Consider the following 51,420-nt stretch of genomic DNA (forward strand, 5'->3'; position numbering starts at 1 on the left):
TTAAAGAGTAAAGAAAGAAATAAAATCATTGTGTTTATTAAAATGTTGTAAAGTAAAATTTTTGCATTTTCTTTTTATTTTTGACTGTTAAATTAATTTTGTTGCAATAACCATTTAAAATATGTATGCTATGAAGAAGGTACTTTTCTTTGTCATTATGATTGCTTTTTCTTTCAGTGTATTCTCGCAAGACGAGGCACCAACTGTTCAGGAATTGAATGATTTTTTTAATACTCAGACTTATATTGTTTTAGATCCCAATCCAACTTCCTCCTATAATATCAGGCTGAAGGAGGCGATTAAAAACAGCTGGGATATAACTGATTATGAATTTATTGAGCGTAATGAATTTGAAGAGATGAGGAGCAATCCGGATCATTTCTTTTTAATTCCAAATTTTGTTGTATTTGAAAGAGATAAAACCAAAGTACGGTATCGGTTTCTAAGTCTTTTGAAAGGAGATAGGAAGAATAATTTGAAGCAGATGACTTCATTATCTGCCTTGCCACTCTCTTACCGGCAGGTGGATGAGGATTACTGGGTTTATAAACTGGATGTTGTTGTTAGGTTCATGCAGAGGCACTTGGAAAACATGAAGCAGGATTCCGATATTATCGAAGAAGATCTGGACTATTATGAGAAAAATCTGGAAGATATCAAGGACAAAACACTTTATCTGATTGAGGATGAATTGGCCGAAGAAGTAAATACAAGGGAGAAGATCGAAGAATATTATCCCTTTCCATTTAAGCTTGTGAGCAGGGATGAGTTAAAACAAGCCATTAAGGAAAAAAGGGAAGATGTGGTATTTTTACATAAAGTGGGACCCCAGGGTACAAGATACCGCGCCCGCTGTTATAAAATATTAATGGGAATAGAGGATGCCAGGATGTATTACTTTGATTATCACAATATAAAAAAGGGGAGAAGACCTGACGGCCTTCTGGCAAAGGATCTCCGAAAAATCAAAACAAAAGCAGAAGGTGGAATATTTATTTTCTGATTATGCTTGAACAATATAATCCTGAAAAAATATTGTTTCTGGATATAGAAACCGTACCACGGTTTTCCTCATATAGTGATTTGCCGGAGAAAGAAGAGGAATTGTGGCAGAAAAAGGCCTCAAGGATTAGAGAGGATGAGGAGACGGCGGCGGATACATATTCAAAAGCCGGAATTTATGCCGAGTTTGGTAAAGTCATATGTATTTCAGTTGGATTGATCGTTAATCGATCCGGTACATACGGAATTCGGGTTAAATCATTCTACGGCGATGATGAGAAAAATCTTCTGAGCGAATTTACAGGCATGGTGAATAAATTTTCCAACAAATCGGATGTTTATCTATGTGCCCATAATGGAAAGGAATTTGATTTTCCTTATATAATCAGAAGATTGTTAATTAATGGGCTTCCTGTTCCGGAAATACTGAATGTTCCGGGTAAAAAGCCCTGGGAAGTACCATTTTTGGATACCATGGAATTGTGGAAGTTCGGGGATTATAAAAATTATACCAGTCTCGACCTGCTTGCCTATAAATTCGACATTCCCACGCCCAAAGACGATATTGACGGAAGCATGGTCGGAAAAATATACTGGCAGGATCAGGATCTTTCCCGGATTGTACGTTATTGTGAAAAAGATGCCATGACAGTGGCCCAGCTATTTTTGCGTTATAAGGGGATGGATTTGATTGATCCGGAGCATGTCGAATATGTAACCGAATGATCGGTTTTATTCTGGTTGTGGATTTTATGACGGACCGGATTGATCATTGAAATTATTCAACCGGAGAAAGAAAGTTCCTGACTGTTTCCAGAAACTTTTCTCTTTTTTCAGCATGTACCCAGTGCCCCGCATTTTCTATAGTCTGAATGCGGGCATGGGGGAAAATCTTCAAAATAGATTCCTTGTCTTTCTCCTGAATGTATTCGGATTTTTCGCCTTTAATAAACAATACGGGAAACGAAAAAATTTCCGTGTGGTTTTGGTGCTTGTCAGGATTCAGGCCGTCCAGAATAGAGGGCAACTCATTGCGCAAGGCTTTGAGGTTCAATAGCCATCTGAATGTTCCGTCCTTATCTCGTTTCAGGTTTTTCAACAGGAATTGCCTCACCCTTTGATACGGTATGATTTCGGCTAAATAACTGTCGGCCTCTTTTAACGTGCTGATCTGGTTTAGATCCAGATTGTATAATGCGTTGATAATGTTTAAGTGATTCAGGGTGCCGGGATTTGATTTTGTCAACATCTGGTAGGCTGTAGGGGCAATATCCACTACAATCAGTTTACGAACCATTTCGGGGTAGTTCACTGCAAAGAAAAGGGCTGTTTTTCCTCCCATAGAATGCCCCATTATATTTGCTTTTTTTATGCCTTGGTTTTCCATGAACTCGAACAGGTCATCCCGCATTACATAATAGTTGTGCTTGTCACTATGGGGTGAATGCCCATGATTCCTCTGATCTACAAGATAAACCGAATGGAATTCCGAGAGGGTTTTACCTATATTCATCCAGTTGTCTGAGGAACCATACAGTCCATGCAGAATGATAAGCGGTTCTCCTTCCCCCATTTGTCTGAAATACAAATCCATAAATCTTTACTTTAATTGTCTGAGATACAGTTGTATGGTATTTTCCAGTCCGTAATACAGAGCATCGGCTATCAGTGCATGGCCGATGGAGACCTCCAGTAATCCCGGAATATTTTCTTTAAAATAATGCAGGTTATCCAGATTCAGATCGTGGCCGGCATTCAGCCCCAGACCCTCTTCGTTGGCTATTTCCGCAGCCTTTATAAAAGGAGCTATGGCTTCTTCCTTGTTTATGGGAAATTTCCTTGCATAAGGTTCCGTATAAAGTTCAACCCGGTCAGTACCCGTCTCAGTGGCATTTCTGATCTGTTCGTGATCGGTTTCAATAAAAATGGAAGTCCTGATGTTGACAGAATGCAATTCTTTAATCACTTGCTTCAGAAAGTTCTTGTTGTTAATGGTGTCCCATCCCTGGTTAGAAGTCAGGTTATTCGGGGAGTCCGGTACCATTGTTACCTGGTCAGGCCTGACTTCTTTAACCAGTTGTAAAAAATTCTCCGAAGGATAGCCCTCTATATTGAATTCGGTCGTTATTCCCGGTTTGATGTTCCTGACATCCTGGTAGCGTATATGCCTTTCGTCCGGCCTGGGATGTACCGTAATCCCCTGAGCTCCGAATCTTTCACAGTTTTTAGCCGCCTCCGGAACGTTTGGAATATTACCTCCCCTTGCATTTCTAAGTGTGGCAATTTTGTTTATATTTACACTTAATCTTGTCATGATTTTTGCACGAATTAAAATAGAACAATTGAATGAAACGTTAGTTTAGAATTGCAAAATTAACGTTTTTAAAGAAACTTTATATGGTAGCCAAAGATTTAATTTCAGACGATATTGCTCCTGTTAAAACCTCTGATACGGGATTAGAGGCTTTAAACTGGATGGTTTTTTATAAAGTTTCCCACCTCCCCATTGTTAATAACCAAAAATTGCTGGGATTAATAGCGGAAGACGATATATATGAATTGAACTCGCCGGAAGAACCCATTGGGAATCATCGACTTTCTCTTTTCAGGCCTTATGTTTATGCCAATCAGCATCCCTATGAAGTGCTTGAAGTGGCTTCAAGGTTGAGACTTACCGTGATTCCGGTTATCAGTGAGGAGGATGAATATATGGGGATGATCAAAATGGTGAACCTGATGCATTATTTTGCAAGGTTGTCAGCCATAGAAAAAAGCGGAGGAATCATAGTGCTTGATCTGCATATTAATGATTATTCATTAAGTGAAATTGCCCAGATCGTGGAATCAAACGATGCCAAAATACTGAGCCTGTATATCAAGTCTCAGCCCGATTCGGTTCGGATTGAAGTTACACTTAAATTGAATGTTTCTGATCTTACCTCCATTATCCAGACGTTCAATCGGTATGATTATGAGGTAAAAGCCTCGTTTATGGAAGTTGACCAGCAGGAGGACCTGTATAACTCCCGCTTCGATCATCTGATGCGATATTTGAATACTTAAAATCTGTTAAATCATTACCATTATGAAAGTTGCTGTTTATGGCAGAACATTTGATCAGAGTTTTCTCCGTTACATCCAGGATTTTTTTCAGCTTCTGAATCATTATGGCTTCCAAATAGATGTTTATCGGGATTTTTTATCTTACATGATTGATCGGTACCAGTTTCATCCGTCAGTAAACAACACTTTTACCGGATATAAAGATATTGATGAGAAAATGGACTTTCTTATCAGCATAGGGGGAGATGGCACATTGCTGGATACCGTGTCTTTGGTTAGAGAAACCGATATTCCTGTTATTGGTATCAATACAGGGAAATTGGGATTCCTGGCAAATATAGCCAAAGAAGAAATTTCGCAAGCAGTAGAATCCCTGTATTATAGCAAATACACGGTTGAGAAGCGTTCCTTGCTTTATCTGACTTCCGGGGATGCCATCTTTCCGGAATTCAGTTATGCATTGAATGACATGACCATACAGAAAAAAGATTCTCAAATGGTTACCGTTCATGTTTATCTGAACGGAAAATATTTAAACACTTATTGGGCTGATGGATTGATTATTGCCACTCCTACCGGCTCAACGGCATACTCTTTAAGTGTGGGAGGCCCCATTGTTTTACCTAATACTCAAGATTTTATTATTTCTCCTATTGCACCCCATAACCTTACGGTACGTCCTATCGTAGTATCTGATGATAGTGAAATTGTATTGAAACCGGAGTGTCGTTCTTCAAAATATCTGATATCCATGGATCACCGTTCAGCAATTGTCAATAAGATAATGAACATTACAGTGAAAAAAGCCGGGTTTTCCATGCAAGTCCTTCGGCTGGACAATGCAGATTTTAATACAACTTTGAGGAATAAGCTGATGTGGGGGGTTGATACAAGAAATTATTCAGAAAAATGAAAATAATCTTTATAATTGTATTGTTTTTTAATAATGAAGTACCATGTTTATTGGTAAAATCAGGTAAAAGGATTTAATAACATGAGAAAGGCATTGAAGTATATTACATTGATCATCATCTTACTGTTACCGTTAACCTCCTTTTCTCAGAAATGGAAACTGCGCAGGACCGAATTAATTGTGGGTTTTGGAGGAACCGATTACTACGGTGATATTGAAAAAAGGAGCGGTTTTCCTGGTCTGAGAGCCGTCAATTTATCTTATGTTCGCCCAAATGTTAGTATTGGCGGCAGGTATAGGTTAACTGAAAGGGAAAACATAAAAGGGAAACTCACGTTTGGTTATCTGGAAGGTTCGGATGAAGGTACTGAAAATGCTTCAAGAAACTATGCCTTCATCACTTCATTGTATGAATTCAGTGCACGATATGAATATTCCGTTATACCCGAAAACATCCCTGTTAATTATTCATTGGGAAACTTTGGGGATGGATTGAAAAGTAACAAAGCCAATTTAAATACCTATTTTTTTGGTGGGCTTGGTGGCAGTTATTTTGAACCTTTGCCTAAAGCTGAGCTGGATGGGAGTGATCGCTTTGATAACGGTACCAATTTTGCCCTGGTTGTCCCCATAGGGGCTGGAATTAAATATCCCTTAAGCAATAACATCCTGTTGGGTCTGGAAATAGGCCGTCGTTTCACCACCACGGATCTTATTGATGGTTATACTTCCAAATATTCAAACTGGCCGGATTCATACTATTTCTCCTCATTAAACGTTATAATGAAAATTGAAAACTATTCTAACAGAGGGTTCACACCATAACGGGCGTTCAATGAGTAGATTAATTCTTCTTATTGTTTTTTACTTTTTTTTAACAGGCATTTATGCTCAGGATGATTTAGCCATCGGCTTCTATGGGGGAACTTCCCATTATATGGGGGATATGAATAAAACCAACCCGTTTTTTGCCCCTTCGCCGGCCATCGGATTGGGGATCAAGTCGGATCAGAATTTGCGCTATTCATTTCAGCTTATGGGTTCCTATAATCCGCTCAGAGGAAGTACGAAATATGTGGAACGGTATAATTTACCAACAGATGGGGATATAAGTTCATTCAGTAACCGTCAGGTAGATCTGTCGCTGACGGCTGAATTCAATTTCTTCCCATACGAGAGCTACAACATCAAAAAGCGTAATTTCACCCCCTTTGTTTTTGCAGGAGTGGGTATCAGTCATTTCCCGAATGATCTGTCAAATAAATTTCCGGTTACAATTCCTTTTGGATTGGGAATTAAATATAATATCTTTGAACGCTTTTCGATAGGAATAAAGTGGACAGCAAAAAAAATCTTTTATGACAATATGGATGGGGTTGTTAATGTTTCAGAAGTAGGGAATCAATCGTTAATACATAACGATGATTGGTACCATCACGGCTTTCTTTTTGTGACGTTTAAACCTTTTAGAGAACAAATTCCATGTCCCACTTATGAGGAATAACTTTTTGATGGATCTATGGCTACAAAAGAACAAATAAATAAGGAAAGATTACCACGGCATATAGCCGTCATTATGGACGGCAATGGTCGATGGGCTAAGAAAAGAGGTAACCAGCGAATTTTTGGACATAAGAACGGAGTAAAATCGGTGCGCGAAACGGTGGAAGCCGCAGCAGAGTTGGGGGTTTCCTACATTACTTTATATGCATTTTCCCGGGAAAACTGGAACCGTCCCAATCGCGAGATCGATGCACTGATGTCATTGTTGATTTCCACCATTGATAGTGAAATCAAAACCCTTATGGAAAATAACATCCGTTTGTTATCTATTGGTGATCTTGCGGGACTTCCGGAGAAGGTTCAGGAGAAGATCAAAGAAGCCAAGCAGAAGACTTCCGGGAATAAAGGATTACGGCTTGTATTGGCATTGAATTACAGTGCACGCTGGGAATTGGCTGAAGCCATGAAGCATTTCGGGCATGATGTGAAGCAGGGAAACACAGATGCCAATCTTGATATTGAAACCGCTAAAAAATATTTGGAAACCAAAGAAATACCCGATCCCGATCTTTTGATCAGGACCAGCGGAGAACGCCGGCTCAGCAATTTTTTATTGTGGCAGATGGCTTATACAGAATTATATTTTACAGAAGTACTTTGGCCCGATTTTAGAAAGGAAAATTTTTATGAGGCAATTGTAAACTACCAAAACAGGGAGAGAAGGTTTGGAAAAACAAGTGATCAGCTCGATGACCCGCAAAAGTCGAATAAAAAGAAAAACAATGCAGCCCATTATGGTTAAGAAGATTGCGTTTATATTAGGCTTATTTATATTTCTGCAGAACATTGCTTTATCACAGGAAACGAAAACGGATTATGAGGTGTTTGATTATTCAGACCCTCAGGAATACTATATCAAGTCAATTGATGTGGAAGGCGTAAGATACCTGGATAAGCAAATTCTGGCAAACCTTTCAGGTTTAAGGCAGGGAGAGCGAATAACCATTCCCGGTGAAAGAATTACCCAAGCCATAAATAACCTTTGGTCACAGGGATTGTTCTCAGATGTCAAGATTTTTACCCGGGAAATAAATAAAGATTCCGTTTCCCTGGCAATACATCTTCAGGAACAACCCCGGCTTTCAGCCTTTGATATTACGGGTGTTCGTAACCGGGAAGAAAAAGACATCCGGGAAGAGCTTAAGCTGAATCAGGGAAGCCAGGTCAACCGTAATGTGATTAACAACATCAAAGAAACCATCCAGGAATATTTCTACGATAAAAAATACCTGAACACGGAAATACAGGTAACCAAGGTGGATGATACCACCCGCAACAACCGGGTGGCTCTAAATATCAATGTGGATAAGAACGAGAAGGTGAAGATCAAGGACATCACTTTCTCAGGCAATGAGGTTTTTGACGACGGTGAATTGAGAAGGGCCATGGAGCATACCCATAAAAAGAACTGGAATATTTTCCAGGGCTCAAAATTTCTTCCCGATAAATATGAAGAAGATAAGGAGATTGTTCTGGACAAATACAGGGAGAATGGTTACCGGGATGCCCGTATCGTAGATGATACCGTTTATGCAGTGAGTGAAGACCGCATTAAGATTCATATGGAAATTCATGAAGGCAAACAATATTTCTTCGGCGATATCAACTGGACCGGAAATACAGTTTATCCTTCGGGGATGCTCATGCAAAGGCTTAAAATAGATAAAGGAGATCCTTTTGATATGGCTTTATTAAATGAGCGGATTAATGCGGCGGAAGATGCTGTGGGCAATTTGTATATGGATAACGGATATTTGTTTTTCAATGCCAACCCCGTTATATCAAAGATAGAAGAAGATTCGGTGAATATTGAAGTCAGAATACGGGAAGGGAAACAGGCCCAACTGAACAGGGTCATTATCGAAGGCAATACCAAAACCAATGAACATGTGGTACGGAGAGAATTGAGGACTCAACCGGGTGATCTTTTTAACAGATCAGCCATCCAGAGGTCCCAGAGGGAATTGGCTCAACTGGGTCATTTTGATCCCGAACAGATGGGTATTGAGCCCATTAATATCAACCAGTCCAGGGGTGAAGTCGACCTGAATTATTCATTGGTGGAAAAGCCCAACGACCAGCTTGAAATATCCGGAGGCTGGGGTGCCGGTATGTTTGTTGGTACCATAGGAATTACCTTTAATAATTTTTCCGCCCGGCGGCTTTTTGAGAAAGATGCCTGGAAGCCTGTTCCTTCAGGAGACGGCCAGACTTTATCTGTTCGTGCAAGAACCAACGGAAGTTATTATCAAAACTATAGCATCTCTTTTCAAGAACCCTGGCTGGGTGGCAAAAAACCAAATAATTTTTCCGTTTCAGCCTATCGTTCGATACAAAATACTGCGGGTTACATTGGTAGATACTTTCGGGGGGGGTCCACCAATGAATCTTCTTTTAAAATCACCGGCGGATCTGTCGGACTGCGGCAAAGGCTTGAATGGCCGGATGACTATTTTATCTTAAGCAATTCATTGAGCTATGAGCGATATAACCTGAACGATTGGACCAGAGGCCGCTTTATTATGCAAGATGGTATATCAAATAACTTGAGTTTTAGTACCACTTTCGGAAGAAACTCCGTATCTCAGCCGATTTATCCCCGGAGTGGTTCAAAGTTCATGCTTACACTGAAAATTACCCCGCCATATTCCATGTTTACAGACATCAATTACAAAACGGCTACCCAAGCAGAGAAATATGAGTGGGTCGAATATCATAAATGGACATATAAAGGCGAGTGGTACCAAAGATTGTTTGACGATTTAGTATTGGCTATCAACACAGAGTTCGGCTACCTGGGATATTACAATCCGGATATAGGCCACAGTCCGTTTGGTACCTTTGATGTTGGAGGTGACGGTATATCAGGCTACAATTTATATGGACGCGAAACCATTGCATTACGCGGATATGAGAATAGTTCACTGACACCTATTGTGGATAATAAAAAAGCAGGTAATATTTACGAAAGAAACTATATGGAGCTGAGGTATCCCGTATCACTAAAACGGCAGGCCACCATTTACGTATTGGCCTTTGCCGAGGCGGGGAATGCCTGGTTTAACTTTGATGAGTTCGATCCTTTATCGCTGAAAAGATCTGCAGGAATCGGCCTGAGGGCCTTTCTCCCCATGTTCGGACTATTGGGAATCGACTGGGGTTACGGATTTGATGATATACCGGGCAGGCCCGACGCAAGCGGTGGACAGTTCCATTTTGTGATCGGACAGCAATTTTAAGGTTGAGGCTATGCGGAAATCAATGCTCATATTTTTGTTGATTTGTATTGGCTCCGTAACATACGCACAAAGATATGCTTATGTGAATACCGAATATATTTTGACCAACATCCCTGCTTATAATGCCGCTCAGGAAAAGCTGGACCAACTTTCCTATGAATGGCAGCAGGAGCTTGAAACAAAAAAGGAAGAGCTGGATGAGATGGAGAAGGAGTTTCAAAGCGAAAAAGTGTTGCTTACAGATGAAATGAAGCAAAGGAGACAAGAAGAAATCAATAAAAAGAGAGAGGAAATACAGAAATTGCAGAGGAAATATTTTGGCCCGAAGGGTGAGCTTTATCAGAAAAGACAGGATTTGGTGCAGCCCATACAGGAAGAAGTATATAGTGCTATTGAAAACATTGCCAGCAGAGGTAACTATGCGGTGATTTTTGATGCCGCAGGTAAGTCAAATATGCTCTATACCGATCCGAATTATGACAAAAGCGATGATGTTCTGCAAGAATTGGGATATAAAAATTAAATTCATCAATTAATTAATCAATATTTAAAAACCAGTAAATTATGAAGCGAGTTGTTTTATCATTATTATTAATAGCGTTTGTTTTTCCTGCTGTTAGTTTTGCACAGTCTCAGGAGTTAAAATTCGGGCACATTAATGTATCCGAGCTTATGAGTATGATGCCTGAAAGAGACAGCATCCAAAAGGAGATGCAGGAATACCAAAAAATGCTTCAGCGGGAGATGCAAACCATGCAGCAGGAATATTCGCAAAAATTGCAGCAATACCAGAAAAATCGAACCAATTATTCGGAAATGGTAAGGAAATCCAAGGAAAAGGAGCTGCAACAAATGCAAGGCCGGATACAGGAGTTTCAGTCAACTGCTCAGCAAGATATGCAGCAGAAACAGCAGGAATTGATGGAACCCCTGATGAATAAGATCGAAAATGCCATACAGCGTGTTGGAGAAGAAAATGGCTATATTTATATCTTCGATACCAGCGCAGGCGCTATCGTTTATCAGTCCGACCAAAGCGAAAATGTGATGCCGCTTGTTCAGAAAGAGCTCGGGCTACAGTAGTAGTTAATGAATGGTAGAATAATAGGCCATCTCACGGGATGGTCTTTTTTTTCATTTTGGACATCTCATGTTAAAACCCGAACAACCTATAGGGATTTTCGATTCAGGAGTGGGAGGCCTGACGGTAGCTGCTGCCATTAAATATTTGTTGCCCAATGAACGCATTATCTATTTCGGAGATACCGCCCACCTCCCTTATGGCGATAAATCCAATGAAACCATTATTGAATATTCTACCCGGATTACCGATTTTCTTTTGGAAAAAAATGTGAAAGTCGTTTTAATTGCTTGCAATACCGCATCGGCAGTGGCCTATCATGAGCTTGCCGGTCATCTGGATAACAGTGTTTTCCTGGTGAATGTGATCGATCCGGTGGTCAACTATATTGCCGGACATTTTTCAGGCGAAAAGATAGGCGTGATTGGAACCAAGGCCACCATAAAAAGCGATACTTACAAACACAAGATTATTGAGAAGGATAACCATATAAAGGTGAGCTCTTTGGCTACCCCGCTGTTTGTACCAATGATTGAAGAGGGTTTTGTTTATGACGACATCAGTAATGCCATAATAAGGGCTTATCTTTCGGATAAAAAGCTGGAGGATATCCAATCCCTGATTTTGGGATGTACCCATTATCCTATCATAAAAAATCAGATCAGGAGATTTTTCGGTTTTAAGGTGGATGTTGTAGATTCAGGCAATATTGTAGCACGCTACCTTCAGGAATTGCTTGAAGAGCATAACCTTTTAAGCGATCAGAAAAATCCGGAGCATGTGTTTTATGTATCCGATTACACCGAATACTTTGAATCCATCGCCCGGATGTTCTTTGATGACCCCATCCATCTGGAAAAAAAGAACATCTGGAAGGAATAGGAATTAGATACAGCTTATTTTGATTTTTCTTTTGTAAGCTGGGCCAGCCTGTCCTGTAATTCATACATCTCGTCCCTCAATCGGGCTGCTTCTTTGAAGTCAAGCTCGGAAGCGGCTTTCTCCATGCCTTTTTTGTTTTTCTCGATGGCTTTTTCCAGGGCTTCTTGGTTCATATACTGCACTACCGGATCGGCAGCGGTATCCAGTTCCTGAGGTTCTGTATAAGGCCGCGGCTGGTATTGTCCGATTTTTTCCCTGTAATCTGCCATTACCGAGCGGGAGGCTTTTTCGATTTGTTTGGGAGTTATGTTGTGTTTTTCGTTGTAGGCAAGCTGCTTTTCCCTTCTGCGGTTGGTCTCGTCAATGGTCTGCTGCATGGAGCGGGTAATTTTATCGGCATACATGATGACTTTTCCTTCCAGATGCCTGGCCGCCCTGCCTGCCGTTTGGGTGAGGGATACGGTGGATCTCAGAAATCCTTCTTTGTCGGCATCCAGAATGGCTACAAGTGATACTTCTGGCAGATCGAGCCCTTCACGCAGCAGGTTCACGCCGATAAGCACGTCGAATGTGCCGTTTCTCAGCCCGTCCATTATCTCCACCCGTTCCAGCGTATCAATGTCCGAATGGATGTACCTGCATTTGACGTTGAACCGCGTCAGGTATTTCGTCAGTTCTTCCGCCATCCTTTTGGTCAGTGTAGTAACCAGCACCCGCTGGTCGTTTTTCGTGCGTTTGCGCACCTCTTCCATCAGGTCGTCGATCTGGTTGAGGGTGGGCCGTACTTCTATTTCCGGGTCCAGCAGCCCGGTAGGTCTGATTACCTGTTCAACAACTACGCCGCCGCTCTTTTCCAGTTCGTAATTTGCAGGGGTAGCGCTGACAAAGACCACCTGGTTGAGGAGGTTCTCAAACTCCCCGAATTTCAGTGGACGGTTGTCCACGGCTGCCGGGAGTCGAAAACCATATTCCACCAGTGTCTTTTTTCGTGAATAGTCTCCACCGAACATGGCATGGATCTGGGGAATGGTTACGTGGCTTTCATCTACAACGATAATGAAATCATCGGGAAAATAGTCGAGCAGGCAGAAAGGCCTGGAGCCAGGCGAGCGGCCGTCGAAATAGCGGCTGTAATTTTCAATGCCGGGACAGTAGCCGAGCTCCCGGATCATCTCAAGGTCGTATTCCGTTCTTTGCTTGATGCGTTTGGCCTCCAGCTCCCTTCCCTGGTCTTTGAAATACTGGATTTGGTCCTGCAGGTCAAGCTGGATCTGTTTGATGGCATTATGCATCCTTTCTTTGGTGGTTACAAAAATGTTTGCCGGAAAAACGGTGGCACTGTCCACCATAGCTATAGTACTGTTGTTATACGGATCATACTTTTCAATTTCATCAACCTCATCTCCCCAGAAGGTAACGCGGTAGGCATGATCGCTGTAGGCCAGGAATACATCTACCGTGTCACCGTTCACCCGAAAATTACCGGGTTTGAACTCCAGCTCGCTTCTTGAGTATAAGCTGTCTACCAGCCGCCTCAAAAACTCATTTCTTCCGATTTCCTGGCCGGATTCGATCTGGATGGTGTTCTTATGGAAATCATCCGGATTGCCGATGCCATATAAACAGGAAACCGAGGAGACGACCACTACGTCCCTGCGCCCGGAAAGAAGGGATGAAGTGGCACTCAGCCTGAGCTTTTCGATCTCTTCATTAATGGAAAGGTCCTTTTCGATGTAGGTGTCGGTTACGGGAAGGTATGCCTCCGGCTGGTAATAGTCATAATAGGAGACAAAATATTCTACCGCATTTTCCGGGAAAAATTCCTTGAATTCTCCGTAAAGTTGGGCCGCCAGAGTTTTGTTGTGGCTTAGCACCAGCACGGGTTTGTTGACATTCTGTATCATGTTGGCAATGGTAAAAGTTTTACCCGAACCGGTAACGCCCATCAGAGTCTGGAAACGATCGCCCCTTTGAGTACCTTCCGTAAGTTGTTTGATGGCTTCGGGCTGATCGCCTGTGGGTTTGTATTGTGACGTAATTTTGTAGTTCATAGAAACCGGTTTTTTGAATAGACCAATAAAAAACCTTTTTTTGAAAACCCAAAGACCACGAAAGATATTATTTTGAACCTTGGTTTTAATTTCCTTTTGATACAACGAAACAAATCTTTGAAGCCCTTAATTCAATCTTTCTTAATATCTTTGTAAAATTTAATGAAGTGGTAGGTATTGATTGGGTCATTTTAATCAGTAAATCATGAAGGGCAAAAGACAAAATCATAAAAGTAAACAGAAAGAGGCCGCAGCCGATGATTTCATAAGACTGAACAAATTTATTGCTAATAGTGGTTTATGTTCACGGCGGCAGGCGGATGAGCTTATCCGCTCAGGTGAAATCACCGTTAACCAACAAAAGGTAACGGAACTGGGCACAAAAGTGAAATCTACCGATGAGGTTCGCTATAAAGGTAAGTTATTGCAAAACGAACGGCCTGTCTATATTTTGCTGAATAAACCCAAGGATTATGTTACCACCGTTAAAGACAAAAATGCCCGAAAAACTGTTATGGAATTGGTAAAGGGAGCATGCACACAGAGGATATATCCGGTTGGCAGGTTGGACAGGAATACCACAGGCGTTCTGCTTTTGACCAATGACGGAGAGCTGGCCAAGCGGCTGACCCATCCCCATTATAAGAAAAAAAAGGTCTATCATGTAGTGCTCGACAAGCCTGTAACAAAAACACATCTCGAGCAAATTGCTGAAGGAGTAAAGCTTGAAGATGATGTTGTGGCAGCGGATGCTGTAAGTTATGTAGATCCGGAGGATAAAACGCAGATAGGTATCGAGATTCATACAGGACAGAATCGTGTGATCAGGAGGATTTTTGAGACTCTGGGATACAAAATAAAAAAACTGGATCGTGTGTATTTTGCAGGACTTACAAAAAAGAATCTGAAGCGCGGCAGATGGCGGTTTCTGACCCAGAAGGAGATTAACAGATTGAAGATGAATGCATTTAAATAGAGTCTGTCTATAATATCCGCTGGCTGTGTTACGCTCGTTTTTCATGCCAGTCAATTATATCTGGTAGCGACGTACGGCTTACGTCGCTACATTTGGCATTCAAAACTCGCAAACTTTGCCAGCGAACATTCTAGACGAGACTTTTTAAAATCAATTTGACTGTATGGAGAAACACTAAATGGGTTGGGCTAGAGTAGGTTCCCTCCTTTACTTCCAAATAAAACCTTTATAATATGCGAAAATCATATTTGATAATACTTTGTTTTCTGAGTGTGCATATCTCATTTGGCCAGAGGATAAACATTGAGGGAAAGGTTATTGATGCCAATGATCGGGAACCCCTGGCTTTTGTTAATGTACTGTATGGTGAGCCTCCGAAAGGCACCACTACCGATATCGACGGAAAGTTTCAGATTGAGATTCCCTCCTCTGTTCAATCAGTCAAATTCAGTTATCTTGGCTACCATTCAAAAACCGTATCCCTCGAAAGTCTTAGAAAATCTTCCATGTCAACGATTGCATTGAAAAGCAAATCCTTCGCACTGGATGAGGTAGTGGTGAAGCCCGGAACAAATCCGGCTGTCCAGGTTATTCAAAAGGTTTACAAAAACAGGGAAGAGCATAACCCGGAAAATATGGATGCATTTTCCTACAGGAGCTATAACAAATTTGTGTTCACGATTGACTCCAGCAGGATTGATGAGTGTACTCCGGAAAAATCATCCGGGGATACCATGGCAATAGATACCACTACAGTTGATTCTACGGATATTAAGCTCCGGCGTTTTATGGATAAACAGCACATTTTAATGATGGAATCGGTTTCAGAGAGAAAATATCTATCCCCGGGCTATAGTAATGAACAAGTTCTTGCTTCAAGAGTTTCCGGGTTCAGCGATCCTTCCCTGGTATTTCTTGCTACACAGATTCAGTCGTTTTCTTTTTATGATAATTTCATCTCCTTAGGCGATAAAAGCTATATCAATCCGATTAGTAAGAACAGTGCGAGGCGGTATCTTTTCCTTACGGAGGATACCCTTTACCATGAGCCTCATGATACTGCGGTAATTATTTCATTCAGACCCAGAAAAAATAAGAATTTTGACGGACTTAAAGGGATGTTGCATGTAAATACCTGCGATTATTCACTTACCAGAGTTATCGCTGAACCTGTTTATTCTTCAGGGAATTTTACCATTAAGATTCAGCAGAAATATGACAGAATAGGAGGAGAAAGATGGTTCCCTACCCAGTTGAATACAAGGATAGGAGTGAAAGAAGTGTTTGTCTCTTCTTCTACCCGTGATTATCACCTTGTCGGTGATGGCCGGAGCTATATTAGAGATATCTATATGAATCCCCCATTGGATAAATCAGACTTTGACAATACCGGCATATCCGTGCCTTCCTCTGCATATGAACGCTCAGAGCAATTCTGGGGAAAATACCGGGTTGATAATCTGTCTTCTAAAGACAGCACAACTTATCAGGTCATCGACAGCATCGGGGAAGCACATCATTTTGACGCCAGGATGAAGCGCTTCAAAACCCTCTCTACCGGTTATTATCCGGTTTCTTTTCTGAATCTGGATCTTACCAGACTTTTAAATTATAATGAATATGAAGGCTTCAGGCTGGGAATGGGCCTGATGACCAATGAGGAGCTTTCGGAATTCTTTTCTGCCGGTGGATATTTTGGGTATGGGTTTCGGGACAAGGACTGGAAATATGGTGGCAGACTCCGGCTTAACATTCATGAAAAATCGGAGAGCCGACTGGAGTTCACTTATAAGAATGATGTCGCAGAATCCGGTGGATATCAGTTTTTAAAGGAGCAGGGAGTTTTTTCTCCGGCTATGTACCGACAGTATTTGGTAGAAAGCATGGATTGGGTGAAAGAAAGACAGATGAGCTATTCCCTGAGAACTTTAAAGTATTTGAAGTTAAAATTATTTATCCGGAAGTCAACGGTGAATCCACTCGAGGATTACCGGTTCCGGAAAGATGAAAATGTGTATCAGGGTAATTTTCATATAACAGAGGGCGGTTTTAAAGCCCGGTTTGCCTGGAAGGAGGAATTTGCAGAAACCCCGTGGGGCAAATTTTCGCTTGGAACGGATTTTCCGGTAGTGTATGCCAATTTTACACGGGGTATGAATATTCTGAACGGTAATTTTGAATATACAAAAGTGGAGGCTGCAATTTCAAATGAAATCCGCACCAAAAACCTGGGCAAAACCAAAATGCAATTGGTGGGTGGAATGACCGGAGGTCCGGTTCCCGCCTTCAATCTTTATACCGGGCACGGATCCTATGGAAGCCGTTTGAATATATACAGTGAGCATAGTTTTGCCACTATGCGGTTGTCTGAATTTTTGGCAGACCGCTTTGTCTCTGTCTATTTAAATCAGGATTTCAAATCATTGCTCTTCCGGAAAGAAGGCTTCAGTCCAAATATCATGTGGTTGAATAACCTGGGATGGGGCTGGCTTAATAAACCTTCCCGGCATGATGGAATGAATACCCAATCCTTTGCGAAAGGGTATTTTGAAACAGGAGTAATGGCTGATAATATACTGGGGACCAGTCTGTTTAATTACGGTTTTGGAATATTTTACAGGTATGGTCCCTATGCCTTTGATAAATTTTCAGATAATCTGGCCTATAAAATCTCCATTGGATTCAATTTGTAGAACGCATCAGATTAGGATACCAGCTCTTTTAATGGGTTATTGGGGAATAAGCACCCTGAATCCCAGGTAATTCCCGGCTTTATTGGGAGGCAGGTGAAAACGTGCTGAGGTCTTTAGGTCTGTTGCCGGTGAATTCCAATGACCTCCCTTGTATACTTTGGATGAATCGTTGTACCCGTTTAAGCACCATTCAGCAGCATTGCCGGTCATGTCGAAAAGCCCGTAAGCATTGGGGGTTTTAATACCAACCGCATGGAGCTGTCCATTGGAATTTTCTTTATACCATGCGACTTCATCCAGAGAATAGTCGCTTCCACCATAGGGGTAATATGGTTTACTGGCGTAATACCATTCTTTTTCAGTAGGCAGACGTCCCCCCATCCATTGGCAGAAACTGTTGGCGCCTACCCATGTAACGTTAACCACCGGCAAAGATTCCCATCCATTCCCGGTTATAAAGTTCTCCCCGTTATAGGTGATTCCGGTCGTACCATTAAGGAAGATATACTTAATTCCTTCATAGCAACCGGTGGAATCTACCCCTATAGAATTCATAAATTTGGTATACTGTTGATTGGTCACTTCATATTTTCCAACTTCCATAGAATCGACGATGAGTGTATCATTTTCGACGGTCATTGTATCAGGTGAAAAAGATACAAAATCCATCGATATCTTGCTTCCCGGGTGACCTGAAAGGCTGATGGTTATGCTTGTATTGGCTTTCAGTGTATCTGCACCAACTTTATTGGTGTCTCCTTCCACATAATCTTCATAGTGATCCCTTACTGAGAAGTAGTTCCAGTTCTTATCTTCGGGCTTTTCATTGGTGTACCGGACCTTTGCGGATATCTGTGTGCTGGATTCTACCGTTAAATCACTGGTTGACAGGCTATAGGAAAATTGAGGCACAAAATCTTCTTTTTGCATCAGCGTGGAGTCTCCGGCTGTTAAGCTGATGCTGTGTACTTTGTAGTACTGGCTGAAATCCTTGAGCTGTGCCGTAATTTTTATTGTTGAACCTCTGACAATTTCCGTATTATTTTCGGGATTGGTGATTATTATTTCGGGGTTGAGCCTGGTTTCCTCCTGCATTTCGCAACTGTGCAGAAACAATGCTATGCCAGCCGATAAAAAAAGGCCAACGCTGAATACTTTTAGGTTTTTAATCATGATCAGGAAAATTTTAATGACCGATAAAGTTGAAGAACTATACGGTATTCTGCAATCCCGGGTTACATCCATCGGCATTCAGGTGCTCGTATTTTTTCTCTGAGCCAGGCGGCTCCTATCATTAAGCCATGTGTGATAAAATAAATGGCATCACACACGGTGACGCCATTTATTTTTAAAGATGATATATATTGGGTTTTGATTGCTCTATTCGAAGAATGCCTTCATCTTTTCAAAGAAGGTCTTGTCCGTTTCATCCGGGTTCGGTTGGAAATTGGAAGAATGCTCCATGGTTTCCATCATTTTTTTCTCTTCTTTGGTGAGATTTTTGGGAACCCATACATTGACGTTCACCAGCAGATCTCCCTTACCGTAACCATTTACTTCAGGCAGGCCTTTTCCGCGGAGGCGCAGTATCTTACCAGGCTGCGTGCCGGGTTCTACTTTGATCTTAACCTTACCATCCAATGTGGGGACTTCTACAGGCCCTCCCATTGCAGCAGTAGGGAAACTGATATAAAGTCCGTATATCAGATCATTTCCGTCGCGGGTGAAGTAAGGATGCTCTTTCTCCTCAATCAGGACGATCAGATCGCCGTTAATACCGCCTCGTCTGGCTGCGTTTCCTTTTCCGCTGACGGTCATCTGCATTCCTTCTGCTACGCCTGCCGGTATATCAACGGAAACAACCTCATTTCCTTTGACAATTCCTTCGCCATGACACTTGGTGCATTTGTTATGCAGTATCCTGCCTTCACCTCCGCATTGCGGACAACTTGAGGTGGTTTGCATCTGACCCAAAAAGGTATTGGTAACCTGTGTTACCTGTCCTGATCCTTTGCAGGTTGGGCATGTACTGTAAGCTGATGATGAAGCATTTTCCGCCCCTGTTCCGTTACAGGCATCGCATTGTATGTACTTATTGAGCTTCAGTTTTTTGTTGACTCCTTTTGCGATTTCCTCCAGGGTTAAAGCCACCTTTACTCGTATATTGGATCCCTTGCTGGTTTTTCGGCTTCTCCTTCTTCTGCCGGTAGTTTCGCCGAAATCTCCAAAACCACCGAAACCACTAAAGGCACTACCGAAACCTCCGCCAAAGATGTCACCAAACTGTTCAAAGATGTCTTCGATGGTCATACCACCTCCATGAAAGCCACCGCTACTACCGGCGCCGGCTCCACCTTTTACTCCGGCATGACCAAACCGATCATATTTTTTACGTTTATCCGGATTGCCCAATACTTCGTATGCCTCGGCTGCTTCCTTGAACTTTCTTTCCGCCTCTTTATCTCCGGGATTTTTGTCCGGATGATGTTTGATCGCCATCTTGCGGTAGGCTTTCTTAATTTCCTCCTGGGAAGCATCCCTAGAAACACCTAATATTTCATAATAATCTTTTTCACCAGCCATAAAATCTCTCTCTTTTCCTTATCTTTTTTGACAAATTTGTTTTGTTTTTTCAAAGGATTTAAACACTCGGGAATTAAAACTCCCGCTTCTATTCTCCTACAACGACTTTGGCGTATCTTAATACTTTATCGTTCAAATAATATCCTTTTTGCACTACATCTACTACTTTACCCTTCAGCTCCTCATTTTGTGCGGGAACCTTTGAAACGGCTTCGTGCTTGTCGGTGTCAAAATCCTTGTCTTGTGCTTCTATTTCCTTGACACCCTGTTGATTCAAGAAATCTTTGAATTTGTTATATATCAGATAAACACCATCTTTAACGGCCTGGATGTCTCCAGCCTCATCAATTGACTGAAGCGCACGCTCAAAATCATCCATAATGGGAAGCAATCCTTTCAGAATATCTTCCCCTGCCGATTTTGTGAGCTCCATCTTTTCTTTGAGGGTTCTTTTCCTGTAGTTGTCGTATTCTGCTGTTAATCTGAGATATTTATCCTGAAGTTCTGCCAGTTTTTCTTTATCTGATTTTTCTTCTTTCTTTTCTTCTTCCTGTTGTGCTTCCGCTTCTTCTTGCTTCTGTTCCTGTTCCTGTTCCTTTTTCTCTTTATCCTCAGCAGATTTTTTGCCCTCTTTCTTTTTGGATTTTTCCTTTTTCTGCGAAGCACCTTTTTGTTTTTCTTTTCCCTGACTTGTCTCCTCAGTTGTTTCCTGTGCTATCGTTTCTTTACCTTGCTCTTCCTGGGCCTGCTGTTGCGTTTGTTCCTGTGTTTCTTCTGTATTGAGTTGTTCCTGATTTTTCTTTTCTTCTGATTTCATATTTTTTTCTTTTGTCATATCCAAATCCTGTTTTTTTAATATCCACACAACCTGATTTAAAAAATTTTATTTGTATTGATCAAATAATTTGCCAAAATATGGTATTGCGACAAATTGGCACAAGGCAAGGAGCAGCTAAATGAAATTGTGGCAAGTTTTGTTTAGTCCGTCCTTTGGATGTCAGCTCCAATCTGGTTCAGCCGTGTATCGATATTTTCATATCCACGGTCAATTTGGTCGATATTATGAATGGTGCTGGTACCATCAGCATAGAGTGCAGCAATGAGTAGCGCCACTCCGGCTCTTATATCGGGGGAGGTCATTTTGGTAGGGCGCAGTCTGATCTGATGGTCCTGACCTATTACTGTTGCTCTGTGAGGATCGCAGAGAATAATCTGGGCACCCATGTCTATGAGCTTGTCTACAAAGAAGAGCCTGCTTTCAAACATTTTTTGGTGGATCAGCACACTTCCCCGGGCCTGGGATGCAATCACCAAAATTACGCTAAGCAGGTCGGGAGTCAGGCCCGGCCAGGGCGCATCGGCAATGGTCATGATCGAACCGTCTATGAATGTTTCAATCTCGTAATGTTCGTGTTTGGGAATGTAAATGTCATCTCCATTTCTTTGGACTTCTATTCCCAGTCTTCTGAAAGACTGGGGGATGATACCCAGATTATCGTATGAAACATTTTTGATGGTTAATTCCGATTGGGTCATTGCGGCTATGCCAATGAAACTGCCCACTTCGATCATATCAGGGAGAATATGGTGTGAGCAGCCTTTTAGTTCCCCTACACCTTTAATTGTTACCAGATTTGAACCGATCCCGGTAATGGAGGCACCCATTCGGTTAAGCATGTGGCAGAGTTGTTGTACGTAAGGTTCACATGCTGCATTGTATATGGTGGTGGTTCCCTCTGCCATGGAAGCGGTCATGATGATGTTGGCCGTGCCTGTCACTGACGCTTCTTCAAGCAGCATATAATTGCCCTTCAAACGGGCGCCTTCTATGGTATAAAAGTTGCTTGTATGGTTATATATAAAGCTGGCTCCCAGTTTTTCGAATCCCTGAAAATGAATGTCCAGCCGCCTTCTTCCTATTTTGTCTCCGCCGGGTTTGGGGATATATCCTTTTCCAAACCGGGATAGCAAAGGTCCCATGATCATTATTGAACCTCTCAGACCTTCTGCTTTTTCTGTAAATTCTGTGGTCTGCAAATAATCAAAGTTGATGCTCTCAGCTTTAAAGCTGTAAGTAGAGTTGGATTCCCTGGTTACCGTCACCCCCAGACACTTGATCAGATCAAGCAGTTTATTGACATCCCTGATGTTGGGTATATTGTGGATGGTTACTTTCTCAGGAGTAAGGAGTGTAGCACAGATTACCTGAAGCGCTTCATTTTTGGCCCCTTGTGGATTGATCTCTCCCTTTAGGGTTTTGCCTCCACGGATGATAAATGAACCCATAAATCAATGGGATTTTTGATGGTGATTGTTGCTGTTTTTCCCTTTTTTGGGGTTTCGTTTCTTTTTAAGTTTACTGACTATGTCCTTGGCGCCCGCCAGTTTGACTTTTTCCCGGTCCACCTTGATTTTTCCATCTGAAAGTTTCTCTATATCATTAAATATTTGTTCATCGCTTACGCTGTCCTTGTTCCAGGAGATGTAGTTTTTCTTCATCTGATTGCCTATGGTTTCAATAAGTGCCTTCTTTTCTTCCCCTTCTTCAAACTCTGTAGCCTTTTGAATCAGTTTTTCTATGATTTTTCCGTAATGCTTGTATTTTATCTCTTTGTTGTTATAGGGAACGGGATCGGGCTCACTTCTTAAGGTTTCCTTTGGAGGAGCTTCATAAGGAGAGTCAATATCCAGTTCATACTCGGCCATAATGAGGAGGTGGTCCCAGAGTTTATGTTTGAAGTCGGCTATATCCTTGAAGTGTGGATACATGCTACTCATGATCTCAATAATAGATTGAGCCATCCTGTTCCGTTCCTCCCTGTCTTTGATTGTCTTGCAATATTCTACCAGCTTCAGGATGTTTCTCCCATACTCCGGTAAGATCAATTGTTTTTTGCTTGTATTATACTCCATATAAGATGAGATTAAATTTGTACAAAATTAGTGGTTTTTGAATTGATAACAAATTATCAGGATATTATTTTTAGTTTGGCAAATTTCAGAAGCAATTGTTTTTGACCATGTTCATTGAAAAATATAGTGGCTTTGGTATTAGGCGGCCCTCCCTCAATATTGAGAATCTTTCCCTTGCCAAAACGGTCATGTTCCACTTTCATGCCTACCTGAAGCTCTCCTTTATACTCGGTTTGAGGTTGTTCACCCTTTGGTCTTCTGCCTATTTTCTTCAGGTTGGGATTTTTGGGCGAGGCGTTCACACCATGGGTAAATGCTGTTCCCGTTTTCATATCCTCAGTTTCGCCTTCCCCGTTCGCACCCGATTCAAAGTCAGGAAAAATCATATGTTGCGGATCAATCTCGTAAATGAATCTGCTTGGACGCGATTTATTTGATACACCCCATTTATAACGGTTGTTTGCATAGCTTAGTATGGCTTTCTCTTCCGCCCGCGTTAGCGCAACATAAAAGAGCCTTCTTTCTTCCTCCAGTTCTTTGTCACTGTTCATAGACATCTTTGACGGAAATAACCCCTCCTCAATACCTGCCAGATAAACATTCTTGAATTCCAGACCTTTTGCTGAATGCATGGTCATGATCGTAATTTTGTTAATGTCTTCTTCTCCTTCATTGTCGGCGTTTGTCAGCAAGGAAACATTTTGAATGTATTCTTCCAAAGTTGGTATCTCTTCGCCCTGATAACGCTCAGTAAAATCCTTTATTCCGTTCAATATTTCCTGTACATTTTCAAATTTATTTTGTTCCTGCAAGGTTCCGGCATTTTTCAGGTCATTGATAATTCCTGATTTTTCAGCAATTGTTAGGGCAGCCTGATAAGCATCCTCTTCTATGGCAAGCCTGCTGAATTCCTTTATCATTTCGGTGAATTTTCTGATCTTGCCTGCTGTATTCTTGTTAAGGTCGATCGGATATTCTTCTAAGTTTTCCAACACATCCCAGATATTCAGAGCGTGTTCGTCCGCATAGCTTTGAATTTTCCCCAAAGTTGTTTTACCAATACCCCGTGCCGGATAATTGATGATTCTCAATAAGCCTTCTTCATCCTTAAAGTTTATGCTGAGCCTTAAATAAGCCAGCATATCCTTGATCTCCTTTCGCTGATAGAAGGAGATTCCGCCATAAACCTTATAGGGCAGGTCAAATTTTCTGAACGCCTCTTCGAAATTTCGCGATTGGGCATTGGTTCTGTAAAGAATGGCAAAATCCCCGTAATCGTAGCCTTCGCTGTTGATTTTGTCACTGATAGACCGTGCAATGTTATAGGCTTCCTCGGTATCGGTAAACGATGATAATACTTCGATCTTATCCCCTTGTTGCTGCTCAGAGAATACATTCTTGTGAATTTGATTTTCATTTTTGCGGATCATGCTGTTGGCAGCATCCACAATGGTCCTGGTGGAGCGGTAGTTTTGTTCCAGCTTAAACAGCCGGGCATCCTGAAAATCCTTTTGGAAATTCAGAATGTTTTCGATTTTTGCTCCCCTGAAAGAGTAAATGCTTTGAGCATCATCGCCTACTACGCAAAGGTTTCTAAATTTTTGGGAAAGTTTTTTGACGATCAGGTACTGGGCAAAATTGGTATCCTGGTATTCATCCACAAGCACATAGTGAAATTTGTCCTGGTACTTTTTTAAAATTTCGGGATGATCCCTGAATAAAATATTGGTGTTTAGCAGCAGGTCGTCGAAATCCATGGCATCTGCTTTTCGGCAGCGTGAAGAGTAAATGCGGTATATGTCCGCAATGCGTGGCCTTCTTGAGTTTTCATCCTGCTGGGTGATATCTGGACTGTTGGAATATGACTGACTGGTAATCAGGTTGTTTTTTGCCGTAGATATTCTCCCCAGCACCTGATTGGGCTTATATACCTTTTCGTCCAGGCTCAGTTCCCTGATAATCTTTCTTACCAGGTTTTTTGAATCAACGCTGTCATAAATGGTATAGTTTTTCGAATAACCGGTAGCCCGGGATTCCAGCCTGAGAATCCTTGAGAATACGGAATGAAAAGTCCCCATCCATAATTTACGCGCCGATTCTTCATCCACCATCTCGGCTATTCTTTCTTTCATCTCTGAGGCTGCCTTATTGGTAAAGGTCAGTGCAAGGATATTCCAGGGTTTTACGCCTTTTTTCAGTAGATAAGCTATACGGTAGGTTAAAACCCTTGTCTTCCCTGAACCGGCTCCTGCTATAACCAGGGAGGGTCCCTGATAGTTTTTTACAGCTTCTTTTTGTGCTTGATTCAGTTGCTTTAGAAAATCTTCCAATTGATGTAGAATTTTTTGAAATACAGTCAAAAACCGCAAAATTAATTCCCTTCTGCGATTCTTCAAAAATAAAAAATATGGCTCTATAGTTTATATAATAATATTAAGCACTTTTCAACAAATTTTTTAATATTGTCTTATAAATGGATATAAATTTTAATGATGGCCGGAAAAAGACTCATCTCAAGTATTTTATTTTTTCTGATCGCGTTTTCCTTTTCTTCTTATGCCCAGTTGTACGATTTTGAAGGCAGTGCTGATGCCTATAGGTCTACCGCATATGGGGAAGACACCATTTTTGTTTTTTTCTCCGGGAATGAGAACAAGGAAATGGCGGCAACCCATTCCACAGATGATACTTCGGATTTCCTATGGAAACGTTTTAACAGAAATACCCAGGAATTCGATTCGCTCTTCGTTCATAAGGATACTACCTTGTCAAAAATCAGGCTGGATTCTCTATTTGCTCAGGGAGTACTTTACCGGCCTGCAGAAGGATTGCGTGTAGAGATTTTAAATGACAATGACAGTTTGGAAACTTACAATGCCTGGGTGATAATGGACACCATTCCGGATTTCGGAGAAATCAGAATAGAAGAGAATACCTGCAATACCCTCTGGCTGGCAGTGGATACTTTTAGCATGGATTATACCTATTATGACCTCAGTGATTCGCCCCCCAGCACCCTGACCCTCCCCAATAATCGCAATGTACTCTGGGAAGCCAGTGAAGATGTGGAAATTCACAGTCCAAATACGCTATACTCCGGATATGGGGATCGTTTGATTGGTAAAATCGGCAATGTCCCTGTCATGCCTTACCAGGATTCCGATTATACCCTCACGGTGAGCAATGTTTTTGAGAACAGCCGTTCAAAAACAATTGATAATGTAGAGGCCAAAGCAGTTCAAGCGGAGTTTGATGTAAAAAAGATATTGGATGACGGCCAGGTGGTGGATTATAATAAGCGTGAAGTGAATGAGGCGCTGTTGGATGTGACTTTTGAAAACAATTCCAAAAATGCCTCGGATTATGACTGGGTGGGATTCAATGATTCATTAAATATACTCATGGGCCGCGACAGCATTCTCTGGAGTTCGGAAGATCAAATTCCTTCTGAAACTGAGATTGAACCGTACACACCCGGAAAATACCCGGTACGTCTTACAGTGAGTAATGAGCATTGCATGGACAGTACCACCTTTTATCATATTGAAGTGGATTCTTCGAGAATTGATACTACCACCATACCCAATGTCTTCACTCCCGACAACAATGGGATAAATGATTACTTTGTGCTGCCCAAGAAAAGCAATGTAACAGGTGGCAGGAGGGGTGTGGTATCCATGAAATGGATAGAGGTTTCTGTCTTCAACCGTTCCGGTGAGCTGGTATACCGTTTTGATGGTAAACCTGAAGACTGGCAAGGCTGGGATGGAAAAGTCAGGAACAGCAACCGTGATGCGGCGGAAGGGACTTATATCTATGTGATTAAGGGCAGGGGATATGATGGTGTCATGCACGAGGACAGGCAATATTCGGGATTCCTGTACCTTTTCCGTGAAAATTAAGGTTTATACTTTCATAAAGAAAAAGCCCCGGAAGGAATGTTTTCCTCCCGGAGCTTTTTATCAGGGTCATTGTTGGTGATTAGCCCTTTTCTTCCTCCTTTTTTGCCTCGAATTCTTTGATTAGTTTCTCCTGGATTTCCGGTGGCACTTGCTGGTACTCTGAAAATTTCATAGTATAGGTAGCGCGTCCGCCGGTGAGCGAACCCAGTGAAGTGCTGTATTTGTGCATTTCTGAAAGGGGCACTTTGGCTTTGATCTTTTCAAAACCTCTTTCACTGTCCATTCCCTCTACCATAGCCCTTCTTCCCTGCAGGTCGCTCATTACATCGCCCATTCTGTCGCTTGGTACAAGGACTTCAATTCTGTAAATGGGTTCCATGATCTTTGGATTGGCATCTTTAAAAGCTTTTTCAAATGCGGTTCGTCCGGCGGTTTTAAATGATACCTCATTGGAATCCACGGGATGCATTTTTCCGTCATATACGGCAACTCTTATATCGCGGGCATAGGAGCCAGTCAATGGTCCGTTTTCCATTTTTTCCATGATTCCTTTCAGTATGGCGGGCATGAATTTGGCATCAATGGCGCCACCTACAATGCAGTTATAAAAGATCAGTTTTCCGCCCCATTCAAGTTCATGCTCCTGTCTGTCACGAATGCTAAGAGATATATCCATCCCGTTTACCTTATAGGATTGGGGATCCGGTGCATCTTCCTTATGGGGTTCTATCACCAGGTAAACTTCACCAAACTGGCCTGCACCACCCGATTGTTTCTTGTGTCGATGACTGGCCTGAGCCACTTTGGTGATGGTTTCCCGATAGGGTATCTTGGGGGGAAGGAATTCTGTTTCGATTTTTGATATGTTGTCCAGATGCCATTTCAGGATATTCAATTGGTGTTCGCCCTGACCATGGAGGATGATTTGCTTTAGTTCTTTGGAATATTCCACCTGGAGGGTTGGATCAATCTGCTGCATCTTGTTAAGCTCTTCTCCCAGCTTTTCTTCATCCGATTCATTCACTGCTCTTATGGCTGAGCGATACTTGGGTTCCGGGAATTCAATAGAAGGGAACTTATAGTTAATTTTTGGCTGGTTTAGTGTATGGTTGAGCTTTGTGTCTTTTAATTTTACTGCAGCTCCAATGTCTCCGGCCATTAGTTTGCTTACTTTTTCCCTATGCTTACCTGCCGTGACATAGAGTTGAGATAACCTTTCCTTGCTTTGGGTAATGGCATTGACCAGGTCCATGCCTTCTTGCAATGTTCCTGACATGACCTTAAAATAATTGATGTCGCCAATGTGCGGCTCATTGAATGTTTTGAAGAAAAACAGGGACACGGATCCGTCGGGATCAAATTCAACTTCGGTTCCGTCCTGGGTTTTGGGAGTTTCTCGTTCGGTAGGAGAGGGGCAGGAGTTTATAATGAATTCCATTAGCCGTTGCACTCCAATGCCTTTACCGGCTGCTGTGCAGAAGATTGGAAATATTCCCTGTTGGGCCAGCCCTTCTTTGATCCCTTTCATCATTTCTTCTTCGCTTAGTGTATCTTTCTCAAAGAATATCTCCATCAGGCTTTCGTCATTTTCTGCCGCAGCTTCGATCAGTTCATTGTGGTAATGTTCTGCCTGATCCTTCTGGTCATCAGGAATCTCATGTTCTTCCGTAACCTGTTTATCCGGATTGTATTTATACATTTTCATTTTGACTACGTCGATGATTGAGTCGAAACTTAGTCCTGCATTTACCGGATATTGAGCTACTGCTGCCTTGCTTCCGAAATTTTGCCGGATGTTTTCCAGCGTTTTTTCAAAGTTGGCTTTCTCATGATCCAAGTGGTTCACCACGAAAACAAAGGGCATGTTATGGCGCTCGCAATAACGGCTGTGGATCTCTGTTCCCACTTCAACGCCGCTTTGCGCATTGATTACCATCATCCCCGAATCCGCAGCATTGAATCCGGCTACCACTTGACCTATGAATTCATCCCCACCCGGTGCATCAAGAACATTAATTTTGTGGTCCTTAAATTCCGTATACAGTATGGAGGAATAAACGGAGTTGAGGCTTTCCTGTTCCACCTGGTTATAATCTGATACTGTGTTTTTGCCCTGAATGGTTCCTTTCCGGTGAGTGACACCGCCTTCATAGAGCATGTCTTCGCTCAGAGTGGTTTTACCGCTTCCGGCATTTCCCAGTAGAACAATATTTCTGATTTGATTGGTGTGATAGATTTTCATAGTTTCTTACTGCCTTTTAATTACATTATTAAATGGTTATTGATATTAATAGCTTGTCTTCTACTTGTTTGTAAGACAAGGAGTCAAATTTAGTAAAATTTTGTTAACATTCCAGCTTTATCAACAATAGCTTTTACACAAAATTTCCAGTTAAATTTTTAGTTTCTTCTAAAGAAAGTGTTATTTTTGCACATTCTATAAAATAATGGTGGATGTAGCTCAGGTGGTTAGAGCGCTGGATTGTGGTTCCAGAGGTCGTGGGTTCGAGTCCCATCCTCCACCCTGCAGTATGGACTCCGGGGTAAAGCTGCCGGAGTTTTTTGTTTTTTACCCCGAATTATTTTTAATAATTTTTTGACGCTATAAAATGCAGTGGTTTATTTCGTCAAAGGAAAATGCACGTTTATCTACAAAAAATGACGTTTAGTAAAAACATCAGGAATGTTTCACCTTCTCTGTAGATGTTTTCGTTTCTTTGTTATTGGAATTGAACGACCCGATTGTTTAGTGTCGGTTTTCGGATCTATGAGGACAACCATCTGAAATCCAAACAAACAGTATTATGAGGTGGTTATTTTTAATTTTGATTTTGGCAATTGCCTTTAATAGTGCAATTGCTGAAAGGCCTCCTGCAACTTATATGGGTCTTAAGGCAAAATGCAGGAGTATGTCTGAGAAGGAAAAACAGGTGGTTTATATCCGGAAACAGGTTATTGTGGGTGTAGCAACTGGCGCTGCCATTTTTGCAATGAACGAATATTTTATCTGGACCCGGAATGATGCTTTCCATAGTGTTATGCCTTACTTTGCAGTAGCTTACACCATGTATCAAACCGTTAACATCATTATTGGCAAGTCGGTTGGTGAACAGTGGGACATTACAGAAAACGGAGGCCTAACTTTCTATCTGTTTTAATTTTTTTTAAAAGGGCAGTGTTGCTGCATCTCATTCTGCATCAGAATGTTTTTTAAGGTAGTCTTTCTACGCTCATGTAATAATAAATACCTCTTTCTCTCAGATAGTTCATAATGAATGGGAAAAATTCCTTTTCCTTGCCTAAAATTTCAGGGGGTTGGACCCCTTTTAATTTACATTGTTTTTCATCGAGCAGGTTAATGACTGCTGTTGCAGTGAATCCTGTTGTCCTTCCCATCGAACTCAGACCGGTTTCTTTGTTGTATTCATCATACATATCGTAAATAAACCGGGAACGCTCCTTATTCGTGGTCCCTTCCATGGTTACACGCATTATAGTAAACTCTTCTTCTTCCGGTTTAAGCTCCCATTCGCGCATCAATACCTTGTTGGTTACATCAATGGGTCGGACCTTCTGATCCCCTACGTTGATCTCTTGTTTGTCAAAGAAACCCGATTGTTTAAGGGCTTCTATCATTCGGATATGCCCCGGATAACGGAGTGTCTTCTCTTTCATGTGGGGAATGTGGCTCATGGTTTTAAGCAGGGAGCGAAGCCCGTCCGTGTTGAAAGCCTCCAGGTGACCTATGTTTCTGAAGTATACCATTTCGGCATCACTCATGGCTGGTTTGGTAACCAGATCTCCGTACTCTTTGATCCTGGCCGGGCGAAAATATTCTTCCAGCACATCAATGGGAGAAAAAGGGGCTTTGTAATCGAATGGAAATTTGCGTTCTTTTGGTAAGCCGCCTACCATATATTCGAAGCGTTCCACTTGCATCTCATGGCTGTGAAACCCCAGAATGATGTTGGGCATTCCCGGTGCCACACCGCAATCCGCAATGGCTGTAACACCATTTTGTTTTGCCTTTTCATCAAGCTGCATAAAATCTTCGGGCATGAATGAGATATCCACCACATCTTTTCCGCTTTCAATGACTGCTTCCAGCGTATTGTAGCCCATAAATCCAGGCACGGCGGAAACCACATAGTCAGCGTCCGTCACTACTTCTTTAATATTTTGGGGGTTATTTAAGTATTTTTGTATGGGTTTTACTCCATACTTTTCATGGCAGTAGTTTAAAGCCTTTTCGTCAACATCTACGGCAGTTACCTGGTATTTTTCGGAAAGATCGGCGACGATTGCTTTTCCAACCATTCCTGTACCCAGAACAGTTATTTTCTTTTTCATAGAAAATGCATTTTAATTCAGGATGTATAATACAAATTTACATTTTTTTATGGCTTATTGGCCAATATCAAAAACATGGCAGCCTCTGAAAAAAATTATACACCTTAAAATTAATAAATTTTAAAACACATTCGGCAATTAAAGTTTAACCATTTTTTTTATACTTGTTCCCGGTTAAAAAAAGAGATTATGAAGCGATACGATCCGCAGATGCACACAGCCGAACACATTCTGAACCAGACGATGATCCGTATGTTTGGCTGTGACCGGTGTTTTGCCATGCACCTGGAAAAGAAGAAGAGCAAATGCGATTACTATTTCAACCGTCCGCTCACTGAAGATGAGGAAGAGCAGATTCAGGACAAGGTAAACCGGGTGATCAATCTGGGATTGCCGGTAACTGAAAAACACATAGATATGTCGGAAGCAGGCCACCTTTATGATATTTCCAAATTACCTGAACAGGATCTTCATTCTGTTCGTATTGTGATGGTAGGAGATTACGATGCCTGTCCCTGTATTGGCGAGCATGTATCGAATACTGCCGAGATCGGTGAATTTCGCATCACTACTACAAGTTTTGAGAATGGCGTTCTGAGGATCCGGTTCAAGCTGGATAAAAGCAAATAGTTAAAAATTAATGATTTCCGGTAAGTATTTTTTGCAGGGAACTTCTTGCGCAAAAAAATTCGAATATCCTTAACCCCGCATTAGAAAAACCGGCTTTTTGCGAGATTTATTGAAGCAAAAAACCAGGTTTTTCAATAGCGTCAGAATTATTCTTGAATAATTCGGGTTAAAACTTAAAGTATATAAACGGCTGTATTGCTGCTGATTTTACCTGATATATGATGATCACCAAAAGGAGTACGGCCAATACTTTCACTACCCATGGGGTTTGGATGAACCATCCCCTGTACCGTTCTTTGAAGCTGGCAGGAAGCCAGTGCAGAATGAATCCAGCCGCAATCACTCCGAATATTTCCTGATAGGAAATGATTATCCGGGGAATCAGCTCGGCTTCGAAATTGTAGAGTATCTGACTGATCATCTGGTTGGCTTTGCGCATATTCTGGGAGCGGAAAAAAATCCAGGCGGCTGTAACAACATGGAATGTAATAAATACGGAAAAAAATCTGTTCAGGCGGCTTCTTTTATAGATGGGATGATAATGGGGATATAGATTTTTCATCAGTGACATCCATAGTTTATGGATGACCAGCGCGACTCCGTGTATTCCGCCCCAGATAATAAACCGAAGATGTGCCCCGTGCCATAATCCACCCAGCAACATGGTAATCATGATGTTGATGTGGCGGCGAAGTTTCCCTTTTTTGTTACCTCCCAGCGGAATATAAAGGTAATCCCGCAGCCATGAAGACAGGGATATATGCCACCTCTTCCAAAAATCGGTTACACTGATGGCCTTATAGGGAGAATTAAAGTTTACGGGCAAACGAAATCCCAGGAGAAGGGCCACGCCAATGGCAATATCCGTATAACCGGAAAAATCGCAATAAATCTGAAGCGAATAGCCATATACAGCCATTGCATTTTCAAATCCGCTATAGGAAAGAGGTGCTTCAAAAACCCGGTCAACATAATTAATGGAGATGTAATCGGAAATCAGCATTTTTTTTATCAGCCCGGTCATGATCAGAAAGAGCGCATGCGAAAACTCCCGTTGGGTGAGTTTGAATTTCTGATAAAGCTGTGGTACGAATTCCGCCGCTCTGACAATCGGACCGGCAACAAGCTGTGGGAAGAACGATACATAGAAGCCGAAATCAATGATGTTGTTCACCGGCTTGATCTTCCCCCGGTATATATCCACCGTATAGCTGATGGTTTGAAATGTGTAGAAAGATATCCCTACCGGAAGGATGATGGTACTGACATCAAAATTGGTTTCTGCGAGTTGATTTGAGAATTGAGCCAACAGGTTCACAACCTCGTAGTTGGTATCGAATATCCTGTTGATCATGTTAATAAAAAAATAGCTGTATTTGAAGTAGGAAAGCACTCCCAGATTGATGATCACACTGGTGGCGACGAATAGTTTCTTTTTCATCCTGCTGTTTGCCTGATATATAAGATGTCCCAGTGTATAGTCTGCGATCGTTGAGAATATCAGAAGTGTGAAAAAATAACCGCTCGATTGATAATAGAAGAAGAGGCTCATCACAAAAAGATAGGCATTGCGAATGGCACGCCTGCGATACAGTATGCTGTAAAAGGCCAGAAGTACGGTAAAGAAAGCCCAAAAATAAAGCCTTGTGAAAAGCATGGGCTTTTCCTCGGAATACATCAGTATTTCTTTCAGATACTCCACAAGTCGGGCTTAAGGGTTCAAAAGATCCTTTGCAAAAAATGAATGGAAATTGCTCAAAAAAGCATCAAAGAAGAGGTTGGCTTTGAGCTGGTAACCATCTTTATTCAGGTGAAGTTTGTCGCTGGCTGTAAGGTTTTCCTTGCTCCAGTGGTTAATTGCCCCGGTATCTCCCATAATTCTGTAGAAATCCCAATATCCGCAGTTAAATTCGTTGGCTGCCCGGATAATCTGCTCCCTGGCTATACGGTTGTTCGGATTTTTATATTTCCCTTCTCTTAGTGTATTGCCGGGAGTTGTAAGGAGTATCCATGCATTGCCGGTATTTTTTCTAATGGTGGTGATCAGCTTTGTCAGATTTCTATAAAATGACTGGCCGTTGAACTTACGGTTATAAGCCTCATTGGTTCCCAGGGAGATGATGACCCAGTCGGGTTGAAGTTTTTTCAGATGCAGGGGCATAAGGTCTGACTTGAGATAGGACCGGGCTGTAGCTCCATTTACCCCTATGCCGTGATAATTGAGTGCACGGTCTTTATGTTTGATTACAATTCCCGATAATCGAAACCAACTACTGTCCCTGGTTTTTATTTTTCGAACCCTCAGGGTGAGCGAATCTGCAGGTTGTTCAAATTGAATGCTGGTAACATTGGTATCGGTGCGGCTTTTTATGGGTTTTCCATTAATGCGGAGGTTGTAGGTTGAATCCGGATAATTGCAGAATAATTCCGTCTTTTTGATCCGATAATTGAGATAGGGAAAATAGTCTTTGATCTTAATCTTCAGTGTGGCCAGGGTATCCCTGGTTTTTAGGTTGATACCCGACAGGCCCAGTTGGCTGCAGGAATTATTTTCCACAGCTCTGCAGGAGGACCATTTTCCGGAAGACACAGTATGATAATGTCCCGGGTTGTTGGTTTGTGCAGCATGGTAAGGGAAGATAAACCCCAGATTGGCAGATGAAGTGTTACTGAAATAGTGGTGGAAGTTTTTCCTGATCTCATTGGAATAAAAACCTGCCTGCAAATGGGAATCACCCATATGTAGTATGTTAACGGGAATGGTATCTGTATGGCATGATTTACTGAATTTTTTCATCAAATTCCTGTAATGAAGCGTATCCTCAATATTTTTGAATCGATTTTCCTGTAAATTTAAAAATTTATAATGAAAATAATTGTTTTGGGAAGACGAACTGCTTATCAGAAGTAAAATAAAAAGAGCTGCAAAGCAGAGTATCCGTATCATCTTATTCATTTGCCTTCTACTTTGGTGTTTAAGGTTTGTTTATTTTGTTTGTATTCACGATAATCGTGCATAAGGGCTTTATAAAACATTTTGGATATGACCACTGAGCCTTTGTAGGTAAAATGGGTAAAATCTTTTCTGGCCAATGGAGGATCGGCGAATACCCATCCCGGCATTGAATTTTTTCCTCCCATTGCTTCATAGGTATCCCAAAAAGCACAACCTGCCCGGAATGCTGCTTTTTTCTGGGCATCCCTTATTTTGGGAATATTGGGGTAGGACTCATATTCGCCTCTTTTTTTTCTTGACATATCCGTAACACCCATAACAATGACCGACAGATCCTGGTCGAATGATTTAAACATCCTGAGCTGATTGTATAATCTTTCTTCATAGAAATCGTAATTATCGCGCACCACAGGAACGATATTCACACCAAAATGGAGAATAATAAGTTTTATATTGAATTTGTTGAACATAGACCTGAAGAAGGCGGTGTCGGATTTTGTAAAGTCTGTTCCACTGCTGCCCCGCAGGGGTATATTATCTAACGCAACCCCTTGCTCCCCGTCTAGTGCGATGCCATATATATTGGGGCTGTGGTTCCCCTGAAACCCTAGCGTAAACTCTTCGACCGTTTTCGGTATTTCCCATTTTACTTCCTTTAATGAGTTAGAGGCGGGTCTTATATCTGCGTCCGCTGTTTTTCCCTCATAATTCATCTTTGCGATAAAAGGCTCTTCATTATAGCCATAAAAGATCCTGCACTGGGTATATTCCGAGGCGAGATCGAATGCAATTGACGAAGAACGAATGTTGAGCCGGGCTTTATACACTTCATCCTGATGATGACTGTAATAGGGAGAAAACCTCGAAAACGACATGAGCACACCAAACCGTTTATGATTGAAATTGGCCTGATTCAAATCTTTAAGTGTGTAACGCTCCCAGTTGCCTGAATGGGAATGGTTTAATGAAATGTTTGTATTGCCTGGCAATACAAGGGGAAACAATCCAATACCCCCACCACCGAATTTTTTTTGCAGTTGATTTCTGATATATGAGGATATTCGATCTCCCTCAATCTGGGAATCCCCATAATGTAGTATTCTGATCAGTTCATTATTATGATGTAGGTTTGTCAGTGAACGGAAAAAAGGATACAAAACGTGGGGATCGTTTTCCGGATATTGTAGTAGATTTACCTTTGCCGCTCTTTTATCCTGCCTGACCTGGTTTATGGTATCGGTAAGAGCCGTATCCGCCGAGTCTTTTGAAGAAACCAATGTATCCTTTTCAGCGGTTCCGGCTGTTGTGTCCCGGATATCCGGCGCCACGGTATCTACATACATGTTGTCTTGTACTTGTATAATATCGGATATGTCTTTATATTCTGTTTCCCGGGGAGCAAGCAACTGCTTCCAGGAAGGAAACTTTACTGTGAAACCGGGGATAATCTGAATGCCATCGCGGGGATAGTAATAGGAGATGAAAACAATAAGGGCCAGGATAGTAAGAAAGGTCAGAAAGATTTTATAAGGTTTCATCATCCTGAGAAGGTTTTACGTTCGTAATCCCGGATTTTAGTTTATACCCATTATACCGTTTTTTAAACCGTAATGTTACGATATTGGGTTGATGAGGAAAGGCAGTATCCCGCGATCAGGTGTTTTCCTTGATCTTTAAATACTGCCCCGCTTTTATTTTCCGTGCATTGGGAAGATTGTTCAGTTTTATGATATCTTTTTCAGTAACACCCGGGTATTTTCTGGCAATATCCCATAAAGTATCTCCATATTTGACTTTATAGTATATATAATCTTTATCAAGATCATCCTTTTCTTTGATTTGGGTTTGGGTTTGGGTTTCGACAGGGGCTCCGGCTATTTGTTGTTTTTCTTCGAACGACATTGAGTTGAGCTTTTCATAGTAATTTTTCCTGTTTTTAGGGACATAAACTACCAGTTTCTGACCTGTGCGAATCATGCTGCCCCGGAGGTTATTCCATCGTCTTAATTGAGAGGCTCTTACATTAAACCATTCGGCAATGTAGCCCAGGTTATCACCGGATTTTACTTCATAATAAACTTTGGCTTTTCCTGTGGGAGTCTGCTGAACAAAATTTGATCTCCGGGGATTTTTGAGGATGTCTTCCCGGAAGAAGACAGAGTCTTTATAACTGTATATAGAATCCTGAAGTTCAATAAATTTACCTGTGTTTTCCATGGGCAGTTTCAGAGAAAAGGTATGTTGACCGGAGGCCGGTATAAGGTTTTTTCTGTATTGTGGGTTGAGGTCCTGCAAGTGTTTGAGAGGAATGTTAAGTACCTGGGAAACCTGTTCGAGGTGCAATTTTTGACGCACGTGAAGTGTATCGGTCAGGTAGGGTAAGTCAATTTTATCCCGGTATAGGTCGTGATCTTCATGATAATTCATCATATACATTACTGCCACCAGCGCAGGATAATAGCCTCTCGTTTCGTAGGGCAGGTAATAATAAATATCCCAGAAATTTTTCTTCCCTCCCGATCGGTATATTGCTTTTCTTACATTGGTGGGTCCGCAATTGTAAGCAGAAATTGCCAGATCCCATTCTCCAAAAATCTCATAAAGGTCTTTCAGGTATTTTGCTGCCGCGTGGGTGGACTTCGTAGGGTCCCTGCGTTCATCTACAAAGGAGTTTATGGTCAGTCCATAGAGTTTACCAGTTCCATACATAAACTGCCATAAACCTGTGGCTCCTGCTCTGCTTACTGCCCCCGGATGGAGAGCAGACTCAACCACTGCCAGATATTTCAGCTCATGTGGTAATCCGTATTGATCAAATACTTTCTCAAAAATCGGAAAGTAATGTTCCTTAAGCCCCAGCATGATTTTAACTTTGTCCCTTCGTTCAACGGTATACACATGGATAAAATTCCTGATAATTTGATTGTAACTCAGTTCAATGGCTGATTGAATGTTGTTTATTCTTTCAATGTAAACTGAATCGGGGTAAACCGGAGCTGAAGTATCGCCTTCGGAATATCCGGTTTCCTCGGTAATGAAGTCAGATTTTTCTATATAATATTGTTGAATGAGAGCATCCACGTTTTCGGCAAAATTTTTCTCAATGGATTTCACTTCGGGATAAACCTCTTTCTGTGCTTCTGTTTTATTTGGGCAAGATACCAGTAAGGACCCGCCGACAACCAAAGTTATCAATAATCGATTCATAGGGCTTTGAATTTAGTGCTGCTAAGTTAATAAATATTAGAAATTGACGGAAAACTTTATGCCCGGAACCACATGATAATTTTTAGATTGGATCGGGGTTGGCCGGATATTAAGTGATAAGTCTTCGCTTACATCGAAGTTGAACATATATGCATCTACTGTGGCATCGATGATCTGAACTAGGTACCATCCCGCCATAATGAGGACATTCATATCCCTGTTGCGGCGGTAGTAATCCTTCGCTCTCTTTAGCCCTTCTTCGGAAGTGATGCCTTTATATTCCTGAATTTCACCGTTTGCAAAGCGGGTAAAGGCGGTCTTGTATTCTTCATAAAAGGTGGCATTGAAGTCGTAAGCATAATAAATGACCCCTACTCCGACATAAACAATCGGTACTTTCCAGATTTTGTTGTTATATACCTGTCCCATACCGGGAAAAGCAGCCGAAAGTAAGGCTGCCTTCCTCGGTGAATATTCATTATCAAGGGTGTCTGCTGGAGTTTCTTGAGCGGTGGTTGTATCGGGTTCCTGAGAATAACTAACACTTTGTCCAGCTATAGAAAAAAGCATTATAATAATTGCAACGCCAATCCATTTTTTCAAATCTGTTTTCCACAATTTCCCCACCTTTTTGATCTCAGGAACCTATTAATCCTCAGTATTATTTTCTATGATCGACATGATTCGTTCCAGGTCTTTATCCGATTTAAAAGGAATGATGATCTTGCCTTTTCCGTTGTTGTTTCGTTTGAGTTCTATATTCGTATCGAAATGGCTGGCCAGATGATTTTTAACCTGTTTATATTCTTCGGGCAGCTCTGCTTTGGGAGCTGACGGGCTTTTTTTCTTTTTTTGCTCCTGTTGGCTGAGTTCCCGGATGATTTCTTCGGTTTTTCTTACCGAGAGCCCTTCGTCAAGAATCCTGTAATAAGCTTTAAGTTGCTTCTCAGGATCTTCAATATTAATCAGCGTTCGGGCGTGACCCATGGATATTTTCCGGTCCCTGATGCCCAGTTGAATTTCTGCCGGTAATTTAAGCAGACGCAGATAATTTGAGATGGTTGCCCTTTTTTTACCCACCCGGGTACTTAGATTTTCCTGGGTTAGCTCACATTCCTCTATCAGTCTTTGATAACTGATGGCCACTTCTATAGAATCAAGGTCCTCACGCTGAATATTTTCTACCAGGGCCATTTCCAGCATGGCCTGATCATCGGCAGTTCTGATGAACGCAGGGATGGTTTTGATACCGGCTATCTTAGCTGCTCTGTATCGCCTTTCTCCTGTGATGAGCTGAAATTTGGACTCGTTGATCTGTCTGACGGTAATGGGTTGAATGACACCAATCTCCTTGATGGAGCTGGCCAGATCGTTTAAGCCCTCCTCATTGAAGCTGGTTCTGGGCTGGTAAGGATTCACCTCAATGTTTTCCAGATTAATCTCATTGACGGCATCCACATGATATTTATTTTCATTGCCGGCATCTTCGATTAATGCGCCCAGCCCTTTTCCTAATGCATTTCTTTTAGCCATTGTCGATTGAATTGTTAGTAAATGTATTAATTGGCTACTTTGTCCTTATTTGGAATTCTGGTTTTATCATTTTTTTGAAGCAGTTCCCGGGCAAGATTCAAGTGATTGACCGCCCCTTTGGAGTTGGCATCGTACATTACCACCGGCTTTCCATAACTCGGAGATTCTCCAAGTTTGATGTTTCTTTGAATGATGGTGTCGAAGACCATGGATTGGAAGTGCTTCTTTACTTCATCCACTACCTGGTTTGAAAGCCTGAGCCTTGCATCATACATAGTTAACAGAAAACCTTCGATCTCAAGACTGGTATTCAGCCTATTTTGTATGATCTTAATGGTATTGAGCAGTTTACCAAGCCCTTCCAGAGCAAAGTATTCGCATTGTACGGGTATGATGACCGAATCGGCAGCAGTTAATGCATTTACAGTAATGAGACCAAGAGAGGGAGAACAGTCGATCAAAACAAAATCATAATCCTCCTTCACCTTTTCGGTGACTTTTTTGAGCATATACTCCCGGTTCGGTTGATCAAGCATTTCGATTTCCGAGCCTACCAGATCAATATGAGAAGGTATGATGTCAAATCCTTCAGTGTCACTGCTCAAAATAATGTCTTTGGGATTGATGTCATCGTTCAGGCATTCATAAATGCTGGTTTTGATCGAACGAATGTCAAATCCCGTGCCTGATGTGGCATTTGCCTGAGGGTCCGCGTCTATGAGTAATACTTTATACTCCAGAACAGCCAGACTTGCACTTAAATTGATTGCCGTAGTAGTTTTTCCTACTCCTCCTTTTTGATTTGCTAAAGCTATTACTTTTCCCATATTATTGAATTTATAATGTTTTCATATATGCGCAAGATGCCATAAAGACATTTTCAAAATTACAATTTTATGGGCAATTCATGACAAACAGGAAAAATAATTGTAAACAATCTTTTTGTAATTATAAACATTTTTTTAACAGGAAAATGTTAATTCTTTGAGCAACATGTTTAAAATCAGAGGTAGGGAAGTGGTCTGTTGGGTCTATGAAATAAGGTTCTGGCTTTCTTTAAGCAGTTGCTCTTTGTTTATAGGAACCACGCCGGCTTTTTCACATACCTGGCCTCCGCCTATGTTGGACAGTTCAGCAATGACCCAGGGTGATAAACCTGCGGCCATTCCCACGGCAGCTATACTGATAATGGTGTCACCTGCTCCGGAAACATCGGATATGTCCCTTACTTTGGCCTGTATCATTTGATATTCCTGATTATTGCTCATGAATATCCCTGCCTCCGAAAGAGTTATCAGCATCCAGTTGATATTTTGTTCTTTGTGCATGATCCGCGCGGCTTTGAGTATACCCTTAACATTGGTTTTTTCCAGGGAGTTCAGGTTGAGTCCTTCCACCAGTTCTTTGAAATTAGGCTTGAAAAGGGTGACATTTTTGTACAGTAGATAATTCCTTTTTTTAGGGTCCACAAGAGTGGGTATACCCAGTTTATTGGAATACACGACAATTTTTTCTATAATTTCCGGAGTGATGGTACCTTTGTCATAATCTTCAAATAAAATGGCATTCAGCTTTTCATTATTTATAATATAAAGCAGGTGATTCAGAAAAGCCTCCTCGGTTTCGGGATCCAGTGCTTCATTGACCTCTTCATCTATTCGAAGCAATTGTTGATTATGACTAATGATTCTGGTTTTTACAGATGTTGACCGGCTATTCGATTCATATATAGCCTGTTTGCTCAGGCTTTTCTCCTGAAGGAGCTTTTTGAACAGTTCCGCTTTTTCATCATTACCAATGGTGGAAGCCAGTATGGGTTCAGCTCCCAGGGCTTTGATGTTAAGCGCTACATTGGCTGCCCCTCCAAGCCGGCTTTCTCTTTTGGTTTTGGTTACAACGGGAACCGGGGCTTCAGGAGATATTCGCTCCACATCACCCCATAAATAGGAATCCACCATGGAGTCGCCGATGACCAGAATTTTTTGTTCATTGAAGGCATCGAAGGCTTCTTTTATGTCGTAGTAATTCACTGTAGCGATTTTTGATTCAATTTTCAGGCGATAAAAATAATTTATTCAATCTTCCCTCTAAATGAGTCTTATCATGTTTGACGGGATTTCGGCTTTTTCTCGGGAATTTTATTTGATTTTTATTCAAATTCTCAGTATTTTCATAGACAAAATTATAAAAAAAATTTGAGCACATGTGAAATCTCTATGTCTTCTGTATCTATTGGTTTTCTGGTGTTTACCTGGCGTGCTTGCTTCCAATGATCTGGTTCCCATAGGAGCGCGTTCATCCGGCATTGCAAATGCAAGTGTTATGCTGCCCGATTTTTCAAGTGTTTTTCATAATCAGGCGGGACTGGCATTTTTGGAATCTGTATCTGTGGGATTTCATCACAGAAGCGGTTTTGTGAAGGAGATGGACCGGCAGGCTTTGGCTGTGCTATTTCCTACTTCAACCGGTACTCTGGCTTCATCATTTTCTTATTACGGATATTCTTACTATCAGGAAACCAAGGCAGGATTGGCTTATGGACAATTCCTGGCTAAAGATTTGGCGGCAGGCGTACAGATCGACTATTTCAATACCCGTATTACTGGAGAATATGGCAAAGCTGATATACTCACCTTTGAAGCCGGTTTGATGTTTAAAATGATGGATCATTTGTATGTGGGAACTCACGTATTTAATCCTGTCAGGGTTGGCATAGGGGAAGTGCAGGAGAAAATTCCAACCGTTTTCCGTATTGGAGTGGGTTACCGATTCAAAGAAAATGTGTTGGTTTGCGTGGAAGGAGAAAAGGATTTGGAAAGAGCGGTGGTGCCCAAAGTGGGAGTTGAGTATCAGCCTCTGGGCGAGCTTTCTATTCGTAGCGGAATGTCAGTGAACCCTGTAATGAATTTTTTTGGGCTTGGTTATTCCTGGAAATCTTTTCATGCCGATGTTGCTTTTTCTTATCATCAAATTCTTGGCTATATGCCAGATTTTTCTCTGAATTATGAATTCTAGGCTGATATTTACTATGGTATATTGCCTGTTGTTTGGAACCGCTATATCTCAGGAAACAGAAATGCTGAACAGCAATATAGAGGATCTGATTGAATCTGTTATTGTTGATAATGAAGTGGAACAAGATATCTCTGTTATTGCAGAAGATCTGAATTATTACCTGACCCATCCCCTTAATCTTAATGCGGCTTCATCGGAAGATCTGAGCCGTCTGCACATGTTAAATCCTTTTCAGATTAAGAGCTTGCAGGATTATATCAGGAAGAACGGTTCCTTGCTAAGCATCTATGAGTTGCCGCTGGTTTTTGGTTTTTCCACGGAACTGGCAGGAAAGTTGCAGCCTTTTGTTACTGTGGACGAAGTTTCCGGAGAGAACAATATGCAGGATGTTTCAGCAAAAGAAATGTTAGATTGGGGTAAACATCAGCTTCTCCTGCGATCGGGAAAAGTTCTGGAACGACAGGAAGGTTACGTCAGTCTACCGGATTCATTACTTGAACTGAATCCCAATAAGCAATATCTGGGAAGTCCTTATACATTTTATTCGCGATACCGTTTTCGCTACCGGAACCAGTTGTCTTTGGGCGTCACGATGGAGAAAGATGCCGGAGAACAATTTTTCAGCGGGAGTAACCCGTATGGCTTTGATTTTAACTCCGGCCACTTCTTCCTGTCAAATACAAAATGGATCGACCGGCTGGTAATAGGCGATTATAAAGTGCGTTACGGGCAGGGATTGGTTGCCTGGACCGGATTTACGATCAACAAATCGCCCATGGTCATGAATATGATGAAAAATATTCACCGGATTGATCCATATACTTCTAAAAATGAAAACCTCTATTTTCGGGGGGTGGCTTTGGAGAAAAAATTTGGAGACTTCAGGGGGTCTTTTTTTTATTCAAACCGGAATCTTGATGCCAATGTTCTTCATCGTTCTGATACCGGAGGCCTGGTTGTTTCTTCCCTGCTAAATACAGGCTATCACAGACTGCCGAGGGAGCTGGAGGATGAAAACGTGTTGAATGAACAGATAACGGGTGGTAGCTTTTCCTTGAATCAGCCTACTTTCAGGGTATCCATAAACTTCATGGATTGGGTTTTAGATGGTGAGTTACAAAAAACAGACCGCCCATACAAGATGTTTGATTTTTCCGGGAGCCACAATTCGAACCTCAGTGTTGACTACCGCTTATCTCTTGGCCGGTTCTATTTTTTCGGGGAGGAGGCATTGAGCAATGGGGGAGGGTTGGCTTTTTTGAATGGTTGTTACGGACAATTATCATCGGCAATGGGTGTTGTATTGCTGCACCGTTCCTACGATAGAGATTATCAAGCCTTTTATTCCGGGGCTTTCGGCGAGAAAACCGGTAACCGGAATGAATCGGGTTTGTATATGGGTGCCAATGCGGGTATTCTGCCTAACTTGACACTTAAGGGTTATATGGATGTATATCGTTTTCCGTGGCTGAGTTATTTAACTGATGGTCCATCTGAAGGATGGGATTGCATGGTAGATATGGAATATGAATTTGGGGATCGGTCATCGGTGAATTTCCGTTTTCGCCGCAGCGAGGATATGGAGAATTATTTGGGTCCGAACAGTAAAATTGTCCGCCTGATGGATTATAAAAAAACGAATATAAGGGGCCATTTGCGTTACAGGATTACTGACAAACTTGTTTTACAGAATCGCATTGAAAAGGTTTTTGTTCGATCTTCAGAATTTTCTTCGGGTTTAATGTTTTATCAGGATATCTCTTTTAAGCCTGAGAATGCGCCTCTGGGTTTTGATATTCGTTATGCCGTATTTGATACCGATAGTTATAAAGACCGGATCTATGCTTACGAAAATGATGTTTTATATGCTTTTTCCGTACCTGCCTACTATGGCAAAGGGTACAGAGCTTATATCAATCTGAAGTACGTTTATAAAAATTCGGATTGGTGGCTGAAACTTGCCCGTACCGGTTATACCGACAGGGAGACTATTGGGACGGGGTTGAATCAGATTGACGGTAATTCCAAAACAACCGTTACTTTTCAGGTAGGCCTGAAATTTTAAACAGTATGGCTTATTTCTTGATTTTAATGTCTTTGATATTGAGCTGAAGGGTACGGTTTCCGCGGAAATTATTCTCTTCTACCGAGAAGCATATATCAAAAGGTTTGCCTTTGTGGATGTCGGAATAGTGATCAGCCTGTTGAAAGGCAATTCCCGGAAATAATTTTCCGGGATTATTTTTCTGCACCAATGAAAGTTTCATGTGTTCTTTATTGGGGCCAACCAAACGGGCCTCGCCGGTATCTTTTACATCTCTGGCTACAAATAGGGGTGCCAGATTCTGCGGTCCGAAAGGCTGAAATTGTTTGAGAATCTTATAAAACCTTTCTGTAATATTACTGAACTCAATTTCCGAATCGATGTTCAGTTGGGGAATGAGCTGCTCTTCCGTGAGGTTTTGTTCTACGATCCTTTCAAACCGTTGCTTGAATTTATTGATGTTCTCAATTTCTATGGTTAGCCCGGCTGCATAAGTATGGCCTCCGAAGTTCTCAATCAGATCGCTGCATTCATTCAGGGCTTCGTAAATATCAAATCCGGGAACAGATCTGGCTGAACCGGTTGCCAGGCCATTCGAAGCGGTTAGAATGATGGTGGGACGGTAATAAATTTCGATCATCCGGGAAGCTACTATACCCACCACTCCTTTATGCCAGCTGGAATTGTAAAGAACCGTTGACTTTTTCTCCTGAAATCCTGGCTCGCTGGAGATCATTTTTATGGCATGCTGGGTTATATTTCTGTCGATGTTTTTCCGTTCATCGTTACAGGAATTAACCTTTTTGGCCATATTATCGGCCTTCTTTTTATTGGAGGTAATCAGCAGGTCAACGGCGTTTTTTCCCGATTCCAGCCTGCCGGTGGCGTTGATGCGCGGCCCGATACGAAACACAATGTCCTCCACCACAATTTGATGATGCTTATCTCCCAACCCCGATACATCAATGATTGCTTTCAGGCCGGTGCGGGGATTGTTGTTCAATTGTTTCAGCCCAAAAAAGGTCATTATTCGGTTTTCATCAATGATGGGAACAATATCCGAAGCGATGCTTACTGCAACCAGGTCGAGAAAAGTATACAGATATTCAGCATCGATGTGGTTGGTTCTTGAAAAAGCCTGCAGCATCTTAAAACCCACTCCGCATCCGCTTAATTCCTTGAAGGGATAAGCACAGTCTTTTCTTTTTGGATCCAGTACTGCAACTGCATTGGGTAGATTTTTTTCTGGGGTGTGGTGGTCGCATATAATGAAATCGATGTTCAGGCTGTTGGCATAATCTATTTTCTCCACTGCCTTAATACCACAATCCAGTGCGATAATCAGTGATACGTTGTCATGGGCTGCATAATTGATGCCTTTATATGAAACGCCATAACCTTCCGCGTATCGGTCGGGTATGTAGTAATCAAGGTTAGAGTAGAATTTGCTCAAAAAGGAATAAACCATGGCAACGGAAGTGGTGCCATCTACATCGTAATCGCCGTAAATCAAGATTCTTTGGTTGCTTTGTATGGCTTTTTCAATGCGTTCAATGGCAAGGTTCATGTCCTCCATCCTAAACGGATCGTAGAGACTTTCCAGCCTGGGCCGGAAAAAACTTTTTGCCTGATCAAAAGTTTTGATCCCTCGTTGAACCAACAAGGTGGCCAAGAGATCATTAATATTTAAAACTTCTGCCAGGTGATCAACCTCCTTTTGATCTCCTCTGGGTTTGGATACCCATCTTTTTTCCATGGCCTTTTCTGGTTTAGGTTATTCAACAATCTCCATATCAAAGACTTTTTCAATATTTGATCTGAGATTTTCTTTTACTGCTTCTATATCCACTTTTTCCCCGAGTTCCTGTTCCATAGAGGTGACTCCTTTGTCGGTAAATCCGCAAGGGTTGATGTAATTGAAATAATTTAGGTCCGTATTGACATTGAAGGCAAATCCGTGCATGGTAACAAAATGGCTCGCTCTGACTCCTATGGCACAGATTTTTCTGGTTTTTTTCGGATCGTGGGTATCGAGCCACACGCCCGAGGATTTTTCGAGATGATGGCCTTCAATGTTATAACTTTTCAGTGTAGCAATGACAGCCTCTTCCAGGTTATAAATGTATCTTTTCACCTGAAGGTTGAATTGTTCCAGATCGAGGATGGGATATCCCACAATCTGACCCGGCCCGTGATAGGTAATATCTCCGCCACGGTTGATCCTATAGTAGGTGGCATTGATCTTATTCAGAAAATCCTTGTTTATAAGGAAATTGTTTTCTTCACCGCTTTTACCCAGTGTAAAAACATGGGGATGTTCGCAGAACAAAAGATAATTCAAAGGTTTGTCTGCATGCTCCCCTTTTTTTCTTTTCTCATTCAATAAGGTATTAAAGAGTTCCTCCTGATAATCCCATGTCCTTTTATAGTCTGTTATTCCCAGGTCTTTAAAATGAACTTTGGCTTTCATACCATCCTCCTTAAGCATTTACATGTTTGTCAGCATGATATGAAGAACGTACCAATGGGTGGCTTTCTACAAAGCTGAATCCTTTTTCCAGGCCTTTGTTTTTAAAGGTATTGAATTTTTCGGGTTCGATGAAGCGGTCAACAGGCAAGTGATCCACAGTAGGCTGAAGATACTGCCCAATGGTAAATACTTTGCAGCCTGCTTCAATCAAATCATCCATGGTTTTATAAATTTCATCTTCTGTTTCTCCCAATCCCGCCATTATACCCGATTTGGCAATAATGCCGGAAGAAGCTATGTGTCGGATAACTTTCAGGCTGCGATGGTATTTGGCCTTGGTCCTGATTTTAGGGGTTAGCCTTTCAACGGTTTCCAGGTTATGAGAGATGACTTCGGGACCGGCATCGATGATCTGATCGATGAGATCAGGATTGCCATCAAAATCTGGGATGAGCGCTTCCATAGTGATTCCGGGATTTTTTTCCCGGATTTTTCTTATGGTTTCGGCCCATATTCCGGCCCCCCGGTCACTGAGGTCGTCGCGGTCAACCGAGGTAAGCACTGCATGATTGATATCCATAATCCTGATCGTTTCGGCTACCCGTTCCGGTTCTCCATAATCGGGAGCTGCAGGCTTGCCTGTTTGTACGCCGCAGAATTTGCAGGATCTTGTACATATTTCGCCCAGAATCATGAAAGTTGCCGTGCCCCGGTTCCAGCACTCTCCAATATTCGGGCATTTGCCGCTCGTGCAAATGGTATGGAGATTGTGCTGATTCAACCTGTTTTTCATCTTTGAATAGTTCTCCCCTTTGGGCATTTCCATTTTCATCCAACGGGGCAGTCTTTTGTATTCTTTATATTTTGTATGCATTGAATAAACAGTTTTTAAGTTCCTTTTCCTTTTAAGAACTTTTCTTTTCACCAGTTCTTTTTAACTTTATGCAAAGTTAATATTTATATCAGTTAAATCATTGAAAACATCTAATATCTTCCGGCCGCCATGAAAAAATATGCATTTTTACTGATTGTAGCGTTTGTTGTTCCCTCTGCTGCTTTTTCCCAGAAAGAAGGAAATTGGGAAAATGAAGAGAAAAGAGATCTTAATAATTTGGTTTTAACCCATCCGACGGTATCCAACCTGAAAGCCATTGGCAATTTAATTGACAACGGGTTAATAGATATGGAAAACTACCGAATTACAGGGGTTTATCATGCAGACGAACGGTATGATTATAAGGATTCCCGGAAATATATCGATACCGCTTCTATTCTGAGTGTAGATATATATCTTCATGAGTTTAGCGATACCATTCATCCGGGCTTGCTTTTCAGGCAAAATGCCCTGACCGATGATTATAAGAAGATTTTTAAGCATTCAGAAGGTGTTGTGTTTTTCGGAGGCCCTGACCTTCCGCCGGAAGTTTATAACGAGAAAACCAGCCTGCTTACTTCCATTTATGATCCTCACCGGCATTATTTTGAACTCTCTTTTCTTTTCCATCTTTTAGGAGGATTTCAGAATGAAGATTTTGAGCCCCTTCTCAATCAAAATCCTGATTATTTGATTTATGGGTTTTGTCTTGGCTTGCAAACCATGAATGTTGCTACCGGCGGAACGCTGATTCAGGATATTCCCTCGGAGATTTATGAGATGAATTATGTAGAGGATGTTTTGAAACTGGACCCCAACCGGCTGCATCGAAATTATCACAAAAGGATCAGCATGGCCAGTGACCTGTTGAGCGGACATTTTCACAGGATTCATTTTCAATCCACCCGCTATTTCAATGAATTGCATACTGAAAATTCCACACCCTCTGTGTACAGCAACCATCATCAGGCGGTGAAAGATATAGGAAAAGGGTTTAAAGTAATTGCTGCTTCTATGGATGGTAGAATTGCAGAAGCGATCCAACATGAAAAATACAGCAATGTATTGGGTGTCCAGTTTCATCCGGAAGCTGCATTTCTTTATGATGACGGAGAAAATTTTCGTCTTACGCCGGAGGATTCCGTATCTTTTACCGGGCCACAGATACTTCAGGAAACCCACAGTATGGAGTTTCACAGAAAATTTTGGGAGAATTTTCAGCAGAGGCTGAATGAATAAAGGGATTTATACATTATTTCCCCTACTAAATCAACCAGATTCAATTCAGAAATTGACAGATGCAATCCAACAACTGAAAGATTCAATTCCAGAAAAGATAGATACGATCCAATAACCGACAGCTTTAATTCAAGCAGAGACAAATAGGATTCAAAAACTGACAGAGGCAATTCAAGCAGTGACAGATGCAATTCAATAACAGAAAGATTCAGTTAAAATAATGCCAGAATCAATTCAACAACCGAAAGATCCGATTTAAGCAATGAACGATCCAATTCAGGAATTGTCAGACTCAATTCAACTGCTGACGGACTCAATTCAGGCAATAAAAGATTGAATTCAATGATTTACAGGCCCAATTCAGAAAATGACAGATAAGGTCCAAGAAGTGACTGACTGTTTTCAACAGCCGACAGAGGCAATTCAGACAAGGATCAATCCCATTTAACCCGAATAATTCAAGAATTATTCCTGTCTCCGACAGCGACTCAGTTCACTAAAAATTTTTTCAAAAATTTAAGTTTCCCGAATCAATGTCGGGACAGGCTACCTAAGTCGGGGTTAACACGCATTATAATATAGCTTACCACCGCAGGGTTTCTCCGTTTGCCCATTGCCCACTGCCATTTGCCCACTCGATATAATCGATTTGATAAATTGCATATTTTTGGTGGATCTTTTAAGCATCTATCTCAAAAAAATCTTTTTTAGCGTTTGAAGTCCAATACTGCATTGTAATCTAAGTCACTGTTATGCGGGCGAATGGCAGCGCCCATTTTCGAGAAATTGCCCAGTAGGACCTTCCGGTGACCAAGAGATGGAACAAATTTGTCTACCAGTAAATTAAGCACTACGTCAAAGCCATTATTATTACTATAGTCGCAGGCTTCTGCATCATAGTCTTTCCTGCAGCTTATTCTGTCATGCCCTTTTAGTCCTCTTTCTCCGGCTTCAACTGCCCAGCATTCAGCGGTTTTAAATAACTGGTGATCGGGTTTGAGAATATTCTGAGGTTCCATCTCAGCCAGTTTTCTGAAAAGGCTCATGTAATAGAAACTGTTTGAGGTTTCTTCCTCGTAAGTTCGGTTGAAATAGGTTAGGTTCTTGTCATATAATTTGTAACGAATCAGGCCCTGGCCGGAACGGGTTCCGATGAATTTGCTGATGTTGTTCAACGTTAAGAGCTCCTGCCGGTTTTGTTCCAGATGGTTGTATAAACCGGTATAATCGATATTGAAACGGTATCTCTGGCCGCCATGATTATTTGGCATCGTTTTCTTTTCAATAAACCTTTTTTCAATATTTTTCGGTAATTCATCCATGTAGATCCTATGGACCGGCAGATTATAAAATTCTTCTTTAGTAAGGGATTGGTTATAATTTTCTACCCTCAGTGTATCATACACCGGAATAATCACTTCAATCTCTCCGTGATATTTCACATGGAGCCGTGGTTTAATAAAGGTTTGGAGGAAGAGATCCGGATTCATCCGAATGAGATTCAGATAATAATATATCATCTTTTCTTCTTTGGTGAGGTAATCCTCATCCTTAGCGGTGTTGGCCAGCCGGTATTTGGGGTTGTCCCATTTATGCAAACGCTCTTCCTGCTGCTTATAATGTTTTTCGATAAGTTTCTCAATTTCCCTGCTGTAATACTCCTCATAATCTTTTTCCTGAATGATGTTTGATCTCAGGGTTTTCAGAAAGTGTTCGTCATTGAAGGCATAGTGATTGACAAATATTGGATCTGAACCGTCGAAAGTTTGATGCATTGCATCAAAATATTTTTCCCCCCGTTTTTTTTGAAATCCTGAGTTGTACCCTTTTTCTGCTTTCTCAAAAATGGTTTGCTGGATTTTGCGCATCTCTTCTTTAAAAAAGCCGGGGTCGTCTATAGCTGTATTTCCAATTTTTTTATTTGCTTTCCTTAATATCTCGAGGGTATAAAGCAGGGGATCGTCTTTGGCCTTCTTTACTTCCCGGTTATCCGGCATGCTGTAAAATGATAAAGCCTGGAAGATCAATCCGTAGGCATCGTTCCTGTCAGCCGAAGATTGATAGCATTCCTGATAATCCTGATTTTGATATAAAGTTTTTAGATTTTCGTAATGGCCATTCTGGGCATAGTTCGTTCCCAGGCTCCCCGATACAATAAATATAATCAGTATGAGTCGTAACATTCCTTTGCTTAATTTAAAGGTTTCTATTTTTAACGAAAAAAGAAACCAGTTGTTTTAT

42 protein-coding genes and 1 tRNA gene are annotated in these 51,420 nt (G+C 41.5%); 20 read left to right on the forward strand and 23 right to left on the reverse strand.

All coding sequences use genetic code 11. The features are described from left to right. Positions 1–130 precede the first annotated feature (130 nt). Positions 131–1,003 carry a hypothetical protein gene (locus KGY70_00005; GenBank protein MBS3773545.1) on the forward strand — a complete coding sequence of 291 codons (873 nt, stop codon included), beginning with the start codon at positions 131–133 and terminating at the stop codon, positions 1,001–1,003. A 2-nt stretch (positions 1,004–1,005) separates the two neighbouring features. Continuing rightward, complete coding sequence (locus KGY70_00010) at positions 1,006–1,728, forward strand: 3'-5' exonuclease (GenBank protein MBS3773546.1); 723 nt, start codon at positions 1,006–1,008, stop codon at positions 1,726–1,728. 52 nt (positions 1,729–1,780) lie between these two features. Here the strand turns inward: KGY70_00010 and KGY70_00015 are convergent, their stop codons facing one another. Both KGY70_00015 and KGY70_00020 read right to left on the reverse strand, forming a co-directional pair. Beyond that, entirely contained in the window at positions 1,781–2,596 is an 816-nt protein-coding gene (locus tag KGY70_00015; protein MBS3773547.1) for an alpha/beta fold hydrolase, read from the reverse strand. Between the two features lie 6 nt (positions 2,597–2,602). Beyond that, the gene (locus tag KGY70_00020) at positions 2,603–3,316 is read right to left on the reverse strand and encodes a pyridoxine 5'-phosphate synthase (GenBank protein ID MBS3773548.1); all 714 of its coding nucleotides are present in this window, start codon (positions 3,314–3,316) and stop codon (positions 2,603–2,605) included. Between the two features lie 83 nt (positions 3,317–3,399). Here KGY70_00020 and KGY70_00025 point away from each other — a divergent pair, with 83 nt between their 5' ends. From KGY70_00025 to KGY70_00065, 9 genes are all read left to right on the forward strand, one after another. Next, on the forward strand, positions 3,400–4,065 hold the full coding sequence (locus KGY70_00025) for a CBS domain-containing protein (protein ID MBS3773549.1): 666 nt from the start codon (positions 3,400–3,402) through the stop codon (positions 4,063–4,065). Positions 4,066–4,087: 22 nt separating this feature from the next. Next, on the forward strand, positions 4,088–4,978 hold the full coding sequence (locus KGY70_00030; GenBank protein MBS3773550.1) for an NAD kinase: 891 nt from the start codon (positions 4,088–4,090) through the stop codon (positions 4,976–4,978). Positions 4,979–5,059: 81 nt separating this feature from the next. Beyond that, positions 5,060–5,803: a hypothetical protein gene (locus KGY70_00035; protein ID MBS3773551.1), complete on the forward strand. Its 744-nt coding sequence runs from the start codon at positions 5,060–5,062 to the stop codon at positions 5,801–5,803. 10 nt (positions 5,804–5,813) lie between these two features. Next, complete coding sequence (locus KGY70_00040; protein MBS3773552.1) at positions 5,814–6,482, forward strand: hypothetical protein; 669 nt, start codon at positions 5,814–5,816, stop codon at positions 6,480–6,482. Between the two features lie 15 nt (positions 6,483–6,497). Then, on the forward strand, positions 6,498–7,283 hold the full coding sequence (locus KGY70_00045; GenBank protein ID MBS3773553.1) for an isoprenyl transferase: 786 nt from the start codon (positions 6,498–6,500) through the stop codon (positions 7,281–7,283). Next, positions 7,264–9,780 (forward strand): outer membrane protein assembly factor BamA, encoded by a 2,517-nt coding sequence (bamA, locus tag KGY70_00050; GenBank protein MBS3773554.1) that lies wholly within the window; start codon positions 7,264–7,266, stop codon positions 9,778–9,780. The genes KGY70_00045 and bamA overlap by 20 nt, the downstream gene beginning before the upstream one ends. A 10-nt stretch (positions 9,781–9,790) precedes the next feature. Continuing rightward, entirely contained in the window at positions 9,791–10,303 is a 513-nt protein-coding gene (locus tag KGY70_00055; protein MBS3773555.1) for an OmpH family outer membrane protein, read from the forward strand. 41 nt (positions 10,304–10,344) lie between these two features. Beyond that, a complete protein-coding gene (locus KGY70_00060; GenBank protein MBS3773556.1) occupies positions 10,345–10,863 on the forward strand; it encodes an OmpH family outer membrane protein in 519 nt (172 codons plus the stop codon). A 67-nt stretch (positions 10,864–10,930) separates the two neighbouring features. Beyond that, positions 10,931–11,743: a glutamate racemase gene (locus tag KGY70_00065; GenBank protein MBS3773557.1), complete on the forward strand. Its 813-nt coding sequence runs from the start codon at positions 10,931–10,933 to the stop codon at positions 11,741–11,743. 14 nt (positions 11,744–11,757) lie between these two features. Here KGY70_00065 and uvrB read toward each other — a convergent pair whose 3' ends face one another. Next, positions 11,758–13,794, reverse strand: a complete 2,037-nt coding sequence (gene uvrB / locus KGY70_00070; GenBank protein ID MBS3773558.1) for an excinuclease ABC subunit UvrB — start codon at positions 13,792–13,794, stop codon at positions 11,758–11,760. A gap of 205 nt (positions 13,795–13,999) precedes the next feature. On the opposite strand from uvrB, the gene KGY70_00075 reads away from it, so the two are divergent. Both KGY70_00075 and KGY70_00080 read left to right on the forward strand, forming a co-directional pair. Beyond that, positions 14,000–14,770 (forward strand): rRNA pseudouridine synthase, encoded by a 771-nt coding sequence (locus tag KGY70_00075; GenBank protein MBS3773559.1) that lies wholly within the window; start codon positions 14,000–14,002, stop codon positions 14,768–14,770. Between the two features lie 233 nt (positions 14,771–15,003). Then, a complete protein-coding gene (locus KGY70_00080) occupies positions 15,004–17,463 on the forward strand; it encodes a carboxypeptidase-like regulatory domain-containing protein (GenBank protein ID MBS3773560.1) in 2,460 nt (819 codons plus the stop codon). A gap of 36 nt (positions 17,464–17,499) precedes the next feature. On the opposite strand, the gene KGY70_00085 is transcribed toward KGY70_00080, so the two are convergent. The 6 genes from KGY70_00085 to KGY70_00110 all read right to left on the reverse strand — a co-directional run bounded on the left by KGY70_00085 (position 17,500) and on the right by KGY70_00110 (position 25,289). Then, positions 17,500–18,636: an SUMF1/EgtB/PvdO family nonheme iron enzyme gene (locus KGY70_00085; protein MBS3773561.1), complete on the reverse strand. Its 1,137-nt coding sequence runs from the start codon at positions 18,634–18,636 to the stop codon at positions 17,500–17,502. Positions 18,637–18,843: 207 nt separating this feature from the next. After that, the gene (gene dnaJ / locus KGY70_00090) at positions 18,844–20,046 is read right to left on the reverse strand and encodes a molecular chaperone DnaJ (GenBank protein MBS3773562.1); all 1,203 of its coding nucleotides are present in this window, start codon (positions 20,044–20,046) and stop codon (positions 18,844–18,846) included. An 88-nt stretch (positions 20,047–20,134) separates the two neighbouring features. Continuing rightward, positions 20,135–20,863, reverse strand: a complete 729-nt coding sequence (locus KGY70_00095; protein ID MBS3773563.1) for a nucleotide exchange factor GrpE — start codon at positions 20,861–20,863, stop codon at positions 20,135–20,137. A 161-nt stretch (positions 20,864–21,024) separates the two neighbouring features. Next, on the reverse strand, positions 21,025–22,332 hold the full coding sequence (gene murA, locus KGY70_00100) for a UDP-N-acetylglucosamine 1-carboxyvinyltransferase (protein MBS3773564.1): 1,308 nt from the start codon (positions 22,330–22,332) through the stop codon (positions 21,025–21,027). A 3-nt stretch (positions 22,333–22,335) separates the two neighbouring features. Then, positions 22,336–22,959, reverse strand: a complete 624-nt coding sequence (locus KGY70_00105) for a DUF4290 domain-containing protein (GenBank protein MBS3773565.1) — start codon at positions 22,957–22,959, stop codon at positions 22,336–22,338. Between the two features lie 56 nt (positions 22,960–23,015). Next, positions 23,016–25,289: a UvrD-helicase domain-containing protein gene (locus KGY70_00110; protein ID MBS3773566.1), complete on the reverse strand. Its 2,274-nt coding sequence runs from the start codon at positions 25,287–25,289 to the stop codon at positions 23,016–23,018. Positions 25,290–25,448: 159 nt separating this feature from the next. On the opposite strand from KGY70_00110, the gene KGY70_00115 reads away from it, so the two are divergent. Beyond that, entirely contained in the window at positions 25,449–26,861 is a 1,413-nt protein-coding gene (locus KGY70_00115) for a gliding motility-associated C-terminal domain-containing protein (protein MBS3773567.1), read from the forward strand. Positions 26,862–26,940: 79 nt separating this feature from the next. Here the strand turns inward: KGY70_00115 and KGY70_00120 are convergent, their stop codons facing one another. Then, the gene (locus KGY70_00120; protein MBS3773568.1) at positions 26,941–29,103 is read right to left on the reverse strand and encodes an elongation factor G; all 2,163 of its coding nucleotides are present in this window, start codon (positions 29,101–29,103) and stop codon (positions 26,941–26,943) included. Between the two features lie 207 nt (positions 29,104–29,310). Between KGY70_00120 and KGY70_00125 the strand changes: the two genes are divergently transcribed. Then, positions 29,311–29,386: transfer RNA gene (locus KGY70_00125), tRNA-His, on the forward strand. Between the two features lie 384 nt (positions 29,387–29,770). After that, positions 29,771–30,019, forward strand: coding sequence for a hypothetical protein (locus KGY70_00130; protein MBS3773569.1), 249 nt, complete (start codon positions 29,771–29,773; stop codon positions 30,017–30,019). Between the two features lie 52 nt (positions 30,020–30,071). Here the strand turns inward: KGY70_00130 and KGY70_00135 are convergent, their stop codons facing one another. After that, positions 30,072–31,211 (reverse strand): saccharopine dehydrogenase NADP-binding domain-containing protein, encoded by a 1,140-nt coding sequence (locus KGY70_00135; protein ID MBS3773570.1) that lies wholly within the window; start codon positions 31,209–31,211, stop codon positions 30,072–30,074. Positions 31,212–31,421: 210 nt separating this feature from the next. Here KGY70_00135 and KGY70_00140 point away from each other — a divergent pair, with 210 nt between their 5' ends. Next, positions 31,422–31,841: a hypothetical protein gene (locus tag KGY70_00140; GenBank protein ID MBS3773571.1), complete on the forward strand. Its 420-nt coding sequence runs from the start codon at positions 31,422–31,424 to the stop codon at positions 31,839–31,841. Positions 31,842–32,007: 166 nt separating this feature from the next. Here KGY70_00140 and KGY70_00145 read toward each other — a convergent pair whose 3' ends face one another. The 8 genes from KGY70_00145 to KGY70_00180 all read right to left on the reverse strand — a co-directional run bounded on the left by KGY70_00145 (position 32,008) and on the right by KGY70_00180 (position 41,567). Then, positions 32,008–33,519, reverse strand: a complete 1,512-nt coding sequence (locus KGY70_00145) for an MBOAT family protein (protein ID MBS3773572.1) — start codon at positions 33,517–33,519, stop codon at positions 32,008–32,010. A 33-nt stretch (positions 33,520–33,552) separates the two neighbouring features. After that, positions 33,553–34,797, reverse strand: coding sequence for a hypothetical protein (locus tag KGY70_00150; GenBank protein ID MBS3773573.1), 1,245 nt, complete (start codon positions 34,795–34,797; stop codon positions 33,553–33,555). After that, positions 34,794–36,338 (reverse strand): hypothetical protein, encoded by a 1,545-nt coding sequence (locus KGY70_00155; protein MBS3773574.1) that lies wholly within the window; start codon positions 36,336–36,338, stop codon positions 34,794–34,796. The genes KGY70_00150 and KGY70_00155 overlap by 4 nt, the downstream gene beginning before the upstream one ends. A gap of 112 nt (positions 36,339–36,450) precedes the next feature. After that, positions 36,451–38,004: a LysM peptidoglycan-binding domain-containing protein gene (locus tag KGY70_00160; GenBank protein ID MBS3773575.1), complete on the reverse strand. Its 1,554-nt coding sequence runs from the start codon at positions 38,002–38,004 to the stop codon at positions 36,451–36,453. 36 nt (positions 38,005–38,040) lie between these two features. Next, complete coding sequence (locus KGY70_00165; protein ID MBS3773576.1) at positions 38,041–38,607, reverse strand: hypothetical protein; 567 nt, start codon at positions 38,605–38,607, stop codon at positions 38,041–38,043. Positions 38,608–38,652: 45 nt separating this feature from the next. Then, positions 38,653–39,537: a ParB/RepB/Spo0J family partition protein gene (locus KGY70_00170; GenBank protein MBS3773577.1), complete on the reverse strand. Its 885-nt coding sequence runs from the start codon at positions 39,535–39,537 to the stop codon at positions 38,653–38,655. A 26-nt stretch (positions 39,538–39,563) separates the two neighbouring features. Further along, the gene (locus tag KGY70_00175; GenBank protein MBS3773578.1) at positions 39,564–40,364 is read right to left on the reverse strand and encodes a ParA family protein; all 801 of its coding nucleotides are present in this window, start codon (positions 40,362–40,364) and stop codon (positions 39,564–39,566) included. 204 nt (positions 40,365–40,568) lie between these two features. Continuing rightward, complete coding sequence (locus KGY70_00180) at positions 40,569–41,567, reverse strand: hypothetical protein (protein ID MBS3773579.1); 999 nt, start codon at positions 41,565–41,567, stop codon at positions 40,569–40,571. Between the two features lie 175 nt (positions 41,568–41,742). On the opposite strand from KGY70_00180, the gene KGY70_00185 reads away from it, so the two are divergent. Continuing rightward, on the forward strand, positions 41,743–42,552 hold the full coding sequence (locus KGY70_00185) for a hypothetical protein (protein MBS3773580.1): 810 nt from the start codon (positions 41,743–41,745) through the stop codon (positions 42,550–42,552). Then, on the forward strand, positions 42,542–44,617 hold the full coding sequence (locus KGY70_00190) for a helix-hairpin-helix domain-containing protein (GenBank protein MBS3773581.1): 2,076 nt from the start codon (positions 42,542–42,544) through the stop codon (positions 44,615–44,617). Before KGY70_00185 ends, KGY70_00190 begins: the two co-directional genes overlap by 11 nt. A 10-nt stretch (positions 44,618–44,627) precedes the next feature. Here KGY70_00190 and recJ read toward each other — a convergent pair whose 3' ends face one another. From recJ to lipA, 3 genes are read right to left on the reverse strand one after another with little or no spacing between them, the layout of a single operon-like run. After that, positions 44,628–46,352: a single-stranded-DNA-specific exonuclease RecJ gene (recJ, locus tag KGY70_00195; protein ID MBS3773582.1), complete on the reverse strand. Its 1,725-nt coding sequence runs from the start codon at positions 46,350–46,352 to the stop codon at positions 44,628–44,630. An 18-nt stretch (positions 46,353–46,370) separates the two neighbouring features. Next, complete coding sequence (lipB, locus tag KGY70_00200; GenBank protein ID MBS3773583.1) at positions 46,371–47,066, reverse strand: lipoyl(octanoyl) transferase LipB; 696 nt, start codon at positions 47,064–47,066, stop codon at positions 46,371–46,373. A 10-nt stretch (positions 47,067–47,076) separates the two neighbouring features. Next, the gene (lipA, locus tag KGY70_00205; GenBank protein ID MBS3773584.1) at positions 47,077–47,940 is read right to left on the reverse strand and encodes a lipoyl synthase; all 864 of its coding nucleotides are present in this window, start codon (positions 47,938–47,940) and stop codon (positions 47,077–47,079) included. A gap of 129 nt (positions 47,941–48,069) precedes the next feature. On the opposite strand from lipA, the gene KGY70_00210 reads away from it, so the two are divergent. Continuing rightward, positions 48,070–49,179 carry a gamma-glutamyl-gamma-aminobutyrate hydrolase family protein gene (locus tag KGY70_00210; GenBank protein ID MBS3773585.1) on the forward strand — a complete coding sequence of 370 codons (1,110 nt, stop codon included), beginning with the start codon at positions 48,070–48,072 and terminating at the stop codon, positions 49,177–49,179. A gap of 707 nt (positions 49,180–49,886) precedes the next feature. Here KGY70_00210 and KGY70_00215 read toward each other — a convergent pair. Further along, positions 49,887–51,362 (reverse strand): hypothetical protein, encoded by a 1,476-nt coding sequence (locus KGY70_00215; GenBank protein ID MBS3773586.1) that lies wholly within the window; start codon positions 51,360–51,362, stop codon positions 49,887–49,889. Positions 51,363–51,420: the final 58 nt, after the last annotated feature.

Source organism: Bacteroidales bacterium (assembly GCA_018334875.1).
Lineage (GTDB): Bacteria > Bacteroidota > Bacteroidia > Bacteroidales > UBA12077 > JAGXLC01.

What these genes read in the sequence shown, in the direction of transcription:
- KGY70_00010 (MBS3773546.1), top strand. Translation starts at nt 1,006, where the DNA reads ATGCTTGAACAATATAATCCTGAAAAAATATTGTTTCTGGATATAGAA.
- KGY70_00160 (MBS3773575.1), bottom strand. Translation starts at nt 38,004, where the DNA reads ATGAATCGATTATTGATAACTTTGGTTGTCGGCGGGTCCTTACTGGTA.
- KGY70_00060 (MBS3773556.1), top strand. Translation starts at nt 10,345, where the DNA reads ATGAAGCGAGTTGTTTTATCATTATTATTAATAGCGTTTGTTTTTCCT.
- KGY70_00120 (MBS3773568.1), bottom strand. Translation starts at nt 29,103, where the DNA reads ATGAAAATCTATCACACCAATCAAATCAGAAATATTGTTCTACTGGGA.
- KGY70_00210 (MBS3773585.1), top strand. Translation starts at nt 48,070, where the DNA reads ATGAAAAAATATGCATTTTTACTGATTGTAGCGTTTGTTGTTCCCTCT.
- KGY70_00035 (MBS3773551.1), top strand. Translation starts at nt 5,060, where the DNA reads ATGAGAAAGGCATTGAAGTATATTACATTGATCATCATCTTACTGTTA.
- KGY70_00075 (MBS3773559.1), top strand. Translation starts at nt 14,000, where the DNA reads ATGAAGGGCAAAAGACAAAATCATAAAAGTAAACAGAAAGAGGCCGCA.
- KGY70_00040 (MBS3773552.1), top strand. Translation starts at nt 5,814, where the DNA reads ATGAGTAGATTAATTCTTCTTATTGTTTTTTACTTTTTTTTAACAGGC.
- KGY70_00045 (MBS3773553.1), top strand. Translation starts at nt 6,498, where the DNA reads ATGGCTACAAAAGAACAAATAAATAAGGAAAGATTACCACGGCATATA.
- KGY70_00005 (MBS3773545.1), top strand. Translation starts at nt 131, where the DNA reads ATGAAGAAGGTACTTTTCTTTGTCATTATGATTGCTTTTTCTTTCAGT.
- KGY70_00025 (MBS3773549.1), top strand. Translation starts at nt 3,400, where the DNA reads ATGGTAGCCAAAGATTTAATTTCAGACGATATTGCTCCTGTTAAAACC.
- bamA (MBS3773554.1), top strand. Translation starts at nt 7,264, where the DNA reads ATGCAGCCCATTATGGTTAAGAAGATTGCGTTTATATTAGGCTTATTT.
- KGY70_00135 (MBS3773570.1), bottom strand. Translation starts at nt 31,211, where the DNA reads ATGAAAAAGAAAATAACTGTTCTGGGTACAGGAATGGTTGGAAAAGCA.
- lipA (MBS3773584.1), bottom strand. Translation starts at nt 47,940, where the DNA reads ATGCATACAAAATATAAAGAATACAAAAGACTGCCCCGTTGGATGAAA.
- KGY70_00145 (MBS3773572.1), bottom strand. Translation starts at nt 33,519, where the DNA reads ATGTATTCCGAGGAAAAGCCCATGCTTTTCACAAGGCTTTATTTTTGG.
- lipB (MBS3773583.1), bottom strand. Translation starts at nt 47,066, where the DNA reads ATGAAAGCCAAAGTTCATTTTAAAGACCTGGGAATAACAGACTATAAA.
- KGY70_00085 (MBS3773561.1), bottom strand. Translation starts at nt 18,636, where the DNA reads ATGATTAAAAACCTAAAAGTATTCAGCGTTGGCCTTTTTTTATCGGCT.
- KGY70_00105 (MBS3773565.1), bottom strand. Translation starts at nt 22,959, where the DNA reads ATGGAGTATAATACAAGCAAAAAACAATTGATCTTACCGGAGTATGGG.
- KGY70_00115 (MBS3773567.1), top strand. Translation starts at nt 25,449, where the DNA reads ATGATGGCCGGAAAAAGACTCATCTCAAGTATTTTATTTTTTCTGATC.
- KGY70_00215 (MBS3773586.1), bottom strand. Translation starts at nt 51,362, where the DNA reads ATGTTACGACTCATACTGATTATATTTATTGTATCGGGGAGCCTGGGA.
- recJ (MBS3773582.1), bottom strand. Translation starts at nt 46,352, where the DNA reads ATGGAAAAAAGATGGGTATCCAAACCCAGAGGAGATCAAAAGGAGGTT.
- KGY70_00140 (MBS3773571.1), top strand. Translation starts at nt 31,422, where the DNA reads ATGCACACAGCCGAACACATTCTGAACCAGACGATGATCCGTATGTTT.
- KGY70_00020 (MBS3773548.1), bottom strand. Translation starts at nt 3,316, where the DNA reads ATGACAAGATTAAGTGTAAATATAAACAAAATTGCCACACTTAGAAAT.
- KGY70_00150 (MBS3773573.1), bottom strand. Translation starts at nt 34,797, where the DNA reads ATGAATAAGATGATACGGATACTCTGCTTTGCAGCTCTTTTTATTTTA.
- KGY70_00065 (MBS3773557.1), top strand. Translation starts at nt 10,931, where the DNA reads ATGTTAAAACCCGAACAACCTATAGGGATTTTCGATTCAGGAGTGGGA.
- KGY70_00170 (MBS3773577.1), bottom strand. Translation starts at nt 39,537, where the DNA reads ATGGCTAAAAGAAATGCATTAGGAAAAGGGCTGGGCGCATTAATCGAA.
- KGY70_00190 (MBS3773581.1), top strand. Translation starts at nt 42,542, where the DNA reads ATGAATTCTAGGCTGATATTTACTATGGTATATTGCCTGTTGTTTGGA.
- KGY70_00080 (MBS3773560.1), top strand. Translation starts at nt 15,004, where the DNA reads ATGCGAAAATCATATTTGATAATACTTTGTTTTCTGAGTGTGCATATC.
- KGY70_00155 (MBS3773574.1), bottom strand. Translation starts at nt 36,338, where the DNA reads ATGATGAAACCTTATAAAATCTTTCTGACCTTTCTTACTATCCTGGCC.
- KGY70_00015 (MBS3773547.1), bottom strand. Translation starts at nt 2,596, where the DNA reads ATGGATTTGTATTTCAGACAAATGGGGGAAGGAGAACCGCTTATCATT.
- uvrB (MBS3773558.1), bottom strand. Translation starts at nt 13,794, where the DNA reads ATGAACTACAAAATTACGTCACAATACAAACCCACAGGCGATCAGCCC.
- KGY70_00055 (MBS3773555.1), top strand. Translation starts at nt 9,791, where the DNA reads ATGCGGAAATCAATGCTCATATTTTTGTTGATTTGTATTGGCTCCGTA.
- KGY70_00175 (MBS3773578.1), bottom strand. Translation starts at nt 40,364, where the DNA reads ATGGGAAAAGTAATAGCTTTAGCAAATCAAAAAGGAGGAGTAGGAAAA.
- KGY70_00130 (MBS3773569.1), top strand. Translation starts at nt 29,771, where the DNA reads ATGTCTGAGAAGGAAAAACAGGTGGTTTATATCCGGAAACAGGTTATT.
- murA (MBS3773564.1), bottom strand. Translation starts at nt 22,332, where the DNA reads ATGGGTTCATTTATCATCCGTGGAGGCAAAACCCTAAAGGGAGAGATC.
- dnaJ (MBS3773562.1), bottom strand. Translation starts at nt 20,046, where the DNA reads ATGGCTGGTGAAAAAGATTATTATGAAATATTAGGTGTTTCTAGGGAT.
- KGY70_00095 (MBS3773563.1), bottom strand. Translation starts at nt 20,863, where the DNA reads ATGAAATCAGAAGAAAAGAAAAATCAGGAACAACTCAATACAGAAGAA.
- KGY70_00030 (MBS3773550.1), top strand. Translation starts at nt 4,088, where the DNA reads ATGAAAGTTGCTGTTTATGGCAGAACATTTGATCAGAGTTTTCTCCGT.